This window comes from Cupriavidus sp. WGlv3, from assembly GCF_023952475.1.
GTDB classification, from domain to species: domain Bacteria; phylum Pseudomonadota; class Gammaproteobacteria; order Burkholderiales; family Burkholderiaceae; genus Cupriavidus; species Cupriavidus phytorum.
In genome coordinates this window covers 170322-227992 of the sequence record NZ_JALHRX010000009.1, presented here as the reverse complement: position 1 = coordinate 227992, position 57671 = coordinate 170322, and the positions used below count along the sequence as shown (strand labels likewise).

General features: G+C 69.3%; 46 protein-coding genes, 2 tRNA genes and 1 pseudogene (2 of these 49 cut by a window edge). 31 read left to right on the top strand and 18 right to left on the bottom strand.

Going from position 1 to position 57671, the window contains the following annotated elements; translation table 11 throughout:
- The 7 genes from MKD38_RS17065 to MKD38_RS17035 all read left to right on the top strand — a co-directional run.
- Window positions 1-675, top strand: the 3' portion of a protein-coding gene (locus tag MKD38_RS17065) for an acyltransferase family protein (protein ID WP_252678475.1). 450 nt of this gene lie to the left of the window's left edge; only the last 675 of its 1125 coding nucleotides appear in the window; its start codon lies beyond the left edge, outside the window; the stop codon is at window positions 673-675.
- A 267-nt stretch (window positions 676-942) separates the two neighbouring features.
- On the top strand, window positions 943-2181 hold the full coding sequence (locus MKD38_RS17060; RefSeq protein WP_252678473.1) for a GTP cyclohydrolase II: 1239 nt from the start codon (window positions 943-945) through the stop codon (window positions 2179-2181).
- Entirely contained in the window at window positions 2178-3473 is a 1296-nt protein-coding gene (locus MKD38_RS17055; protein ID WP_252678471.1) for a URC4/urg3 family protein, read from the top strand. The genes MKD38_RS17060 and MKD38_RS17055 overlap by 4 nt, the downstream gene beginning before the upstream one ends.
- 73 nt (window positions 3474-3546) lie before the next feature.
- Window positions 3547-4242 carry a uracil phosphoribosyltransferase gene (gene upp / locus MKD38_RS17050; RefSeq protein ID WP_252678469.1) on the top strand — a complete coding sequence of 232 codons (696 nt, stop codon included), beginning with the start codon at window positions 3547-3549 and terminating at the stop codon, window positions 4240-4242.
- Window positions 4242-4922 carry a TetR/AcrR family transcriptional regulator gene (locus MKD38_RS17045; RefSeq protein ID WP_252678467.1) on the top strand — a complete coding sequence of 227 codons (681 nt, stop codon included), beginning with the start codon at window positions 4242-4244 and terminating at the stop codon, window positions 4920-4922. Before upp ends, MKD38_RS17045 begins: the two co-directional genes overlap by 1 nt.
- Before the next feature lie 32 nt (window positions 4923-4954).
- Window positions 4955-6241 carry an amidohydrolase family protein gene (locus tag MKD38_RS17040; protein ID WP_252678465.1) on the top strand — a complete coding sequence of 429 codons (1287 nt, stop codon included), beginning with the start codon at window positions 4955-4957 and terminating at the stop codon, window positions 6239-6241.
- A gap of 96 nt (window positions 6242-6337) precedes the next feature.
- Window positions 6338-6424: transfer RNA gene (locus MKD38_RS17035), tRNA-Leu, on the top strand.
- 124 nt (window positions 6425-6548) lie between these two features.
- On the opposite strand, the gene MKD38_RS17030 is transcribed toward MKD38_RS17035, so the two are convergent.
- The gene (locus tag MKD38_RS17030; RefSeq protein WP_252678463.1) at window positions 6549-8375 is read right to left on the bottom strand and encodes a GGDEF domain-containing protein; all 1827 of its coding nucleotides are present in this window, start codon (window positions 8373-8375) and stop codon (window positions 6549-6551) included.
- 242 nt (window positions 8376-8617) lie between these two features.
- Between MKD38_RS17030 and MKD38_RS17025 the strand changes: the two genes are divergently transcribed.
- Window positions 8618-9538: a hydrolase gene (locus MKD38_RS17025; protein ID WP_252678461.1), complete on the top strand. Its 921-nt coding sequence runs from the start codon at window positions 8618-8620 to the stop codon at window positions 9536-9538.
- An 85-nt stretch (window positions 9539-9623) separates the two neighbouring features.
- Here MKD38_RS17025 and MKD38_RS17020 read toward each other — a convergent pair.
- Window positions 9624-9700, bottom strand: a tRNA-Arg gene (locus MKD38_RS17020).
- Window positions 9701-9780: 80 nt separating this feature from the next.
- Complete coding sequence (locus MKD38_RS17015; RefSeq protein ID WP_252678459.1) at window positions 9781-11478, bottom strand: MBL fold metallo-hydrolase; 1698 nt, start codon at window positions 11476-11478, stop codon at window positions 9781-9783.
- Between the two features lie 250 nt (window positions 11479-11728).
- On the opposite strand from MKD38_RS17015, the gene MKD38_RS17010 reads away from it, so the two are divergent.
- From MKD38_RS17010 to MKD38_RS16995, 4 genes and pseudogenes are all read left to right on the top strand, one after another.
- On the top strand, window positions 11729-12106 hold the full coding sequence (locus tag MKD38_RS17010) for a short-chain fatty acid transporter (protein WP_112776540.1): 378 nt from the start codon (window positions 11729-11731) through the stop codon (window positions 12104-12106).
- Window positions 12107-12217: 111 nt separating this feature from the next.
- A pseudogene (locus MKD38_RS17005) lies at window positions 12218-12424 on the top strand (YciI family protein); the annotation flags it as partial.
- Between the two features lie 47 nt (window positions 12425-12471).
- Window positions 12472-12756, top strand: a complete 285-nt coding sequence (gene catC / locus MKD38_RS17000; RefSeq protein ID WP_252678457.1) for a muconolactone Delta-isomerase — start codon at window positions 12472-12474, stop codon at window positions 12754-12756.
- A gap of 224 nt (window positions 12757-12980) precedes the next feature.
- Window positions 12981-14393: a DUF1254 domain-containing protein gene (locus MKD38_RS16995; protein ID WP_252678456.1), complete on the top strand. Its 1413-nt coding sequence runs from the start codon at window positions 12981-12983 to the stop codon at window positions 14391-14393.
- A gap of 93 nt (window positions 14394-14486) precedes the next feature.
- On the opposite strand, the gene metE is transcribed toward MKD38_RS16995, so the two are convergent.
- Window positions 14487-16877 (bottom strand): 5-methyltetrahydropteroyltriglutamate--homocysteine S-methyltransferase, encoded by a 2391-nt coding sequence (gene metE, locus MKD38_RS16990; protein ID WP_252678455.1) that lies wholly within the window; start codon window positions 16875-16877, stop codon window positions 14487-14489.
- A gap of 129 nt (window positions 16878-17006) precedes the next feature.
- On the opposite strand from metE, the gene MKD38_RS16985 reads away from it, so the two are divergent.
- Window positions 17007-17930, top strand: coding sequence for a LysR family transcriptional regulator (locus MKD38_RS16985; RefSeq protein ID WP_252678454.1), 924 nt, complete (start codon window positions 17007-17009; stop codon window positions 17928-17930).
- 15 nt (window positions 17931-17945) lie between these two features.
- Here the strand turns inward: MKD38_RS16985 and MKD38_RS16980 are convergent, their stop codons facing one another.
- Window positions 17946-18287: an AsnC family transcriptional regulator gene (locus MKD38_RS16980; RefSeq protein WP_252678453.1), complete on the bottom strand. Its 342-nt coding sequence runs from the start codon at window positions 18285-18287 to the stop codon at window positions 17946-17948.
- A gap of 151 nt (window positions 18288-18438) precedes the next feature.
- Between MKD38_RS16980 and MKD38_RS16975 the strand changes: the two genes are divergently transcribed.
- Window positions 18439-18909, top strand: coding sequence for an Lrp/AsnC family transcriptional regulator (locus tag MKD38_RS16975; RefSeq protein ID WP_012356231.1), 471 nt, complete (start codon window positions 18439-18441; stop codon window positions 18907-18909).
- Window positions 18910-18925: 16 nt separating this feature from the next.
- Here the strand turns inward: MKD38_RS16975 and MKD38_RS16970 are convergent, their stop codons facing one another.
- Window positions 18926-19456 (bottom strand): riboflavin biosynthesis protein RibA, encoded by a 531-nt coding sequence (locus tag MKD38_RS16970; protein ID WP_252678452.1) that lies wholly within the window; start codon window positions 19454-19456, stop codon window positions 18926-18928.
- A 263-nt stretch (window positions 19457-19719) separates the two neighbouring features.
- Between MKD38_RS16970 and ribA the strand changes: the two genes are divergently transcribed.
- The 3 genes from ribA (at window position 19720) to MKD38_RS16955 (ending at window position 22319) form a co-directional block, all read left to right on the top strand.
- Window positions 19720-20316, top strand: a complete 597-nt coding sequence (ribA, locus tag MKD38_RS16965; protein WP_115701042.1) for a GTP cyclohydrolase II — start codon at window positions 19720-19722, stop codon at window positions 20314-20316.
- Between the two features lie 107 nt (window positions 20317-20423).
- Window positions 20424-20903, top strand: coding sequence for a MarR family winged helix-turn-helix transcriptional regulator (locus tag MKD38_RS16960; protein ID WP_252678451.1), 480 nt, complete (start codon window positions 20424-20426; stop codon window positions 20901-20903).
- Between the two features lie 45 nt (window positions 20904-20948).
- A complete protein-coding gene (locus MKD38_RS16955) occupies window positions 20949-22319 on the top strand; it encodes a serine hydrolase domain-containing protein (protein ID WP_252678449.1) in 1371 nt (456 codons plus the stop codon).
- Window positions 22320-22342: 23 nt separating this feature from the next.
- Here the strand turns inward: MKD38_RS16955 and MKD38_RS16950 are convergent, their stop codons facing one another.
- Both MKD38_RS16950 and MKD38_RS16945 read right to left on the bottom strand, forming a co-directional pair.
- On the bottom strand, window positions 22343-23287 hold the full coding sequence (locus MKD38_RS16950; protein WP_371925709.1) for a Bug family tripartite tricarboxylate transporter substrate binding protein: 945 nt from the start codon (window positions 23285-23287) through the stop codon (window positions 22343-22345).
- 138 nt (window positions 23288-23425) lie between these two features.
- A complete protein-coding gene (locus MKD38_RS16945) occupies window positions 23426-24364 on the bottom strand; it encodes a 2-hydroxyacid dehydrogenase (RefSeq protein WP_252678446.1) in 939 nt (312 codons plus the stop codon).
- 103 nt (window positions 24365-24467) lie between these two features.
- Between MKD38_RS16945 and MKD38_RS16940 the strand changes: the two genes are divergently transcribed.
- From MKD38_RS16940 to MKD38_RS16880, 13 genes are all read left to right on the top strand, one after another.
- Window positions 24468-25403: a LysR family transcriptional regulator gene (locus MKD38_RS16940; protein WP_252678445.1), complete on the top strand. Its 936-nt coding sequence runs from the start codon at window positions 24468-24470 to the stop codon at window positions 25401-25403.
- A gap of 203 nt (window positions 25404-25606) precedes the next feature.
- Window positions 25607-26545, top strand: coding sequence for a dioxygenase family protein (locus tag MKD38_RS16935; RefSeq protein WP_252678444.1), 939 nt, complete (start codon window positions 25607-25609; stop codon window positions 26543-26545).
- Between the two features lie 41 nt (window positions 26546-26586).
- A complete protein-coding gene (locus tag MKD38_RS16930) occupies window positions 26587-27336 on the top strand; it encodes an SDR family NAD(P)-dependent oxidoreductase (RefSeq protein WP_252678443.1) in 750 nt (249 codons plus the stop codon).
- Between the two features lie 36 nt (window positions 27337-27372).
- On the top strand, window positions 27373-28257 hold the full coding sequence (locus MKD38_RS16925; protein WP_252678442.1) for a beta-keto acid cleavage family enzyme: 885 nt from the start codon (window positions 27373-27375) through the stop codon (window positions 28255-28257).
- Between the two features lie 42 nt (window positions 28258-28299).
- On the top strand, window positions 28300-29277 hold the full coding sequence (locus MKD38_RS16920; protein ID WP_252678441.1) for a quinone oxidoreductase family protein: 978 nt from the start codon (window positions 28300-28302) through the stop codon (window positions 29275-29277).
- The gene (locus tag MKD38_RS16915; protein WP_252678440.1) at window positions 29274-29615 is read left to right on the top strand and encodes a cupin domain-containing protein; all 342 of its coding nucleotides are present in this window, start codon (window positions 29274-29276) and stop codon (window positions 29613-29615) included. The genes MKD38_RS16920 and MKD38_RS16915 overlap by 4 nt, the downstream gene beginning before the upstream one ends.
- Window positions 29616-29737: 122 nt before the next feature.
- Window positions 29738-30832: a porin gene (locus tag MKD38_RS16910; RefSeq protein ID WP_252678516.1), complete on the top strand. Its 1095-nt coding sequence runs from the start codon at window positions 29738-29740 to the stop codon at window positions 30830-30832.
- A 42-nt stretch (window positions 30833-30874) separates the two neighbouring features.
- Entirely contained in the window at window positions 30875-31858 is a 984-nt protein-coding gene (locus tag MKD38_RS16905) for a tripartite tricarboxylate transporter substrate binding protein (RefSeq protein WP_252678438.1), read from the top strand.
- An 85-nt stretch (window positions 31859-31943) separates the two neighbouring features.
- A complete protein-coding gene (locus MKD38_RS16900; RefSeq protein ID WP_252678436.1) occupies window positions 31944-32975 on the top strand; it encodes a LacI family DNA-binding transcriptional regulator in 1032 nt (343 codons plus the stop codon).
- Between the two features lie 160 nt (window positions 32976-33135).
- Complete coding sequence (gene uvrA, locus MKD38_RS16895; protein ID WP_252678434.1) at window positions 33136-38997, top strand: excinuclease ABC subunit UvrA; 5862 nt, start codon at window positions 33136-33138, stop codon at window positions 38995-38997.
- A 102-nt stretch (window positions 38998-39099) separates the two neighbouring features.
- A complete protein-coding gene (locus MKD38_RS16890; protein WP_252678432.1) occupies window positions 39100-39468 on the top strand; it encodes an endonuclease in 369 nt (122 codons plus the stop codon).
- A gap of 35 nt (window positions 39469-39503) precedes the next feature.
- Window positions 39504-40391, top strand: a complete 888-nt coding sequence (locus MKD38_RS16885; RefSeq protein WP_371925708.1) for an endonuclease/exonuclease/phosphatase family protein — start codon at window positions 39504-39506, stop codon at window positions 40389-40391.
- Window positions 40378-41055: a BON domain-containing protein gene (locus MKD38_RS16880; protein WP_252678428.1), complete on the top strand. Its 678-nt coding sequence runs from the start codon at window positions 40378-40380 to the stop codon at window positions 41053-41055. The genes MKD38_RS16885 and MKD38_RS16880 overlap by 14 nt, the downstream gene beginning before the upstream one ends.
- 69 nt (window positions 41056-41124) lie before the next feature.
- Here MKD38_RS16880 and MKD38_RS16875 read toward each other — a convergent pair whose 3' ends face one another.
- The 3 genes from MKD38_RS16875 to MKD38_RS16865 are packed head-to-tail and all read right to left on the bottom strand — an operon-like array spanning window position 41125 to window position 42214.
- Window positions 41125-41523, bottom strand: coding sequence for a hypothetical protein (locus MKD38_RS16875; protein WP_252678426.1), 399 nt, complete (start codon window positions 41521-41523; stop codon window positions 41125-41127).
- A gap of 42 nt (window positions 41524-41565) precedes the next feature.
- Window positions 41566-41796, bottom strand: a complete 231-nt coding sequence (locus MKD38_RS16870) for a hypothetical protein (RefSeq protein WP_092315677.1) — start codon at window positions 41794-41796, stop codon at window positions 41566-41568.
- A 49-nt stretch (window positions 41797-41845) separates the two neighbouring features.
- Window positions 41846-42214, bottom strand: coding sequence for a BON domain-containing protein (locus MKD38_RS16865; protein ID WP_252678424.1), 369 nt, complete (start codon window positions 42212-42214; stop codon window positions 41846-41848).
- 468 nt (window positions 42215-42682) lie between these two features.
- On the opposite strand from MKD38_RS16865, the gene MKD38_RS16860 reads away from it, so the two are divergent.
- On the top strand, window positions 42683-43249 hold the full coding sequence (locus MKD38_RS16860; RefSeq protein WP_115700937.1) for a malto-oligosyltrehalose synthase: 567 nt from the start codon (window positions 42683-42685) through the stop codon (window positions 43247-43249).
- A gap of 10 nt (window positions 43250-43259) precedes the next feature.
- On the opposite strand, the gene treY is transcribed toward MKD38_RS16860, so the two are convergent.
- The 7 genes from treY to treS form a co-directional block, all read right to left on the bottom strand.
- Window positions 43260-45929 (bottom strand): malto-oligosyltrehalose synthase, encoded by a 2670-nt coding sequence (gene treY / locus MKD38_RS16855; RefSeq protein WP_252678513.1) that lies wholly within the window; start codon window positions 45927-45929, stop codon window positions 43260-43262.
- A complete protein-coding gene (locus MKD38_RS16850) occupies window positions 45926-47929 on the bottom strand; it encodes a malto-oligosyltrehalose trehalohydrolase (protein ID WP_252678422.1) in 2004 nt (667 codons plus the stop codon). The genes treY and MKD38_RS16850 overlap by 4 nt, the downstream gene beginning before the upstream one ends.
- A 189-nt stretch (window positions 47930-48118) precedes the next feature.
- Window positions 48119-50662, bottom strand: coding sequence for a glycogen/starch/alpha-glucan phosphorylase (locus MKD38_RS16845; protein WP_252678420.1), 2544 nt, complete (start codon window positions 50660-50662; stop codon window positions 48119-48121).
- A gap of 121 nt (window positions 50663-50783) precedes the next feature.
- Complete coding sequence (malQ, locus tag MKD38_RS16840; RefSeq protein WP_252678418.1) at window positions 50784-53039, bottom strand: 4-alpha-glucanotransferase; 2256 nt, start codon at window positions 53037-53039, stop codon at window positions 50784-50786.
- Window positions 53036-55231, bottom strand: coding sequence for a glycogen debranching protein GlgX (gene glgX / locus MKD38_RS16835; protein ID WP_252678416.1), 2196 nt, complete (start codon window positions 55229-55231; stop codon window positions 53036-53038). The genes malQ and glgX overlap by 4 nt, the downstream gene beginning before the upstream one ends.
- Window positions 55228-57498 carry a 1,4-alpha-glucan branching protein GlgB gene (gene glgB / locus MKD38_RS16830; RefSeq protein WP_252678414.1) on the bottom strand — a complete coding sequence of 757 codons (2271 nt, stop codon included), beginning with the start codon at window positions 57496-57498 and terminating at the stop codon, window positions 55228-55230. Before glgB ends, glgX begins: the two co-directional genes overlap by 4 nt.
- Window positions 57495-57671 carry the 3' portion of a maltose alpha-D-glucosyltransferase gene (gene treS / locus MKD38_RS16825; RefSeq protein ID WP_252678413.1) on the bottom strand. It continues 3177 nt past the right edge of the window, so only the last 177 of its 3354 coding nucleotides appear in the window; the start codon falls outside the window, past its right edge — the gene reads right to left on this strand; the stop codon is at window positions 57495-57497. Before treS ends, glgB begins: the two co-directional genes overlap by 4 nt.

The window sequence follows — 57671 nt, the reverse complement described above, 5'->3', positions numbered from 1 at the left end:
TGGTACGTGGCCATCGACCTGCAGTTGTTCGCGCTGCTGCTGGGCACGCTGTGGGGCGCGCGCGCGGTGTCGCGCGGCAGGGCGCCGGCGGGCGTGGCGGTCAGCATCGGCCTGGTGGCGCTGGCGGCCGTGGCGTCGCTGTTCTGGTTCAACCGCGATGCCGCGTGGGATATCTGGGCGGTGTACTTCTTCGGTGCCTATGGCATGGGCGCGCTGGCCTACTGGGCATCGGCGCCCGGCCGGCCGCTGCTGCCGCTGGCGCTGCTCGGCGCGGTGGCGCTGGGCGCGCTGGCGCTGGACTTCCGGCTGCGCATTGCCGTGGCGCTGGCCACCGCGCTGCTGCTGGCGCTGGCGCGCCGCGGCGAATGGCTGGAGCGCTGGCCGCGGGCGCGCGTGGTGGGCTACTTCGGGCGCATTTCCTATTCCGTGTTCCTGGTCCATTTCCCGGTGTGCCTGGTGGTCAATGCGCTGGTGTCGCATCTGGCACCGGGCCAGCCGGTGCTGAACGCTCTGGGCATGGCGGCGGCCTGGGCGCTGAGCAATGTGGCGGGCGCCTTGTTCTACCGCTTCGTCGAAAGCGCGCAGCCGTTCGCGGCACTGCGGGCGCTGCTGGGCGGCCGCGGTGACGCGGCCGGCGAGTCTGGCCCGGGCTCGGCGCGCCGCCCGACCATGTAACCCTTGCAACCATCGCCGCACGGCACCACGCGGCTGCTGCGCGCATGGCATGGCCGCCCGCGGCATCCGTGTGGTGCACGCAACCCGCCGGCGTGGTGCCGTCGGCACGCCGGGCGTGCATGGCGCTGCCGCGGACTTGCGTTGGGCGCCACACACACTGGTGCCACACTGGCGTAAACGGGCATTGGGCGATGGCACAAAGGTTGCCTAGTATGGAATCGTAAACCTGACCGCTTGGTCAGGATTCCATCGGGAACCGAGGGTGTCATGTCCGACCATATCGTCCTGACTTCGCACGCGCGCCGCGACAAGCCGGCCGAGCCGATCCACTGGGGCGCCCCCACGGCGGCGCAGCGCGGACCGGTGATCGCCAGCCTGGGCAATCCGGCGCAGCGCAATGTGATCGGCACCCACGCCGGCGCCTACGCCATCTACCGCGCCCTCGCGGTCGCCTCCGGCACGCTGCAGCGCGACCATCGTCCCGACCTGACCGATACCGCACCCGCCGAAGCCATCGGCCCGCATCCGCAATGGGGCGACCCGGACAAGATCGTCTCGCTCGACCCATGGGGGCACCTGGTTTCCAGCGTCTTCGCCGACCGCATCGCCGCCGGCGTCGATATCCGCCCGACCATCGCGGTGACCCGTGCGCACATCAACATGCCGGAACTGCTTTCGGCCATCGCCGCGGGCCGGCTCAAGCCCGACGGCGACCTGTTGCATGCCAATGGCGACGTGCGCGTGACCAAGGCGGCGGTCGACCCGGTGTGGTACCTGCCCGGCATGGCGGCCCGCTTCGGCATCAAGGAAAGCGTGCTGCGCCGCAGCCTGTTCGAGCAGACCGGCGGCATGTTCCCGGAACTGGTGACGCGGCCGGACCTGAAGGTATTCTTGCCGCCGATCGGCGGCATGACGCTGTATTTCTTCGGCGATGTCAGCCAGCTGGGCAAGCCCGAGACCCGCGTGGCCTGCCGCGTGCACGATGAATGCAACGGATCGGATGTGTTCGGGTCAGACATCTGTACCTGCCGGCCGTACCTGGCACACGGCATCGAGGTGTGCATCGAGATGGCGCAGCAGGGCGGCGTCGGGCTGGTGGTCTACAACCGCAAGGAGGGACGCGCGCTGGGCGAGGTGACCAAGTTCCTGGTCTACAACGCCCGCAAGCGCCAGGTTGGCGGCGACCGCGCCGAGACTTATTTTGCCCGTACCGAATGCGTGGCGGGCGTGCAGGACATGCGTTTCCAGGAGCTGATGCCGGATGTGTTCCATTGGCTGGGCATCCGCCGCATCGACCGCTGGGCGTCGATGAGCAACATGAAGCATGGCGCGCTGGTGGCGCAGGGCATCGAGGTGGTCGAGCAGGTGGCGATCCCCGAGGGGCTGATCCCCGCCGACGCCCGTGTCGAGATCGACGCCAAGGTGGCCGCCGGCTACTTCACGCACTACACGCCGCCGGATGCGAACGAACTGGCCCTGGCAAAGGGCAGGGGGTTGAACGAATGACGAGGTATCCCGAGGACAGTGCCGGCAACGAGCGCCATGGCAACGGCTGGCTGAGTCCGGTGCCCGAAGGGCATCCCGCGGCGGCGCTGCTGTGCGCCGAGGCGGTGCGCACCCATTGCGCGGCGGTCACCGAACACGTGGCCAGCGGCGCGTCCGAACTTTTCACCTGGCACCCGGACCGCGTGCATGCGATTGCCGATTACGTCGCCAGCACTATCCGGCTGCGCTATCCGGACCTGCAGGTGCCGTATCACAGCCGCTGGCGCCATTTCGAAAGCGGCGCGGGCGACCAGCGCACGGACCGCTGGCAGGTGCTGTGCGAGCGCGCCGCGCTGAGCGGGCCCGAACACCGCGAGGAGCGCGCCCGCATCGGCATCGACCTGGTGATCCCCAGCGTGCTGCTGGATGCGGGCGCCGGGCCGGAATGGCGCTACCGCGATCCGGCCAGCGACCTGGTGCTGACGCGTTCGGAAGGCCTGGGCGCGGCCAGCTTCGACCTGTTCGCGCGCGGCGGCTTCTCCGCGGCGCCGGGCGACCCGCTGCGCGCCGATGCCGAGCGCCTGCAGCGCATCGATGCCGACAGCATTGCCCATGCCTTCCAGGTCGCGCAGCACAACCCGCTGGTGGGGCTGGAAGGCCGCGCCGGGCTGCTGCGCCGGCTGGGCGAGGTGATGGACGCGACCCCGGCGCTGTTCGGCCGGCCGGCGCGGCTGGGCAACCTCTATGACTACCTGAAGGCGCACGCCGTCGGCGGCCAGCTCGATGCCGGCTTCCTGCTGCGCACCTTGCTGGTGGGCCTCGGGCCGGTGTGGCCGGGGCGCATCGTGGTCGAGGGCGTGTCGCTGGGCGACTGCTGGCGCCATCCGGCGGCGCCGGGCGGGCTGGTGCCGTTCCACAAGCTGACCCAGTGGCTGACCTATTCGCTGCTGGAGCCGCTCGAGGACGCCGGCCTGACCGTGACCGGCCTGGACGCGCTGACCGGCCTGCCCGAATACCGCAACGGCGGGCTGCTGTACGACTTCGAGCTGATGGTGCCGCGCGACCCCGGCTTTGCCGCCGAACCGCATGCGGTCGATGAGCCCGTCATCGTCGAATGGCGCGCGCTGACCGTCAGCGGCCTGGACCTGGTGGCCGATTGCGTGCGCCAGGCGCTGGGGCTGGAGGAAGCGCAGTTTCCGCTGGCGCGCGTGCTGGAAGGCGGCACCTGGGCGGCGGGGCGGCGCATCGCCGCCAAGCGCCGGCCGGGCGGCGCGCCGCCGTTTGCCATCACCAGCGACGGCACGGTGTTCTGAACGCGCGGCCCGCGCCGCGGGCGGCGCGTTCAGGCAGGGAAGGCTTGTGCAACGTGGTTTCAGGAGCGTCACCATGAACGACATGACCGCTGTTCCCGCAGTCGAGGCGCTCGCGCCGGACCCGGCCGACCCTGCCAGCCTGTCCGGCGTGATGGTGGTCGACCATCCGCTGGTGCAGCACAAGGTCACGCTGGTGCGCAGCGAGGAGACCACCACCGACAACTTTCGCCGCCTGGTGCGCGAGATCAGCCAGCTGCTGACCTACGAGGCCACGCGCGACCTGGCGATGGAAACCATCGCCATCCGCACGCCGATCGCGGCCACGCAGTCGCGCGTGCTGTCCGGCAAGAAGCTGTGCCTGGTGTCGATCCTGCGCGCGGGCAACGGCTTTATCGACGGCATGCTCGACCTGCTGCCGGCCGCGCGCGTCGGCCATATCGGCCTGTACCGCGACCCCGAGACGCTGGAGCCGATCGAGTATTACTTCAAGATGCCCGAGGACATCCAGGAGCGCATGGTGATCGTGGTCGACCCGATGCTGGCCACCGGAAATTCGGCCATCGCGGCGCTGAACCGGCTCAAGGAGGCCGGCGTCACCACCATGAAGTATGTGTGCCTGATCGCCTCGCGCCCGGGCCTGCGCGCGCTGCGCACCGCGCATCCGGACGTCGGCATCGTCACCGCGGCCATCGACGACACCCTCAACGAGCACGGCTATATCGTGCCAGGCCTGGGTGACGCCGGCGACCGCCTGTACGGCACGCGCTGATGGACTCGCGCGCCGGCCTTGCGCCGACACTGCGCGCGCCGCCCGCGCGCGCGGCGGCGTGCGGCCGCATCCGGCAGGAGAACCAGGCCATGATCCTGCGCGCGGCCGAGCACGTGTTCGCGCGCGCCGGGTTTGCCGGCGCCACCATGGCGGAGATCGCCATGCGCGCGGGGGTGCCCAAGTCGAACCTGCATTACTACTTCCGCACCAAGCAGGCGCTGTACCGCGCGGTGCTGGCGCACACGCTGCAGCTATGGCTGTCGGAAGCCGACGTGATCCGCGCCGAACTGCCGCCGCAGGTGGCGCTGGAGCAGTACATCCGCGCCAAGATGCGGCTGTCGGCCAGCCATCCGGATGCGTCGCGCGTATTCGCCAACGAGCTGCTGCACGGTGCGCCCGAGATCGGCGAGGTGCTGCGCCATGCCCTGCGCGAACTGGTGTCGCGCAAGGCTGCGGTGGTGCAGCAGTGGATCGACCGCGGCCAGATGGCGCCGGTCGATCCGCGGCACCTGTTCTTCACCATCTGGGCCGCCACCCAGACCTACGCGGACTTTGAGTCGCAGGTCTGCGCGGTGCTGGGTATCAGCCGGCTGCAGCCGCAGGACTATGCGCATGCCACCGAGCATGTGGTGGTGATGCTGCTGCGCGGCTGCGGCCTGGCGCCGGCGCCGCTGGCCTGAGCTCGTCCATACCGGATACCACGACACGACCCATGCTCGACCTGATCCTGCGGCATTGCAACCTGCCCGACGGGCGCACCGGCATCGATATCGGCATCGCCGACGGGCGCATCGCCGCGGTCGAGCCGGCCCTGGCCGCGCGCGCGGGCGAAGAGATCGATGCCGCCGGCCAGCTGGTGACGCCGCCGTTCGTCGATGCGCACTTCCATATGGACTCGACGCTGTCGTACGGGCTGCCGCGCGTGAACCAGTCGGGCACGCTGCTGGAAGGCATTGCGCTGTGGGGCGAGCTCAAGCCGTTGCTGACGCAGGAGGCCATCGTCGAGCGCGCGCTTGCCTATTGCGACTGGGCCGTGGCGCGCGGGCTGCTGGCGATCCGCTCGCATGTGGACGTGTGCGATCCGCGCCTGCTGGCGGTGGAGGCGCTGCTGCACGTGCGCGAACGCATGCGGCCATACCTGGACCTGCAGCTGGTGGCGTTCCCGCAGGACGGCGTGCTGCGCGCGCCGGGCGCGCTCGCCAACCTGAAGCGAGCGCTGGAACTGGGGGTCGACGTGGTCGGCGGCATTCCGCATTTCGAGCGCACCATGGCGCAGGGGGCGGAGTCGGTGCGGTTGCTGTGCGAGCTGGCGGCGGAACGCGGCCTGCGCGTCGACATGCATTGCGACGAAAGCGACGATCCGCTGTCGCGCCATATCGAGACCCTGGCCAGCGAAACCGTGCGGCTGGGCCTGCAGGGCAGGGTGGCGGGATCGCACCTGACTTCGATGCATTCGATGGACAACTACTACGTGTCCAAGCTGATCCCGCTGATGCGCGAGGCCGGCGTCGCTGCGATCGCCAATCCGCTGATCAATATCACGCTGCAGGGGCGGCACGATACCTACCCCCGGCGCCGCGGCATGACGCGCGTGCCCGAGCTGATGGCGGCCGGCGTGCCGGTGGCCTTTGGCCACGATTGCGTGATGGACCCGTGGTATGGGCTGGGCTCCGGCGACATGCTGGAAGTGGCGCACATGGGCCTGCATGTGGCGCAGATGACCGGGCAGGAGGCGATGCGCGCCTGCTTCGATGCGGTCACCGCCACCCCGGCGCGCATCCTGGGGCTGGAGGGCTATGGCCTGGCGCCGGGCTGCCGCGCCGACCTGGTGCTGCTGCAGGCGCGCGATCCGGTCGAGGCAATCCGGCTGCGCGCCACGCGGCTGCGCGTGCTGCGCGCCGGCAAGACCATTGCCACCATGCCGGCGGCGACCGCGGCGCTGGCGCTGCCGGGACGGCCGGCGCAGGTGGATTTCCGGCGCGACGGCGGTGCGACATAGACGGCACAAAGTTTTTTGCAGGCAGCTGTTGACAGTACCCGCAGCACTCGGCATAATTTCGTTCTTCGCATCGCAGCAGCAATGCTTCGAAACGAAGCCCAGATGGCGGAATTGGTAGACGCACTAGGTTCAGGTCCTAGCGGTGGCAACACTGTGGAGGTTCGAGTCCTCTTCTGGGCACCAAAATTCGGAAAGGCTCGCGCAAGCGAGCCTTTCTTCGTTTCAGGCCATGCTCATGGCAACCACGTCCGCGCGAGCGGGCTTTTTTTTTCGTCCGTAGTTTTCGGACCGTGCCTGGTGCCGTGGTTCAGCGTGCCGGCATCCCCTCCAGGTCCTGTGCCTCGCGCACGCAATTGCGCCCTTCGGCCTTGGCGCGGTACATGGCTGCGTCGGCCGCGCCGAACAGGCGTTGCCAGTGGCTCGCGCCGCCATGGCCGACGGCGACACCGAAGCTGGCGGTCACGGCAAGCTGCGTGGTGCCGGACAGGTAGACCGGCCGGGATGCGATGGCCGCGCGCAGCGTTTCGGCCAGCGCAGCGGCTTCGCCGGGCCGGCCGTGCGGCAGCCACAGCGCGAATTCCTCGCCGCCGAAGCGGGCCAGCACGCCCTCGGCCGGCACCAGCGCGCGCATCTGCGCGGCGATATTGCGCAACACCTGGTCGCCGGCCGCATGGCCGTGGCGGTCGTTGATCTGCTTGAAGCGGTCGACGTCGATCAGCACCAGGCTGGCGTGCTCGTGCGCGCCGTACTGCGCTGCCACCAGCTCCAGCGCGCGCCGGTTCAGCAGGCCGGTGAGGCTGTCGGTGCGGGCCTGCTGCTCCAGCTGCGCGGTCAGCGCGGCGCGCTCGCGCAGCTTGCGGCGCAGGATGTCGATGGCATCGAACAGGCGCCGCATCTCCGCAGCCTGGCCCGTGCGCCTGGCCTGCATGGCAGCCTTGGATGGCGGGGTTTGGTGCGGCTGGGCGCGATCCTCGGCCAGCGCGATCACTTCCGCCCGCGCACGCAGCAGCGGCAGGAACACCGCGCGCCGCGCGAACACCAGCATGTAGCCCAGCACCGCGAGGATCAGCGCGGACGTGCCGCACGCGGCCGCGAGCCGGCGCAGCGCGCGCTCGCGCGTGCTGGTGAAATGCGCCACCACTTCGTCCAGGAACACGCCGCGCAGCCGCTCCAGCGGCTCCAGCGTGGGCACGTAGCGGTTGGTCAGTTCGGTGGGCGTCATCGAGTAGTTGCCAGAGATCCGCCCCTGCGCGACCAGGCTGTCGACCATGGCCACGCCGCGGCCGAAGAACTGGTGGCCGGCGTCGGCATAGGCCTGTTCCAGCGCCGGCGCGGCGCCGAACATGTTGTACGCCGGCCCGGCCAGCTGCCACAGCGCCAGCAGCCGTCCGCGCGAGCGCGTCGCGTCGACCAGGCTCTGCACCGGCATCGGCTGGCGCGCTGCCACCGGCGCCATGATCTGCGACGCCATGCGCCCGGCGTACTCGCGCAGGTCGCCCAGCATCTTGCCGGTCAGCGCGGGCGCGGCCAGGCCGTGATCGCAAACGGAAAGCTCGCGCACCTGCCAGGCGATGGCGGGCTGCAGCGCGTCGACGACCTCGAACATGCTTTCAATGGCATGGCGGATCTCGTCCATGTCGCGCTGCTGCGGCGCGCGTGCGGCGAGTTCGTCGATCTCGGCGCGCGCCCGCGCCAGGCGTTCGCGCACGCGCTCGACCATCAGCGGTGGCAGGTGATGGCTGTGCAAGCCGAAGGGGGCGGGAGGCGGCGCGGACAGCCGCGCCAGCGCCGCGTCGCTGCGGGCGCGGAACGCCTGCAGGCGCTCGCGCGCCGCGCTGTGGGGCGAGGGCGGTTCGCCCAGCACGCTGTTGGCCGGGCCGCGTTCGGCGGACAGCGTGTTGGCGGCGTCGAGCACGTCGCGGTACGCCGAGATGTCGTACAGGTTCTGCCGGGCCGCGGCGAAGTCGCCGTACGAGGCGGCGATCACCAGCGCCGCCAGCACCACCGTGCACAGGCCGCCCACCGTGGTCGCCAGCGCCAGCTTGTGCTGCAGGCTGCGGCGCGGTCCGTTGCCGGCGGTCAGGGCAATACCGTTGCCGGGATCAAGCTGTCGGGCGCGTTGCCGCAGGGCCATGCTGTCTCCACCCGGCTGCCAGTGGCCGGGCCATGCGTGAAAATTCTGTCAATCCCGACATTATTGACGAAAAGGCCGCGGCAGCTGTCCAAATCTTCCGCGATTTGCGCCGGCGCCGGCCGCTCTGCGGCAGGCTTTCGCGGGCGCGCGCAGCCGAACATACGCGGCTAACGCTGGCGGGGCATTTGACCTATGCTCAAGCTCATCGGGCAGGCATTTATAACGTCCCGAAGGTGGTTGCCATGACTGTCGTCTTGTCATCATCGAGAGAGAGGGAGGCGGGGACGAACCCCGGATGGCACGGCTGTGCCGCGCATCCCGGCATCGTCCACCATCCCCTGCACTTCTGCGCCATGCTCGCCATGCTGATGTGTGCGGTGGCCCACGCAGACGAATCCTTGCCGGATTTCCAGGACCCTGCGGGTTCTGACTTGCCTCTGCAGGCAAGCCTGGCGCAGCCAGCACCGGCGGAGCCGGTGCAGTTTTCCGATACGCTGGCCGGCGGCTCCGAAGCGAGTGGCTGGATGGTCCAGCCGCTGGAGCCGGTGGTCGTCGAATACGCGGCAGTGCCGCCGCCATCCTCATCCCCATCTACTTCCGCCTTGCCACGCGCCATCGGCGCCGGGCCCGATGACGATGCCCCCGGCCTTGCCGCCGCGGACCGCGAGACCGCGGCCATGCCGGAACGTGCGCGCCGGTCGTCGCTGCATCTCGATGACATCACCACCGCCAGCGGCTTTGCCGACAATCGCGTGCGCACCATGGCGCTGGCGGTCGATGCCGTGGTGCCGCGTGGCGGCGGGCTGACCATCCAGCCGCGGCTGCAACTGGCCTATCAGCCCGGCACGAGCGCGGACCCGAACAAGTTGTCGGAGGCGATGCCCGGCGATGCCAGCGCCACCGGCATCGGCGTGCGCCTGTACGGCGCGCAGCCGACGCGGCTGGCCGGCATCTATCCGTTCGTCGAGGCCGACTGGTGGCAGGAGAGCCGCAAGCAGGTCATCAATATCAACGGCACCAAGATCGATGCCGACCTGCTGCGCGGACTGTTCTCGTTCAATATCGGCGCGCATGGCAATACCAAGACCGGCGTGAAGCTGTGGTTCAAGGTCAGGGCGGGGCGCAACCCGAGCGGCACCGTCGGCGCGCGCTATCGATGGTAGGGGTGGTGGGGGGCAGTCGCGCGCAAGGCGCGCGGCAACAAAAAAGGGCTTCCGTTTCCGGAAGCCCTTTTTCTTTCTGCATAGGTGGCGCGGCTGGCAGGATTCGAACCCACGACCCCTTGGTTCGTAGCCAAGTACTCTATCCAACTGAGCTACAGCCGCACACGAGAGGCGCAATTGTATCGCAATTATTGAATTGCGCAAGCCCCCCGCCGAAAAATCTTCAACGGGCGCCTCCAGCCTCAGCCTGCGGCTTCCGACCAGACGCCATCCGCCTCCCGCGCCTTGCCTTCGTCGCGCAGCTTGATCAGGTGCGCCAGCAGCGAGCGCTGCGCCACCGGATGCATGCGCGGCGGCACATCGTCATAGACGCGCAGCACCAGTTCGCCGAGCGCGGCCGGGCCAAGTTCGCGCAGCGCACCGGCGACCTTGGCCTCGCGCTGCAGGCGGTGCCGCACCAGGATGCGGATCGCGTCCTGCGGGCGCGCGATCAGGAAACCATGTCCCGGCGCCAGCCACTCCAGGTCTTCTTCCTGCAGCGCCGCGAGCGAGTCGAGGTAGGCGCGCATGTCGCCATCGGGCGGGCCGATCACCACCGTCGATCCCTGCATCACGTGGTCGCCGGTGAAGAGCGTCTTTTCTTCCTCGAGCAGGTAGCAGAGGTGGTTGGACGCATGGCCGGGGGTGTGGCAGACCCGCAGGGTGCAATCGTCGGCCAGGGCCAGGCGTTCGCCGTGCTGCAGTTCGCGCTGCGGTGCGAAGGTGGTGTCCTGCCAGGGGCCGGCGGGGGCGGCGCGTCCCAGCACGGTGGCGCCGGTGGCGGCCTGCAAGGCCGCCGCCGCGGGGGAGTGGTCCAGGTGCGTATGCGTGGCCAGGATCCAGCGGATCGGGCCGGGCGCCGCTTCCAGGATGGCGCGCACATGGTCGCCATCGTCCGGGCCCGGATCGATCACGGCCCATTCGTTGCGCGCGCCGCCGCCGACCAGGTAAGTGTTGGTGCCCGGGCCGGTCATCACGCTGCCGTTGTTGGCCGTGACGCGCCATACCCGCTGCGACAACTGCACCGGCACGCCGGGCGCCAGCTCGTAGCGGCCGTGCACCTTGCCGTCGGGATCGATGCGGCCGATCTCGGCGTAGCAGGGCTCGTTCGGCATCACCGGGCGCACCCCGGCCGCGCCGTTTGCCAGGCGCGGCATGATGCAGGCGATGCCGCGCAGCTGCGAGAAATACGCAAAGCAGGCGCTGGCGCTCTCGAACTGCGCGATCGAGCCCAGCGTGCGGCGCGTGACATGCATCATCGGCAGGCCGCTGGCCGGGTCGGCGGCCTCGGCCGGGCGTACCCAGCGGTGTTCGACGATCTCGGTGCCGTCGGGTACGGCCAGTTGGCCCTCCGGAGCGATGGCGACGAAGAAGCGGGTATCGAAACGCTTGGGCAGGCCGGGCGGCGTCAGCCAGTAGCTGTGATAGGCCAGCCGGTCCGCCGCCAGGCGCAGGCCCAGCTGCTCGCAGGCGTGGGCCAGTCCGGGGCCGCCTCGTTGGACGGCCTCGCGCAGCAGCACCAGCTGCGCGGCGTCCAGTTCGTGCGGCGCGCGCGGGCGCCCCTGATGATCGCAGGCGAACAGCAGGCCGGCCTCTTCGAAGCATTCGCGCACCGCGGCGAGGTAGAAGTCCAGGCCGCTGGCCGGCAGGCCCAGGCGTTCGCTGGCGATCGCGTCATCGAGGCCATGCGCGTGAGCGTGCAGGTGGCGGTCTTGCGCATCGAGGGTGCCGCCGGGAAAAACATAGGCGCCGCTGCTGCGGTCGTTGGCGCGTTCGACGCGGCGCACCAGCAGCACTTCCATGCCGGCGGGCGCGTCGCGCACCACCAGCAGGCTGGCGGCCGTGCGCAGCAGCGGGATGGGTTGGGCAGGGCGGTTGCCGCTTGTCTCTGTGGTTGTCATTGGTCGGCATCGTGGGTTGTACGCGCGGCGCGCCTGGGGCAAGGCAGGGCGCGGCCGCGTGCGCTAGTTTAGCCGCGTTCGCGGATTCGAAAGTCCGGGGAATCCCGGCGCCGCGGCGGCTGCCACGATGCTCCGAGCCGGCGGACACGAGCGGGCGGGCTTTGGCTTTTCCGGCCACAGGCAGTAACCTGATAGCTCCGCTTCACTTTCCGGAGTGCCACCGCCGGCGCTCCCATCGGAGGAGGTCCGCGTGATCCGAGCTTCTTACCTGTGCCTGACGGTTGCTTGCCTGGTGGCGGCCTGCGAGACGCCGCCGCAACGGGCACCGCGCCCGGTGCCGCCGCCCACCACCCGCATCACCGTCGACCCCCAGGCCATGTCCCGGGCGGCTTCCGCGGCCTGCGAGCCGGCGGTGGCGGAAGCGCTACAGCGCCGCTATCCGCAACCCGGCAGCGTCATGCTGATGGCCGACCGCGAACAGTACTACCAGCGCCCCAACGCGCAGACCTCGGTCAACGGCGAAGGCGTGTTCGAGCCGGACGACAGCTCGTCGGCGATCGGCTTCCACTACGCCTGCCTGTACAACGCGCGCACTGGCAAGGTCGATGATGTCCAGATGCGGTACTGAGCCGTCTATATCGCTGCGATGCTGATGTGGGGCGCGCAGATTGCCAGACTTTGATGCAAGGCCGCAAGGCTGACAGGAGAACCGCATGCCGTACCTGATCGAAACCGTCGACACAAGGCACTGCTGCTGGCCTGCGGCGCCAAGCTCAACGATGACGGCTCCGACGCCGGCGGCGGCGTCTATATCGTCGATGTCGACAGCCGCGAGGCCGCGCAGCGTTTTATCGATGCCGACCCGTTCGCCGCGGCGGGCCTGTTTGCCGAGGTGCGCATCGTGCGCTGGCGCAAGGCCTATCTCGACGGCACCTGCCGCCTCTGAACCGGGCCGCGCACGCTGTCCATCGCCACCCCACACCCGGAGACCCCATGCTGTTCATGGCCGAAATGACCGTCAGGATTCCCGCATCGCTCGACCCGCAATTGGTCGAGCAGCTCAAGGCCGATGAAAAGGCCATGTCGCAGCGCCTGCAGCGCGAAGGCAAGTGGCGCCATCTGTGGCGCGTGGTGGGCCAGTACGCCAACGTCAGCATCTTCGACGTCAGCGACAACGATGAACTGCACACCGTGCTGACCGCGCTGCCGCTGTACCCGTACATGGAGATCCAGGTCACGCCATTGGCCCAGCACGGCTCCGCCATCGCGCAGAACTGAGCCGCCGACCTTTCCGTAGCCCGTCCGCGTGGCTTATCATGCACCCCTTCGCCGCAGGGTCTGTTGCCGTTGGTGCGCCCGGTCTCGAATCCCCGCATTCGAGGAATTGACAGGGTCGTAGCCGGCGGACAAGATGCGACGGACAGATGCGCCTTCGGGACGACATGCCGGCAGTCATAGCCGAAATGCCCGGAGAACACGCAAGAACTTTGGGAATCGGGGTCATGAAGCTTATCTTTCGTCAATTGGCGGGCGCGGTCACGCTCGCCGTCATGCTGTCCGGCTGCGCCACCGGGCCAGACTATGCCGGCAACCCGGCCGCCGCCGAGCAGCCGCCTTCCGACCAGGCCATGAAGGCCTTGTCCGCCGAGGTCTTCACCATTGCCTATCCGATGGTGCTGATGGACGTGACGCGCGAGCTGATGACGCTGCGCACGCCCGTCAACACCTTCAGCCACAAGCGCACCTTCCCGGACGCCGCCTTCACCGATGTGGTCAGCCCCAATGCCGACACGCTGTACTCGTCGGCGTGGCTGGACCTGTCGCGCGAGCCGGTGATCCTGTCCGTGCCCGATACGCGCGGGCGCTATTACCTGATGCCGCTGATGGATGCCTGGACCAATGTGTTCGCCGCACCGGGCAAGCGCACCACCGGCACCCGCCGCGGCAACTTCGCCATCACCGGTCCGGACTGGCGCGGCACGCTGCCCAGGGGCGTGCAGGAGATCCGCTCGCCCACGTCGATGGTCTGGCTGATCGGCCGTACCCAGGCCAGCGGCAAGCAGGATTTTGCGGCGGTGCACCGGCTGCAGGACCAGTACCGGCTGACGCCGCTGTCGGCCTGGGGCGGCGGCCGACGCGTGCCGGACAAGGTCGCCGCGCGGCCCGCGCTGGACGCCACCAGCGCGCCGGTCGAGCAGGTCGCGGCCATGGACGCGCAGGCGTTCTTCACGCGGTTTGCCGCGCTGCTGCCGGCCAACCCGCCGGCGCCGGCCGACAGCGCCATGGTCGAGAAAATGCGCCGCATGGGCATCCGCCCGGGCGTGCCGTTCAAGACCACGGTGATGGAGCCGTCCACCGCACGGGCCGTGCAGGAAGGGGCCACGGCCGCGCTGGCGGCGATCGAGCAGGCGGCGCGCAAGGGCAACGCCGACGCCGGCAACGGCTGGGTCATGCATCGCGACCTGGGCACCTACGGCACCAGCTATGGCCGCCGCGCGGTCACGGCGTGGGTGGGGCTGGGCGCCAACCTGCCGGAGGATGCGATCTACGCCTCCACCCGCACCGATGCCAACGGCAAGCCGCTGCAGGGCGGGGCACGCTACGTGCTGCACTTCGACAAGAACCAGCTGCCGCCGGCGCGCGCGTTCTGGTCGCTGACGCTGTACAACGAACGCCAGGCCTTTGTCCCGAACCCGATCCAGCGCTATGCCATCGGCAGCCGCGACCGCCTGCGCTACAACCGCGACGGCTCGCTCGACATCTACATCCAGCATGAGCGCCCGGCCGGCGCCAGGGCCGCCAACTGGCTGCCGGCGCCGCCCGATGGCCTGAACATGATGCTGCGCGCGTACTGGCCGGAACAGGCTCTGCTGGATGGCAGCTGGATGCCGCCGCCGGTGATGCGCGTGAACTGATCCGCCTGGCGCCGGCAGGCAAACAGGCCGCATGCCCCGACGGGCATGCGGCCTGTTTTTTTACGCCGCGGTGTTCTGCGTGAGGCTGGCTGGTCAGTGTGCGTGCGTGGCGCAGGCAGTGCAGGCGCCGGCCGTGTGCGGCACCGGTGCGGTGCCGGGCGCGGCAGTGCGCTCGACGCGCTTCCACGCCGCGATTTCCGGCGCCGACAGGCGCTGGCGCAGCGCGCGCGCCGCGCTGACCATGTTGGCCAGCGCCGCTTCGGTTTCCTGCCAGCCGCGCGTCTTCAGCCCGCAGTCGGGGTTGACCCACAGCCGCTGCGGCGGCACCACCTCGCAGGCGCGCTCCAGCAGCCGCTCCATCGCCTGCACCGACGGCACGCGCGGCGAGTGGATGTCATAGACGCCCGGCCCGATCTCGTTGGGATAGTCGAAGTCGCCAAAGCCCTCCAGCAGTTCCATCGCCGAGCGGGAGGTCTCGATGGTGATCACGTCGGCGTCCATTGCCGCGATCGCGGGCAGGATGTCGTTGAATTCGGCATAGCACATATGCGTGTGGATCTGGGTCTGGTCGCGCACGCCGCTGGCCGACAGGCGGAACGCGGTCACGGCCCAGTCCAGGTAGGCGTCCCAGTCCGCGCGGCGCAGCGGCAGTCCTTCGCGCAGAGCCGGTTCATCGATCTGGATCACGCGGATGCCGGCCTGCTCGAGATCGCAGACCTCGTCGCGGATCGCCAGCGCGAGCTGGCGCGCGGTGGTGGCGCGCGGCTGGTCGTCACGCACGAAGGACCATTGCAGCATGGTGATGGGGCCGGTCAGCATGCCCTTCATCGGCCGCTCGGTCAGCGACTGGGCGTAGCGGGCGGTGTCGACCGTGATCGGTTCGGGGCGGTACACGTCGCCGTAGATCACCGGCGGCTTGACGCAGCGCGAGCCGTAGCTCTGCACCCAGCCGTTCTCGGTGAAGCCGTAGCCGCACAACTGCTCGCCGAAGTATTCGACCATGTCGTTGCGCTCGGCCTCGCCGTGCACCAGCACGTCCAGCCCCAGCGCTTCCTGCTTGCGCACCGCCAGCGCGATCTCGGCGCGGATGCGCTCCAGGTATTCCAGCGCGCCGATCTCGCCGCGCCTGAACGCGGCCCGGGTCTGGCGGATCGCCGCGGTCTGCGGGAACGAGCCGATGGTGGTGGTCGGCAGCAGCGGCAGCGCCAGCGCCTGGCGCTGGCGCTCGATGCGCTCGGCGAAGGGGCTGGCGCGGTGCGCCATCGCGTCGTTCACGCCAGCCAGGCGCTGCTGCACGCGTGCATTGACCACGCGCCGCGAGGCCCGGCGCGACGCCTGTGCGGCGTCCGACGCGGCCAGGGCGTCGGCGACGGCGCCGTCGCCCTGGTTCAGTGCGCGGGCCAGCACCGACAGTTCGTCCAGCTTTTCGGTGGCGAAGGCGAGCCAGGACTTCAGTTCGGCATCGAGCCGCGCTTCCTGCGCCAGCGACACCGGCACATGCAGCAGCGAGCACGACGGCGCCAGCCACAGGCGCTCGCCCAGCGCGCCGTGCAGCGGGCGCAGCAGGTCCAGCACGCGGCGCAGGTCGGTGCGCCAGATATTGCGGCCGTCGATCACACCGAGCGACAGCACGGCGTGATTTGGCAGCGCGGCCTGCCATGCCGCCAGCTGCTCGGGGGCGCGCACCAGGTCGATATGGAAGCCGTCGACCGGCAGCGCGGCCGCGCGCTGCGAATGGTCGGCGGCGCTGTCGAAGTAAGTCGCCAGCAGCAGCTTGGGGCGCGCCGTCGGGCCACCCTCCTGCAGCACGGCATAGGCGGTGTCGAAGGCATCGAGCCACGCCGGTTCCAGGTCCAGGCATAGCGCCGGCTCATCGATCTGCACCCATTCGATGCCGCGTGCCTTGAGCTGGCCCAGGATGCGGCGATATGCCTGCAGCAGCCGCGGCAGCAGCGACAGCCGGTCGAAGCCGGGCACATGGCTCTTCGACAGCCACAGGTAGGTGACGGGGCCGATCAGCGCCGGACGGGCGCGCAACCCAAGCGCCAGCGCCTCATCGGTTTCCTCGAAGAACCATTGCGGGCCGCCGTCGAAGCTGGTGTCGGCGTCCAGCTCGGGGACCAGGTAGTGGTAGTTGGTGTCGAACCACTTGGTCATTTCCATCGCGGGCTGCTCGCGGTTGCCTCGCGCCATTTCGAAGTACTGGGCCAGCGTCAGTTGCGCCGGGTCGAAACCGAAGCGGCGCGGCAGCGCGCCCAGCAGCGCGGTCAGGCTCAGCATCTGGTCGTACCAGGCAAAGTCGCCGGTGGCGACGGTGTCCAGGCCGCGCTCGGCCTGCAGCTGCCAGTGGCGGCGGCGCAGTTCGGCGGCCACCGTGCGCAGTTCGGCCTCGGTGCGTTCGCCGCGCCAGAACGCTTCCTGCGCGAATTTCAGTTCACGGCGTTCGCCGATACGGGGAAAGCCGAGGATATGGGTGCGTGCCATGGTGTTGCTCCGGTAGAGGTCTGGCGCACAGTGTCGGTTTGCCCATAAAATGAATCAAGCGACAAGTTTTAAACAATATATGAATCGATTTCATATCAATACGAAAAAGCGGCAACGTGGGAGCCGTGCATGATCGAGGTCCGCCATTTGCGTTCGCTGGTTGCCATTGCCGAGTCCGGCAAGCTGGCCACCGCGGCCGAGCGCGTGCATGTCAGCCAGTCAGCGCTGTCGCACCAGATCAAGGCGATCGAATCGCACTACGGCTTGCCGCTGTTCGACCGCACGCGCCAGGGCCTGCGCTTTACGCCAGCGGGCGAGCGCCTGCTGGCGCTGGCGCGCGAGGTGCTGGCCGCGGTCAGCGCGGCGGAGCGCGATATCGAACGGCTCAAGGGCGACACCCGCGGCGAGCTGCGCGTGGTGCTGGAATGCCATACGTGCTTTGACTGGCTGATGCCGGTGATGGACGAGTTCCGCCGGCGCTGGCCCGAAGTGGAAGTGGACCTGGTCGCGGGCTTCCATGCCGATCCGATCGCGCTGCTGCGCAACGGCCGCGCGGACATGGTGATCGGCTCGCAGCCGGCCGCGCGGCGCGGGCTGGAGGTGGCGCCGCTGTTCCGCTTTGAAATCCTGGCGGTGATCGCCAACGAACACCGCCTGCGCAACAAGCGCCGCATCGAAGCCGCGGATCTTGCCGGCGAAACCCTGATCACCTACCCGGTGCCCGAGTCACGCATCGACCTGATCCGCGAGGTGCTGGAACCCGCCGGCATCCACCTGGAGCGGCGCACCGCCGAACTGACGGTGGCGGTGCTGCAACTGGTGGCGAGCCGCCGCGGCGTGGCGGCGCTGCCCAACTGGGGCGTCAAGAACTACGTCGACCATGACTACGTGCTGGCCAAGCGCATCGGCGTGAAGGGTCTGTGGAGCGAACTCTACGCGACCGTGCCGGCGGCGATGGCGCGGCGGCCCTACGTGGCGGATTTTGTCGCGATCGTGCGCGATACCTGCGCGGCGCAACTCGACGGCATCGAGCTGCTGGCGCCGGCGGCGTAGCGGCGCCCGATCGATTCAAGCCGTCAACATCAGTTCGGCGGGGCGGTCGCGGCGAGTGGCGGCGCGCGGCGCCGGTTCCGCCACGATGTCATCGTCGGGATCCTCCACGTCCGCCACCAGCAATTCCACGTCGAAGCCATTATCGAGGCGGCGCAGGAACAGCCACAGCAGGCCCGCATCGTCTGCCGTCAGCGTGGCATGCATCACGGCCTTCGGGGCGGCATCAAAGCTCAGCTGCTGTGGCGCCAGCCCGGTACGGCGCGCGTTGGCCAGCACCCATTCCATGGCGCCGAACAGGTCGGCAGGGGCGAGACGCAGCGACAGGCGCAGGGTGGGGACAGGGCGGGTGGCTGGCATGTGTGGTTTCCGGCAGTCGATCTATGCAGGTAAATTTACCAGTCGAGCCGAAGAATTGGCTTTCTATTTTCTCCATATTCGCAAAAATATCAGGATAACTGACGTGTTTTGATAAAATAAAAAGAAGACTATTCTTTTCCTAAGGTGTTTGATGGCACAGTCCCCCAAACTGGATGACACCGACCGCCGCATCCTGCGCGAGCTGCGGCGCGACGGCCGCCTGTCCAATGCGCGCCTCGCGGAGCAGGTGGGCCTGTCAGCCACGCCCTGCTGGAACCGCGTGCGCGCGCTGGAAGAAAGCGGTGTCATCGAAGGCTACGCCGCGCTGCTGAACCAGAAGGCGCTGGGCTTGCCCGACACCGTGCTGATCGAAGTCACGCTGGAGCGGCACGACGACGACATGCTGTACCGCTTCGGCAAGGCCCTGGCGGAACTGCCGGAGGTGATGGAGGCCTACCTGCTGACCGGCGAATACGACTACCTGATCAAGGTGGCGGTGGCCGGCACGCAGGGCTATGAGGAATTCCTGCGGCACAAGCTCTACAAGCTGCCCGGCCTGCGCCACAGCCGCTCGACCTTCGTGCTGCGCACGCTCAAGCGCGAGACCTCAGTCGAGCCGTGATTCGGTCGTGCCGTGATTAAGCGGTCCTGAGCACTTCGCTGGTGGTGTTGCGCAGGGCGCGCAGGGCCTCGTTGCATTGTTGTGGCGTGGTCGGGTGTACCAGCACCGCCCAGCGGCCATGCTGCACGGCCTCGCGCACCGGCGTGATCACCAGCTGGTGGTCCGGCCGCGCGGTCATCAGGCCCGCCAGCAGCATGCCGAACATCACCCCGAGGAAAATCGCCGCGCCGGCCGCCAGGCCCGGGCTCTGCAGCACCGCGTCGACTGCCTGCCGGTGCAGGATGCCGACCACGGCGAGGCCGACAATGGCGCCCAACGCCGCCATGATCAGGTGCGAGCGCACCGCGGTGTGGACGATGCCGTCGTTTTCGGGCTCGAGCTTGCGGCCGAAATGGATCTCGTACGGGTGCACCAGCCGCACCTGCCCCCGCTTCAGGTGCGCCTCGTAGCAAACGCGCTCGGCGGCGCCGCTGGCCGCGAGCTTGGTGTCGAACAATGCTGCGAGCTTGGTGCCGGCGGCCTCGGCATTCAACGGATTGGCTGTCATGGCGAACTCCTGCTGCGGCCGTGCCACGAGGCGGGAGCTGCGCATTGTTTCCGTGCCCGCCGGGGACGACCCATGTCCTGTATACCGAGTCTAGGGACCCGTTTGAAGCGGGTGCATAAGTCGACGGCGCTTGCGCTTGTAGGAATTGGCCGACCACCCCCGCAACCAGGCCCGGCGGGGGAATTCCAGCGCGAACGCCCGATTCCGCTCATAATGTCGGCGGTGCCGGGCTGCGCCCTCGCCTTTTGACCAAGAATTCCGGTATGAACGACACAGAAATTGAGCTGATCGACTCGGCGCGCCTGCCGACGCGATTCGGCGACTTCACGGCGCACGCCTTCAAGGGCGCCGATTCAGGCATCGAGCACCTTGCCCTCAGCGTGGGCGATGTGGCGGGCGACAACGTGCTGATCCGCATGCATTCCGAATGCCTGACGGGTGACGTGTTCGGCTCGTGCCGCTGCGATTGCGGGCCGCAACTCGAACTCGCCATGGAAAAGATCGCCGCCGAGGGCCGCGGCATCCTGCTGTACCTGCGCGGCCACGAAGGGCGCGGCATTGGCCTGGCGGAAAAAATCCGCGCCTACCGCCTGCAAGACGGCGGCCTCGACACCGTCGACGCCAACCTGGCCCTGGGCCAGGCCATCGACGCGCGCAACTACGCCTTTGCCGCCGACCTGCTGCACCAGTGGGGGGTCAAGTCCGTGCGCCTGATGAGCAACAACCCGCTGAAGGCCTCCGCGCTCGAGAAAGCAGGCATCACGGTCTCGGAGCAACTGCGCCACATCGTCCCGTCCAACGCCGAAAACGAGAAATACCTGGCGACCAAGCGCACGCGGATGGGGCATTTGCTCGACTGAACGCGTTTGCGCGCGTGTTGCCCCGGCAGGGGCATTTATTGGCTCATATAGTTGCCAATGGAAACTATTGAAAATAGAATCCATTGGCCGCCCCACTTACCGTCCACATGTCCAACGCAACCCGCTCGACCCACTCCATCCTCGAATTCATGTCGTTCCGCCTGAACCGGCTCTGCGAAATGACCAAGAATTCTGCCTCCGGCTTCTACGAGCGGGAATTCGGCATCGGCTTGCGCGAACTGCGTGTGCTGCGTTTCGCCGGGCTGGAACCGGGGTTGACGCTGACGCGCTTGATGGAACTGGTGCTGCTGGAAAAAACGGTGACATCGAAGCTGGTCACCGCGCTGTCCCGGCGCGGCTTGCTGCGCCGGGAAGTGGGCGAAGCCGATGCCCGGCAGCTGAACCTCTACCTGACGCCGGCCGGCGAAGCCCTGGTGGCGCAAACCTACCAGCGCGGCGACATGCTGGAGAAGATGTTCCTGTCGGTGCTGACCGAGGCTGAAGTCAAGACGCTGGATCGCTGCATCGACAAGCTCACCAACGCCCTGATCGCACATCAGCAGGGCACGCAGGCACTGGCGGACTGAGGCGAGGGCAGCGACCCCCGATCAAAAATAATGCAAGGAGACAGCATGTCGTTGAAACCCCATCGGAAATCCCAGCGGTCATGGCGCCGCCTGGCTGGCGTGGCCCTGTTTGCGGCGAGCCTGCCGGCGTGGAGCCAGCCCGCCACCAGTGCGCCCAGCGTAGCGCCTCCGGCCGCCGCACCGGCGACGACGGTGGCGGCAGCGCTGGCCACCGATCCGAACCTGATGGGCTGGATGCAGGGCTTTCCGCCGCCGCCGGACAAGCTGATCACCCATGTGCCGGGGGGCAACCGGTTTCCGCGCAACCGCTGGCTGTTTTCACATGTGCGCGAACTGGGGCCGACTGCATCGGTATGGCGCGGACCCGGCCCGGCAAGCACGCTGCCGCGCGCGGAGCAGGCCATCGGCGCGATCCCGTTCACCGATGCCGACGGTACGCGCCGCACCTTCGACGAGATGCTGGCGCTGACCTATACCGACGGCATCCTGGTGATGCACCAGGGCAAGGTCATCTACGAGCGCTATTTCGGCGCGCTCGACAGCCATACGCCGCATATCGCGATGTCGGTGACCAAGTCGTTCGTCGGCACGCTCGCCGCCATGCTGGCGGCAGAAGGCAAGCTCGACCCGGCCGCGCCGGTGACGCGCTACCTGCCGGAGATGGCCGGTACCGCGTATGGCGATGCCACGGTGCGGCAGGTGATGGACATGACCATCGGCGTGCGCTACTCCGAGGACTATGCCGATCCCAAGGCCGAGGTCTGGGACTACGCGCGCGCCGGCGGCATGCTGGCGCGCCCGGCCAACTACAACGGCCCCGGCACGTTCTATGACTTCCTGAAGACGCTGCAGAAGGAGGGCAGCCACGATGCCGCGTTCGCCTACAAGACCGTCAATGCCGAGTTGCTGGCGTGGATCGTGCGGCGCGTCTCGGGCCAGTCGCTGGCGAAGCTGCTGTCCGAGCGGATCTGGCAGCCGATGGGCGCCGAGCAGGACGCGTATTTCACCGTCGACAGTATCGGCACCGAATCCGGCGGCGGCGGGCTGAACACCACCCTGCGCGACCTCGCGCGCTTTGGCGAGACCATCCGCGACAACGGGCGCTTTAACGGCAAGCAGATCATCCCGGCATCGGTGGTGGCCGATATCCGCCGCGGCGGCAGCCGCGAGCTGTTTGCCAGGTCCGGCAGCGCGACGGTGTTGCCGGGTTGGAGCTATCGCGACATGTGGTGGGTCTCGCACGACAGCCACGGCATGTTCCAGGCTGCGGGCATCCACGGCCAGCGCATCTACATCGACCCACAGGCCGAACTGACCATCGTGCGCTACGCCTCGCACCCGGTGGCCGGCAATGCGGCCAACAACGCGATCACGTTCCGGGCCTTCAGGGCGGTGGCAGACGCGTTGTCGCGGTAGCCCTGCGCATGGGGCGGCCGCGATCATTCCGCCTTGATGCTCTGCTCGCGGATGACCTTGGCATACCGGGTAGTGTCCCGTGCAATCACGGATGCGAACGCCTCCGGCGTGCTGCCTGACGGCACCGCGCCCTGATCGACAAGCGTCTGCTTTACCTTCGGATCGGCCAATGCGGTTCGCACGTCCTGTGCAATCTTGCCGACGATGGCTGGCGGCGTGCCGGCGGGGGCCAACATGCCTATCCAGGAGATCGACTCGTAGCCCGCGAGCCCGGCTTCCGCCACGGTCGGGACGTCGGGCATGAGCGGCGCGCGCTTGCCGCTGGTAACGGCCACGGGCTTGAGCTTGCCGCCCTTGATCAGGCCCATCGTTTCGTAAAGCGTGGCAAACGCGTAGTTCACGTGTCCCGCCATCACGTCCGCCACGGCCGGGCCGCCCCCCTTGTAGGCCACGTGCAGCATGTCGACGCCGGCCTGGCGGGCAAAGACGGCGCCGGCAAGGTGCATCGAGCTGCCGCTACCGGAGCTGCCGTAGGTGACCTTGCCCGGCTCGCGCTTGCTCGCCGCGATGGCCAGCGGCACAGTGTTGGCGGCGTTGGCGCTGGCGGTCACCATGACCAGTGGCAGTTCGGCCACCAGTGACACCGGCGCGAAGTCCTTGACCGCGTTGTAGGACACCGTCTTGTACAGCGACGGGTTGATCGAATGCGTACCGATATTGCCCATCAGCAGGGTGTAGCCATCCGGCTTCGCCCGCGCCACGAAAGTGCTGCCGATCTGGCCGGCAGCGCCTGGCTTGTTTTCGATGACAACGGCGTGGCCCCACAGTTCGGCCAGGCGCTCGGCGATCAGCCGTGCGCCGGTGTCGGTGCCGCCGCCCGGGGGAAAGGGCACGACGATAGTGACCGGCCGCTCGGGATAAGCGCCGGCGTCCGCTGTGCGGGGTGCGACTGCAACCACAGCCGCCACGGCCAGCAAGCCCAGCGCGGGCAGTGAAAGGGAACGGCCTGACAGAACATGGTATGGCACGAGTGTCTCCGGAAGTTTTCGTGGCGCTCTTGGCTGGCGCCGGTTCGATGAAGCGATGGTCCGCAGGAAAGGCAGGGCCTATGCCAGCACTGTGTCAGGCGGTCTCTGGCCGGCCAGAGCGGCCCGGAGATTGACCAGCACGATCTCGCCCATCGCATCGCGGGTTTCCCAGGTGGCGCTGGCGCGATGGGGTTGGATGACGACGTTATCCATCTGCAAGAGGGCGGCGGGCACGGCGGGTTCATCGGCGAAGACATCCAGCCCGGCGCCGGCGATGCGACCCGATGCCAGCGCACGCACCAGTTCGGGCTCGTCCACCAGCCTGCCTCGCGCCACATTGACAAGGACGCCATTCTTCCCGAGCGCGTCCAGCACGGCGGCATCGACTACTGGCTTCGCGCCATCCGCGGACGCGGCCAGGACCAGGGCGTCGCAGTTGGCCGCGAGCGTGGCGATGTCTGGCATGAAGGTGTAAGGGACTTCGGTGAAGGCGCGCAGGTCGGTGTACGACACCGGGCAGTCGAACGCCGCCGCGCGCACGGCAATCGCCCGGCCCACACGGCCGAGACCGACGATGCCGACGCGTTTGCCGCTGAAGCGGTGGGCAAGCGGTAGCGGGGCCTTGCCCCACTGGCCGGCGCGCACATAGCGCTCGGCCTGCGTCAGGCGCCGGTACACCGCGATCAGCAGGCAGAGCGCCTGGTCCGCGACGTCAGCCGTCAGGACGTTGGGTGTCGTGGTCACATGGATGCCGCGCTCGCGTGCATAGGGCAGGTCCACCGCGTCGGTGCCGACGCCAGACACCGCCACGATCTTCAGGGACGGCAAGCGGCGCATCGCGGCCGCCTTGAATCCGAGCGAGCCGCCGGTGACGACTGCCTCGATGCGCGGGCCGAGTTCGTCGAGCAACGCGTCAGGCGTGGTGGTGCCATACAGGCGGTGAATCTCGTAGTCGGCCTGCAGCCTGCTTTCAAGGCTGGGTACGACCGGTTGTGTCAGGAGAATGGCGCGTTTCACTGGCAGGCATGAAGTCGGTTGCGAATGGCCGGAGTATAGGAACGCGATCAATGCATGTCTAAGCTATAATTTGCAACGATCAATCCAATAGTTGGCATGATCTATGGTTCCCGATCTCAATCAGTTGCGCTGCTTCATCGCCGTGGGCGAAGAGCTGCATTTCGGCCGAGCAGCCGCCAGGCTGTTCATGACCCAATCGCCGCTGAGCCGGCAGATCCGGCTGCTGGAAGAATCGCTTGGCGTGCGGCTGTTCGACCGCAATAGCCGTGCGGTGCGGCTTACCGCCGCCGGCGCCGCGCTGCTCGATGACGCCCGGCGCCTGCTCGCGCTGGCGGGACACGCGGTCGACACGGCACGCCGGATCGACAAAGGTGTCAGCGGCAAGGTGCGGATCGGCTTTACCGCGGTGGCGGGCTACGATCTGGTGCCGAATCTCATCGCCAACGCCGGCGAGGCGCTACCGGAAATCGAGGCGACCCTGCACGAAATGGTGACGGTCGCGCAGGTCGGTGCGCTACAGGCGGGCATCATCGATCTTGGCTTCATGCGGCCGATCACAGACATGGGCCCGGGGCTGCAATGGCGCCTGGCAGTCAGCGAGCCGCTGCAACTGGCAATGCCGGCGGGGCACACACTGGCGCAGCGCGCGCAAATCGGACGCAAGGATCTGGCGGGTTTGCCGTTTATCCAGTACTCCGCTACCGAGGGCAAGTATTTTCACGACCTCATCGGTGCGGTGCTGGCGGGCACGTCCAGGCCGCCGCGTGTGGTCCAGCAGATGAGCCAGACCCACAGCGTGATCGCGCTGGTCCGCGCCGGCCTGGGCGTGGCGCTGGTGCCAGCGTCGGCTCGCCACCTTCATTTTCCGCACGTGCTGTTCCGCCCGATCTGGCGCGACGACGTGCGGGCCGAATTGCATCTGATCTGGCGAGAGCCGACGCATAACCCGGCATGTCGAGTTTTCGCCGACTTTGCGGCCGCGTACCTGGAACGGCGGGCCGAACTGCCTGGTCACGCTGCCGTTCCTCAAGACGGCTAGCAGCCGGTCACACACGGGCTGCCATCGCTGCACTTTGCTAGGCCTACGGGTTTGTCCCACCTCTGCGCCGTAGCGTCTTGAATTTATTGCGCTAACTGCCTCAGACCTGCCATTCCGCCGGGACTGCGCAGCGAAATCCGCCTTGACTGGATCTTGCTGGTGACGATAATCCAACCACTGCAAACGTTTGCAATGGAGGGCAGATGAAAACTTACGTAGAACCCGCGCAGCCATCACCGGGCGACCCGCTCGCACTGGTCGACGACGAGCATTCAGTCACCCGCATCGTCGAGGCCGCCATGGCGCAAACGTCCGAGCCGCGCCTGCGCTTCGTCATGGGTGCGATGGTCAGGCACCTGCATGCCTTCTTGCGGGAGGCGCGCCTGACTGATGCGGAATTCGAGTTTGCGCTGGAGTTCGTGGCCCGACTGGGCCAGGCCACGCATGCCACGCACAACGAAGTCGTGCTGGCCGCTGACGTGCTCGGGCTGTCGACTCTGGTCACGGTGATCAACAACGGCACGCGGCACGGACGCACGCCCGGGGCACTGCTGGGCCCGTTCTACCGCGCCAACGCGCCGCGCTATGCGTGCGGCGACTGTGTGGTGCAGGACAATCCGCCCGGGCTGCCGCTGTTCGTCAGCGGCACCGTGCGCGCCACCGACGGCACGCCGCTGCCGGGCGCGCTGGTCGAAGTCTGGCAGGCCTCACCGGTGGGCCTGTACGACAACCAGGATCCGACCCAGCCCGACCGCAACCTGCGCGGCTGCTTCCATGCCGATGAAGGCGGCCACTACCATTTCCGCTCCGTGCGCCCGGCAGGCTATCCGGTGCCGACCGACGGGCCGGTGGGCACCTTGCTCGCCGCGCAGCGGCGCCATCCGTACCGGCCGGCGCATATCCATTTCATCGTCGCGGCGCCGGGCTACCGCACGCTGGTGACGCAGGTATTCGCCGACGAACCGGCCCAGCTCGCATCCGATGTCACCTTTGGCGTGCACCGGCAACTCGTCGGCCAGCTGCAGCGGCACGACCACGGGTACAGCCCGTGGGGCGACTTGCCGGCGCCGTTCTTTACGCTCGCGTTCGATTTCGCGCTCGAGCCGGGCGAGCAGACTTTTCCCAAGCCGCCCATCGATTGAGCGCGGCGTTCGCATCATCCCTGACTACCCACATCGAAACCATGAGCGCATCTTCTCTTTCCGGCAAGGTAGCCGTGATCCTCGGCGGCAGCGGTGGCATTGGCCTTGCGGCCGGCGAGACGCTGGCGCGCCTGGGCGCCAGCATCGTGCTGGCGGGCCGCGATCCCGACAAGACCGCCAGCGCCGCTGCCGTGCTGCCGGCCGGCAACCATCTGGCCGCGGTGGCCGAGATCGGTGACAGCGCATCGCTGCGGAAGCTGGCCGACCAAACCAGCCACCACTACGGGCGCGTGGATATCCTGGTGAACAGCGCGGGCTTTACGCGGGCCATTCCGCATGCAGACCTCGACGCGCTGGACGACGCCCTGATCGACGAGCTGTTCGCCATCAACTGGCGCGGCCAGTTCGCGGCGATCCGCGCCTTCGCGCCGCTGCTGCGTGCCAACGGCGACGGGCTGGTGGTCAATGTCGGCTCGATCGCGGGCCGCACCGGGCAGGGCAGCAACGTGGCCTACTGCGCGGCCAAGGCCGGCCTCGACGTCATGGCGATGTCGCTGGGACGCGCGCTGGCGCCGGCGATCCGCGTGCTCAATGTCTCCCCGGGCGTGGTCGACACCGGATTCGTGCCGGGACGCGATGACAGCTTCAACGAGCGCGCCGCCCGGACCACGCCGCTGCGCCGCATCGGCCAGGCGCAAGACGTGGCCGATGCCATCGCCGCCTGTGCCACCTCGCTGCGCTTCGCCACCGGCACCACCATCGTGGTCGATGGCGGTCGCCAGCTGGGCTAGGCCGAAACCACGCCAACCACGTAACCCCTGAACGCCATGCATGCACGCAAGACCATCATCACCTGCGCGGTGACCGGCAACATCGTCACGCCTGAACAGCACCCCGGCCTGCCGGTCACGCCGGCACAGATCGCGGATGCCGCGCTGGAGGCCGCCGAAGCTGGCGCCGCCGCCGCCCATATCCATGTACGCGACCCGGAGACCGGGCGCCCATCGATGTCGCTCGACTATTACGCCGACGTCATGGACCGCATCCGCAAGCGCAACCGCGCGCTGATCATCAACCTCACCACCGGCCCGGGCGGGCGCTTCGTGCCGAGCGAACACGAGCCGCGCGTGGCCGCGCCGGGGACAACGCTGCTGCACCCGTCGAAGCGCGTCGAACACATTGCGGCGTTGCGGCCCGACGTATGCTCGCTCGACCTGAACACGATGAATTCCGGTGCCGACGTGGTCATCAATACGCCCGCCAACGTGCGCAAGATGGCAGGCATCATCCGTGCCGCCGGCGTGATGCCGGAACTGGAGATCTTCGATTCGGGCGACCTCAACATGGCCCTCGATTTCATCCGCGAAGGGGTGCTGGACGGCCCCGGGCTCTGGACCTTCGTGCTGGGTGTCAAGTATGGCTTTGCCCCCACGCCGGAAACGATGCTCTACGCCCGCAACATGCTGCCGGCCGGTGCGCACTGGTCCGCCTTTGGCATTGGCCGCGCGGAGTTTCCCATCGTCGCCCAGGCGTGGCTCGCCGGCGGCCATGTGCGCGTCGGTCTGGAAGACAACATCTACCTGGAGAAAGGCGTGCTCGCACCCGACAACGCCGCGCTGGTCGCCAAGGCGCGCGACATTGTCCGCTCGCTCGGCGGCGAGCTTGCCTCCCCGGCGCAGGCACGCCGCACGCTTGGCCTGCGCGAGGCGTGAAGCAACTGCCGCACGCCACATTTCAACCTAACTGAAACCATCATGAACGCTATCCGAGTCAAGCAGAAAGCCAACGATATCGAGACCCTGCAGCTGGAACTGCAAGGCATGCCGCGTCCGCAAGCGGCGGCTGATCAGTGCATCATCGAAGTTGCTAGTGCCGGGGTCAACCCCAGCGACGTGAAAGCGACGCTGGGCCTGATGCCGCACGCGGTCTGGCCGCGCACGCCCGGCCGCGATTATGCCGGCCTGGTGGTCGATGGCCCGTCGCAACTGCTGGGGCTGCAGGTGTGGGGCAGCGGCGGCGAACTGGGCATTCGCCGCGACGGCACACATGGCAAGTACCTGCGCATCGACGCGGCCGCGGTGCGCGCCAAGCCAGAATCGGTATCGCTGCTGGAAGCGGGCGCGGTGGGCGTGCCGTTCATCACGGCCTATGAAGGACTGCGCCGCGCGGGCATGCCGCAGCCCGGCAGCACCGTGCTGGTGTGCGGCGGCAATGGCAAGGTCGGGCAGGCCACCATCCAGATCGCCACGGCGCTGGGCGCGCGTGTCTTTGCCGTGGAACGCACGGCCCAGCCTTACCGCGGCCATGCGAGTGGCGCGGTCCGCATGATAGATGCCAGCCGCGAGCCGATTGCCGAGGTCGTGCGCGAAGAATCCGGCGGGCACGGCGCGGACATCGTCTACAACACCGTCGGCAGTCCGTACTTCGAGCAGGCCAACCGCAGCATGGCGATCGGCGCCACGCAGATCTTCATCTCGACCATCGAGAAGCCGGTGCCGTTCGATATCTTCGCCTTCTATCGCGGCCAGCATACCTATGTGGGCGTGGACACGCTGGCGCTCGACAGCTGCGCCTGCGCCGGGATCCTGGACCAACTGGCGCCGATGTTCGCAAGCGGCAAGCTGCGGCCCTTCCCGGTGCTGCCCGATTACACCTACTCCCTGGCGCAGGCCAGGGAGGCCTACCGTGCCGTGCTGGAGGGCGCGGCGGAACGCGTGGTGCTCAAGCCATGAACGTCACCCGGTTCGCCCAGGCGCCGGCGTACTTTCCGGCGAATCATGAGGGCATGCATTGCCTGCGCCTGCAAGGCCATGAAGCGGGCCCCGCGGCGTCGCTGTGGCTCGGCGTCTCGGTGCTGCTGCCGGGCGGGCATACCGCGCTCGATGCCTCGGCGGTGGAAAAGCACTACGTCGTGCTGGAAGGCGAAGTCTGCATCCGCACGTCGGAACAAACCGTGCTGCTGGGGCAGTTCGATTCGGTCCGGCTCGCGCCCGGGGAAGCGCGACAGGTGTCGAATCCGGGCAATCGGCCCGCCATGCTGCTGCTGGCGATGCCGTTCCCGACAACCTGATTTTTTGACGTTGCTCTGCAAACGATTGCAGTGCCTGGGGTTCGCCGGCACAGTGCGACGACAACCACGACAACCACCACAACCACAACAAGGAAAGGGAGACACCCATGACAATCGCCCCCATGCGCGCACGCGCCTGGCTGCTGGCCGCCAGTGCCGCGGCCGGCTGGGCCGGGCAGGCAGGCGCGCAGTCCACCGTGACCCTGTACGGGCGTCTTAACACGGCACTCGAATATGCGCGGGCCAGCACGGCCACCGACGGCACGCATCTCGGCGGCACTGGCCGCCTGACCAACAACCGCTCTGTCTTCGGCATGCGCGGAGAAGAAGGACTGGGCGGCAGCCTGAAGGCCATCTGGCAAATCGAGAGCAATCTGTCACTGGATAACGGCCAGGGCCAGATCGCTGGCCGCAATTCGCGCATCGGCCTGCAGGGCAAGGCGGGGACCCTGTTCATGGGCCACTGGCAGACGCCCTATACCGAGGCGACCGCGGGCTACGACCCGTATTACCCCACCACCGCCGGATACATGGCGCTGATGGGCAACGGGTCGGCGTCGAGCACGGACAACGTGCAGGACACCAGCGCCTTCGACCGCCGCCAGAAGAACATCATTGTCTACAAGACGCCCTCGCTGGCGGGATTCAGCGGCGCCGCTGCCTGGGGTGTCAACGAAGAGAAGACCAGCGTGCCGCGCAATCCTGGGCTGTACTCCTTCTCCGCCGCCTATGACAACGGTCCGCTCAACGTGGTGCTGGCATACGAACTGCACCAGCACTACCAGACTGCGGGCCGCAACGACGATGCGATCAAGGCGGGCGTGTCCTACAAGTTTTCCAGCACCACCGTCGCGCTGGTCTATGAGCGGCTGCACTACCGCACCGCCACCGGCGACCTGACGCGTAACGGCTACTACGCTTCGCTGGTGCAGAAGCTGGGCCCTGGCAGCGTGCGCCTGGGGGTCGCGCTGGCCGGCAATGGCGCAGGCAACGCCACGGAAACGGTGGGCTTTTTCCGCAGCGGCGCGGAGACGGGCGCCACGCAGGTGACGGTGGGCTACGACTACCCATTGTCCAAACGCACCGCGCTGTACGCCTACTACAGCCGCATCAACAACAAGCGCAATGCGATCTACGACTTTGCCATCAATGAACTCGGCGTCAGCGCCGGCGCCGACCCACAGACCTTTGCCCTGGGCATGCGCCATTTCTTCTAAGGCGCGCCGCTTCGACCCGATCCGGTAGTGAGGAGACAGACCATGATTCGATCCATCCGAGGCGCCGTGGTGGCGCTGACCTCGTCATTGCTGCTTGCTGCCGCGCCCGCCGCGATGGCCCAGGCGCAGTATCCCAGCAAGCCAATCCGCCTGGTGGTGCCGTTTTCCGCGGGCAGCGCCACCGACATCCTGGCGCGCATCATCGGCACCAAGATGGGCGAAGGCGGTACCTACCAGGTGATCGTCGACAATCGCCCCGGCGCCGGCGGCACGCTCGGTGCGACCGGGGTCGCCAAGGCGGCGCCGGACGGCTACACGCTGATCCTGGTGTCGGTGGGCCATGCGATCAACGCCACGCTGTATCCCAGGCTGGCCTACGACACGGTCAAGGATTTCGCGCCAGTCTCGCTGGTGGCGACGGTGCCGAACGTGCTGGTGGTCAACGCCGGCAGCAAGTACAAGTCGGTGCGCGACCTGGTAGCGGCTGCCAGGGCGGCCCCAGGGATGCTGAATTTCGATTCGGCCGGCTCCGGCAGCTCCACGCATCTCAGTGGCGAGATGTTCCGGATGCAGGCCGGCATCGACATCGTCCATATCCCGTACAAGGGCACGGGGGAGGCGCTGACCGACGTCATGGCCGGCCGCGGCGACATGATGTTCGCCCCGACGGTGTCGGCCATGCCGTTCGTGCGGCAGGGCAAGCTGCGCGCGCTGGCGGTCACGACGGCCAGACGCAGCAGTTCGCTGCCCGATATTCCGACCGTGGCGGAGTCCGGCTTGCCGGGCTATGCCTTCGACTCGTGGTTTGGCATCCTGGCGCCGGCCGGCACGCCGAAAGAGATCGTCGATACCCTGAACGCCGAAATCGGCAAGGCCCTGGCCGCGCCGGACGTGCGCGAACGGCTGGCAGCGCAGGGGGCAGAGCCGAAGCGCTCGTCACCGCAGGAATTCGCGTCGTATATCCAGGCAGAGATTGGCAAGCTTGCGCCGGTCATCCGTCAATCCGGGGCGCTTGCGGGGCAGTAGCGCCGGGCGCGGGCGGGGCGCCGCGGCACGGCTTGCGTGCTGGCTTAAAATGGCGAACTCCCATCCTTCCCCGCCATCACCCTCCATGCCCGAGCGCAAGCGCCTGACCCTCAAAGACCTGGCTGCCGAGATCGACGTGCATTACTCGACCGTGTCGCGGGTAATGAACCCGGCGACCCGGCATCTCGTGGCAGAGGACGTGGCGGCGCGCGTGCTGGCCGTTGCCGAGGCGCACGGCTTTTCTCCCAACCGCATTGCCGCCGGCCTGCGCACGCAGCGCTCCGGGCTGATCGGTGTCGTGCTGCCCGATATCGCCAACCCGGTGTTCCCGCCGATCCTGGCCGGGATCGAGGCCGTGCTCGCGCAGCAAAGCTATGTACCGATCGTGGTCAATGCGGGAAGCGACAAGCGCCGGCAGCGCTTTGTGATCGACCAGCTGCTCGGGCGGCAGGTCGAAGGGCTGGTGCTGGCCACCGCGGAACGGGAAGATCCGGTGCTGGAGTACTGCCTGGCACGGCATGTCCCCGTGGTGATGGTCAACCGCGGCGAAGGATCGGGCAGCGTGTCCTCGGTGGTGAGCGACAGCGTGCGGGCCATGCAGCTGACCGTCGATCACCTGGTGGAGCTGGGTCATCGTCGCATCGGGCATATCGCCGGGCCGGCATCGCTGTCGACCGGCTACCTGCGCCGCGAGGGCTTTGTCCAGGCCGTCAGGCGCCATCGCCTGCGTCGAGCGGACTGGCATGTGGTCGAGGCATCCAGCTATTCGCGCAATGCGGGGCGGGTCGCCTGCGAGCAGCTGATGGCCGCGTTGCCTGCGCTGACCGCGATTGCGGCGGCCAATGACCTGCTCGCGATGGGCTGCTATGACTACCTGCGCGAGCAGGGCCTGCGTTGTCCCGATGACATCTCGGTCATCGGTCACAACGACATGCCATTCGTCGATGCACTGACGCCGCCGCTGACGACCATCCGGATCGCCGTACACGAGATGGGCGAGGAGGCGGCGCGCCTGCTCCTCAGGAAGATCAGCAAGCCGGGCGCGGATCCGGTCACCGTGCAATTGCAGCCGCACCTGATCGTGCGGGGTTCTACGGCGGCGCCGCGCAAGGAGTGAAACGCCGCCCGGCCGGGGTCCAGGCCCGGCGCAAGCGCGGCAGCCCGGCGAGTGAGGCCATTCGATACGAATTCCTTTCCAACCTGATAGACTGTATGGATGTACAGTGGTCCGGGGCTCTCCCGGCCTCCCTATAACGTCCTGATCCGAAAGAGAAACCGTGTCGAGCAAGCAGCTAATCCGCATTCGCGGCGCCCGCCAGCACAACCTCAAGGATGTCGATCTCGACCTGCGTCCCGGCGAGATGACCGTGGTCACGGGGCCGTCCGGCTCCGGCAAGTCCAGCCTGGTGTTCGACACGCTCTACGCCGAAGGCCAGCGCCGCTACGTCGAGACCTTCAGCGCCTACGCGCGCCAGTTCCTGGACCGGATGGACCGGCCCCAGGTCGAGCGCGTCGATGGCGTGCCGCCGGCGATTGCCATCGACCAGACCAACCCGGTGCGCAGCTCGCGTTCGACGGTCGGCACCATGACCGAGCTGAACGACCACCTGAAGCTGCTGTACGCGCGCGCGGCGGAGTTGTTCGACAAGCAGACCGCGCAACCGGTGCGGCATGACTCGCCCGAAACCATCTACGCCGATCTGGTCGCGCGCACGGCCGCCGGCCAGCCGCACCACGACGCGCGGCTGGTGGTGACCTTCCCGGTGGAGCTGCCGGAATCGGCCACCGACGAGGAAGTCCAGCAATGGCTGTCGGTCAGCGGCTATACGCGCGTGCAGGCGCAGCGCGTGGTGCAGTCGCCCACCGGCGCGCGCAAGCTGCTCGACGTGGTCGCGGACCGCTTCCGCATCGGCAATGCCGAGAAAGTGCGCGTGGTCGAGGCCATCGAGGCCTCGCTCAAGCGGGGCGGCGGGCGCGTCAACATCTACGTGCTGAGCGACGGCGACGACGGCCCGGTGTGGCGCTATTCCACCGGCCTGCACAGCCCGGACAGCGACCTGCGCTATGCCGACCCGCAGCCCGCGCTGTTTTCCTTCAATTCGGCCTACGGTGCCTGCGAAACCTGCCGCGGCTTCGGCCGCGTGATCGGGGTCGACCTGGGCCTGGTGATCCCCGACGCGCGCAAGACGCTGCGCGGCGGCGCGATCAAGCCGATGCAGACGCCGGCCTGGAAGGAATGCCAGGACGACCTGATGCGCTATGCCGGCAAGGCCGGCATCCCGCGCGACACGCCGTGGGCCGAGCTGACCGAGGCCGAGCGCGATTGGGTCGTCCATGGCTCGCCGGACTGGAACGGGCAGTGGAACAAGCAGTGGTACGGCGTGATGCGGTTCTTCAACTACCTGGAGTCGAAGGCCTACAAGATGCACATCCGCGTGCTGCTGTCGAAGTACCGCAGCTACACGCCCTGCGAGACCTGCGGCGGCGCGCGCCTGAAGACCGAGTCGCTGCTGTGGCGCCTGGGCTCGAAGGACAATGCCGACGCCGTGCTGGCGCCGCAGCGCCGCTTCCTGCCGCGCGGCGTCGACTGGGACCGCACCCGGCTGGAGGCGCTGCCGGGCCTGACCGTGCATGACCTGATGCTGCTGCCGATCGAACGGATTCGCCGCTTCTTCGACGCGCTGTCGCTGCCCAGCGCGATGCTGGACGATGCGCTCAAGCTGCTGCTGGCCGAGGTGCGCACGCGCCTTAAGTACCTGTGCGACGTGGGCCTGGGCTACCTGACGCTGGACCGCCAGAGCCGCACGCTGTCCGGCGGCGAGGTGCAGCGCATCAACCTGACCACGGCGCTGGGCACCTCGCTGGTCAACACGCTCTTTGTGCTGGACGAGCCCAGCATCGGCCTGCACCCGCGCGACCTGAACCGCATCGTCGAGGCCATGCACCGGCTGCGCGACGCGGGCAATACGCTGGTGGTGGTCGAGCATGATCCGTCGGTGATGCTGGCCGCCGACCGGCTGATCGACATGGGCCCCGGCCCCGGCGAGCGCGGCGGCAATATCATCTTCGACGGCACCCCGGCGGCAATCCGCCAGGCCGGCACGCTGACCGGCGACTACCTGGGCGGGCGCCGCCGCGTGGCCGACGCCTCGCACTGGCAGCGCCGCCCCGTCGACGAAAAGCAGCCGCGCATCGTGCTGGCGGGCGCGACCGAGCACAACCTGCAGGACGTCACGGTTGAGATCCCGCTGCAGCGGCTGGTATGCGTGACCGGGGTATCCGGCTCGGGCAAGTCCACGCTGCTGCAGGATGTGCTGTATCCCGCCATGGCGCGGCATTTCGGCAAGGCCACCGAGTCGCCGGGCGCGTTCCGCCAGCTGACCGGCGCGGAGCTGGTCGACGACGTGGTCTTCGTCGACCAGTCGCCGATCGGCAAGACCGCGCGCTCCAACCCGGCCAGCTATGTCGGCGCCTTCGACGAGATCCGCAAGCTCTTCGCCAGGGCCCCGCTGGCGCTGCAGCGCAGCTATACCGCCGGCACCTTCAGCTTCAACTCCGGTGACGGGCGCTGCCCGACCTGCGGCGGCTCCGGCTTCGAGCACGTCGAGATGCAGTTCCTCAGCGACGTCTACCTGCGCTGCCCGGACTGCGACGGCACCCGCTACCGCCCCGAAGTGCTCGAGGTAAAGATCGAGCGCGCCGCGCCCGGCCAGCTGCCACGCCTGCTCAGCATCGCCGACGTGCTGGAACTTACCGTCAGCGAGGCCGCGGCCTGCTTTGCCGGCGATGCGGCTGTGCTGCGCGTGCTGCAGCCCATCGTCGATGTCGGGCTCGAATACATGAAGCTGGGCCAGCCGGTGCCGACGCTGTCGGGCGGCGAGGCGCAGCGGCTCAAGCTGGCCGGCTTCCTCGCCGAAGCCGCGCAGGCGACGCCGTCGCGCACGCGGCCCAGCACCATGCCGCGCCGGCTGTTCATGTTCGACGAGCCCACCACGGGCCTGCATTTCGACGATATCGCCAAGCTGATGCAGGCCTTCGGCAAGCTGCTCGACGGCGGGCATTCGCTGGTCGTGATCGAGCACAACCTGGACGTGATCCGCGCCGCCGACTGGCTGATCGACCTCGGTCCCGAGGGCGGTGATGCAGGGGGGCGCGTGGTCTGCGCCGGCACCCCCGAAGACGTGAAGCGCTGCGCCGAGTCGCATACCGGCCAGGCGCTGATCCACTATGACGCGGCGCTCGGTGAGGCCGGCACGCTGGCCGCCGAACGCGCCGAGACCGAGGGCGTGCCGCTGCAGGCCGCGCTGCAGGCGCGGCGCGCGCGCCGCGAGGTGGAAGGCGAGGACGTGGTGCGCATCGTCAATGCGCACGAGCACAACCTGAAGGCGCTGAACGTCGACATCCCGCACGGCAAGTTCAATGTGGTCACCGGCGTGTCGGGCTCCGGCAAGTCGACGCTGGCGTTCGACATCCTGTTCCACGAGGGCCAGCGCCGCTACCTGGAGTCGCTCAACGCCTATGCGCGTTCGATCGTGCAGCCCGCGGGCCGGCCCGAAGTGGATGCGGTCTACGGCATCCCGCCGACGGTGGCGATCGAGCAGCGCCTGTCGCGCGGCGGCCGCAAGAGCACGGTGGCGACCACCTCCGAGGTCTGGCATTTCCTGCGCCTGCTTTACGTCAAGCTGGGCATCCAGCACTGCGTGCATGACGGCGCGCCGGTGACCTCGCAGAGTCCCGAGTCGATCGCCGCGCAGCTGCTGCGCGACCATCGCGGCCAGCATGTGGGGCTGCTGGCGCCGCTGGTGGTGAACCGCAAAGGCGTTTACACGGACCTGGCCAAGTGGGCCAAGGCGCGCGGCAATACCCACCTGCGCGTCGACGGTGAATTCGTGCCAGTGGACCCGTGGCCAAGGCTGGACCGCTTCCGCGAGCACACCATCGAGCTGCCCGTTGGCGACCTGGTGGTGTCGGCCGAGAACGAGGCCGAACTGCGCGCGCTGCTGGCGCAGACGCTGGAAGCCGGCAAGGGCGTGATGCACCTGCTGGCGCCGCTGGACGGACTCGACCATGCCATGCACAACGGCGGCACCGCGCACGTGGGCGAGGTCAAGGTGTTCTCGACCAAGCGCGCCTGCCCGCAATGCGGCACCAGCTATCCGGAACTGGACCCGCGCATGTTCTCGTACAACAGCAAGCACGGCTGGTGCGGCACCTGCGTCGGCACCGGGCTGGCGCTGACGCGCGAGCAGCGCGCGGCCTTCGACGACACCGTGCTGGCCGACGACAACCGCGGCCGCGAGCAGAGCCTGCCGTCGGAAGAGCAGGAACCCGAAGGCGTGGTCGACACGCCGTGCCCGGACTGCCACGGCACCCGCCTGAATCCGGTGGCGCGCGCGGTGACGTTCGATGAAAGCGCGATCGTCGACGTGGCGCAATGGACGGTATCGGAGACCCGTCGCTGGATCGACGGGCTGCGCCTGGCCGGACGCGACGCCGAGATCGCGCGCGACGTGGTCAGCGAGATCGGCAGCCGCCTGCAGTTCCTGGAAGAAGTGGGGCTGGGCTACCTGAGCCTGGACCGCGCCGCGCCCAGCCTCTCCGGCGGCGAGGCGCAGCGCATCCGCCTGGCGGCGCAGCTCGGCAGCAACCTGCAGGGCGTGTGCTACGTGCTGGACGAGCCCACCATCGGCCTGCATCCGCGCGACAACCAGATCCTGCTGGACGCGCTGCGCAAGCTGGGCGACAAGGGCAACACGCTGGTGGTGGTGGAGCATGACGAAGACACCATCCGCCGCGCCGACCACATCATCGACATCGGCCCGGGCGCGGGCAAGCGCGGTGGCACGCTGGTGGCGCAGGGCGGCGTGGCCGACCTGGCCGCGGCGACGGCTTCCACCACCGGCCAGTTCCTGGCCAACCCGATCGTCCATCCGCTGCAGCCGCGGCGCAAGGTCAGGCCCGGCGCAGCGGGCAAGCCGGCGGATCCGCCGGAATGGCTGACGGTGCACGGCGCGTCGCTGCACAACCTGCGCCACGTGACCGCGCGCCTGCCGCTGTCGCGGCTGGTGGCGATCACGGGGGTGTCAGGCTCGGGCAAGTCGACGCTGGCGCGCGATGTGCTGATGACCAACCTGCTCGATGCGGTGGGCCGCTCGGTGTTGTCGTCGCCGGCGACCCGGCGCGCGCGCAATGCGGCGAAAGATGACAACGGCGCGGGCAAGGCCGGCGCCAGGAAGCCGCTCAAGGTCCAGCACAACTGGCATGGCTGCGAAGCGATTACCGGCTGGGAAACCATCGACCGCGTGCTGGAAGTGGACCAGACCCCGATCGGCAAGACCCCGCGCTCCTGCCCGGCGACCTATATCGGCGTGTGGGACACCATCCGCCGGCTGTTCGCCGATACGCTGGAAGCGCGCGCACGCGGCTACACCGCCTCGCGCTTCTCGTTCAACACCGGCGACGGGCGCTGCCCGGCGTGCGAAGGGCAGGGCGTGCGCACCATCGGCATGAGCTTCCTGCCGGACGTGAAGGTGCCGTGCGATGTCTGCCACGGGCAGCGCTTCAACCCCGAGACCCTGGCCGTGACCTGGCGCGGCAAGAATATCGGCGAAGTGCTGACCATGGAGATCGACGAGGCGGTGGAGTTCTTCTCCGCCATGTCGAACATCGCCCATCCGCTGCAGCTGATGAAGGATGTGGGACTGGGCTACCTGACGCTGGGCCAGCCGTCGCCGACGCTGTCCGGCGGCGAGGCGCAGCGCATCAAGCTGGTGACCGAGCTGAGCAAGGTGCGCGACGACATCACGCGGCGCGGCCAGAAGGCGCCGCATACGCTGTACGTGCTCGACGAACCGACCGTGGGCCTGCACATGGCCGACGTGGCGCGGCTGATCCGCGTGCTGCACCGGCTCACCGACGGCGGCCACAGCGTGGTGGTGATCGAGCATGACCTCGACGTGATTGCCGAGGCCGACTGGATCATCGACCTCGGTCCAGAAGGCGGCGCGGGCGGCGGCACCATCGTCGGCGCGGCCGATCCCGAAGCGCTGTCGCGCAACCGCGCCAGCCATACGGGCGCGGCGCTGGTGCCGGTGCTGGCGCGGGGCAACGCCGAGGCGGGCAAGGTGAGTATCGCCTGAGGCCCGTCAGGACAGGAGCACGGCGACGCGAAAGGCGTACGGGCACGCCTTTCGCTTGCCCATGGTTACTGGCGCGCACATCGCGCCCCAACGGAGGTAACCATGAAGCATATTCGCACCAGCCAACTGCTCGCTGCCATCGCCGTGGCGGCGGCGGCCATCCCCGCCATGGCACAGACGCCGGGTACGCCGCGCGGCTCCTACGACCCGTATTCGCAGGGCGCGCGCAGCACCGACAAGTTTGATCCTTACACGCAGGGCGCCAATGCGCCGACGCGTACTGACCTTGCCCCGACGGCACCTGCGGCCACCGCGCCGGAGGCGCAGCCGTCGACCATGCCGGCGCAGCCTGGCATGCCTGGCACCACCATGCAGCGCACGCCGGACCCGTATACGCAGGGCGCCCGCTGGGAAAGCCCTGACCTGGGCCGCCGCATCGGCAGGCCCAACCAGTTCCTCGACGGGGCCTGAGCATCGCGCCTTCCAATCGCTCCTAGAGACCGGCCATGCGAATGCAACCGGACTTACCGTCCCTTGTAAATCCTGCCCACGCGCGTGAGCCCGGCGATACCCCGGCCGTGGCCGGGGCACCGGCGGCCTTGCATTGCCCGCCAACGCGCGCGGCGGGGCTGGCCCAGATGACGGTGGCCAGCTACAACATCCATCGCGCCGTGGGCACCGATCGCCGCTATCGCCCCGACCGCATTGCCGCCGTGCTGGCGGAACTCGACGCCGATATCGTTGCGCTGCAGGAAGTGGAATCGGGCAGCAGCAACGACCATACCCTGGAATATTTGGCCGGACATACCGGCATGCATGTGGTGTCGGGCTTTACGCGGGTGCGCGGCAGCGCCGACTACGGCAATGCGCTGCTGACGCGCTTCGCCCCCGAGGCCGTGAACCAGATCGACCTGACCGTCAAGGGCTGCGAGCCGCGCGGCGCCATCGACGCGACCGTTGCCTGCACCGCCTCCGGCTGCGCCAATCCGCTGCGCGTGATCGCCACGCATCTGGGCTTGCGCCCGGGCGAGCGCCGCCACCAGGTGCAGCAGTTGCTGAACTACGTCGCCGCCGCGCCGCCATTGCCGACGATCCTGCTTGGCGACGTCAACGAGTGGTTCTTGTGGGGCCGTCCGCTGCGCTGGCTGCACGCCTATTTCGAACACACCCCGCACACGGCCACCTTTCCATCGCGGCTGCCAATGTTCGCGCTGGACCGCATCTGGGTGTCGCCGCGCGCGCACCTGGTGTCGGTAGCAAGCCACCGCTCGCCGCTGGCACGCGTGGCCTCGGACCACCTGCCGCTGGTGGCCTGTTTCGAGGTGCCAGAAGGCGGGTGGAATGAGCGGCGTACCACTGCGCACGCGAAGGAGGATTTCAATGAAACACCGTGACGATGAATACTTGCGCAGGCGCCCCGATCACCAGTACGGCAGCAACGACCAGGGCTACAGCGGCATTTCCGCGCAGGCGCGCAACCGCAGGCAGCGCAACCTGACCGCGGGGCGCTATGGCAATACCGCCGAGCGCTTGCCGCGCGACGACACCCGCCTGTACGAGGCCGAGGAAGAAGGCTGGTACGGCAGGGAGGCATGGCGCCGGGGGCCGGCCACCGAACCCTGGGACGAGGCCCGCTATGAAGACGAATGGTCGCGGCGCCGCGTGCCCTATGGCGAAGAGCGCTGGGAGGGCCGGCGCGACTGGTATGGCGGGCCTGCGGGCGCGCCATACGGTAGCGCGGGCAGCGCGGGCGGCTACGGCGCGGACGACTGGGACGCGCCGGCGTACCGGGGCTACCGCCGCGGCGGCCCGAAGAACTACCGCCGCGGCGACGACCGCATCCACGATGAAGTCTGCGACCGGCTCGCGCATGCGCAGGAGCTCGATGTCAGCGAAGTCACGGTGCGGGTGCAGGACGGCCTGGTGACGCTGGAGGGCCACGTGGGCGATCGCCGCAGCAAGTACGACATCGAAGAGGTTACCGAACGCGTGTTCGGCGTGCAGGACGTGATCAACCACATCCGGGTGCGCCCCTACGGCATCCTGGCGTCCGAATGAACAAGGCGGCTCCGTAACTTCGGGAGCCGCCCGGCTTGGGGTTTTGCAAAGCCGCGCTATGGCGTCGGGTTAATCCACCCGCGGCGGGCGCGGCGGATTCTCTTCGCGCTCGTCGGTGCGGTCGGCCTTGTCGACCGGCACGTCGCTGGGCAGTGCCTCGGCCGCGCGCACCACTTCATCGGCGATCTCTTCCTCGGGGGTTTCCTCTTCCTCGGGGCTGTGCGCGTCTTCGTCGCGCTGCTCGAGCTCGTTCTCGATATCGTTGGTTTCCTGGTCGAGGTCGGGGTCCAGCGTGCTGGGGATGTTGCCGGCCTCGGCGCGTGCCGCGCCGGTGGCCGTATTCTGGCGCGAACGGCCGCGGCCGGAGGCCGCTTGCGCACCTTCGCGCCGGCCCGCTGACGGGCCGCCCACGCGATCGGTGCGGGTGCCGGCATGCCGGGTGGGGCCGGTACGTACGGTCTTGCTCATCATGCCTCCTGTTGGGGTGGGTGCGAGGCAGGTCGCCGGGGTTCAGTAGTTCTCGACCGGCGGCTCGCTTTCTTCCGGCTTGCCGCCGGGGCGCTTGACCGAGGGCGGCTCGCCGTTTTCGTCGGGGATGTCGTGCTCGCGCTCGACATCGTGGCGCCGGTCGCGTCCCGGCTTGCCGCGCTCGTGCTCGGTGTCCGGGCCGCCCTTGTGCGGGTCGCGGGGCTCGCTGCGGCGGCGGGTGGTGTCGTGGTCTGGCTGGCGATGGGTGCTCATCACGTCTCCATCAAGGTTGGCATGGCGCTGCCGGTCAGGCGACAGGTCGTCAATCGGTGCCGGCGCGCAGTTCATCCGAAACCGCGCTGACGCCGCGCACGGAACGCGCCAGCTCCATGGCCATCGTACGCTGTTTGTCGTCGCGCACGGTGCCTTCGAGCTTTACCACGCCGTCGGTGGTCGACACCCGGATCCTGCCCGGATCGAGCGTGCGCGCATTGGCCAGGCGCGCCTGCACCTCGGCAGTGATGGCGCGGTCGCTGGCGGCAGCGGTGTCGCGTGGCGCCGCGGTACGGCCGGTGGAAGACGGCGCCGCGGGCGCATCGGTCGGTGCCGCCATGCCCGGCGCGGAGGCCGTCATGGCCAGCACGGCCAGCGGCAACGCCAGCGCGGCGATGAAGCGGTAGCGTGCGGTCATAAGGCCCTCCTGTATATGCTGGCGGGCCTGCGGTCAGCCCGCACCTGCAATTTGCCTGCAAGCTCCGTTCCCGCATGGCCACGGGCGCAGCCACTGCCACCAGCCGGCCCACGCTGCGCCACGGCGCGGACTGTGCGGCATGCGGCGGCGCCGCCGGCGCGGCGCGGTGCCGCATGCGCCGTAGTTTTTACAGGCGCTGCAGAAACTGCATGGCGCGCGTGGCTGGCGCGCCGCAGTGGCTGGTGGCGCCGCGCGCGGGCTGCGGCGCGGCGCCTGGCGTGCCGCTTGCGTTCCGTCCTGTGCTGGCGTGCGGTCCTGTCTATAGTGAAGGAAATGCTGGCAACAACTGGCGTGCGGCAGGTGCCGGCGAGCACCCGCAACGCCGGCCTTCCCGCCGCGGCGCAGCTTGCGGCCGTGTGCTGCGGGGCCCGACAGCGCGGGGGAGCGTATAGCCGTTGCGAGGAAGCTATGAACCTAGCCAGCATTCTGTCCACCGTGGTCCTGGCCTCGTCGGTATCGGTGTCGTCGGCACCGGTCGAGCGCCAGCTGCTTGCGATCACACCTTCGGACTTCGCCCAGCGTTTCAACACCGTCGCGCAGGACACCGGTTCCGGATTGGCCCTGCCCAGCTTCAAGGTCAAGCCCGGATGGCACCGCGCCGCGCCCAGTTCGGGGGTGTCGGTGCTGGTACGCGCCAGCCGCGCCGGCTATGCCATCGATGAAGTGGTGGTGGTGTGCCGCGAGGTCGAACGCTGCTTCCTGACCATCTGCACCGCCGCGCTTGCCATCGACGACAGCGTCAACCCGATGCTGCTGCAGCGCTTTATCGTGGCGCGCATTGCCACCGAACTCGGCGAGGTCGGCCTGGTGATGTCGGGGCTCGCGTACATCGTGGTAACGCCCAAGGAAGACGACTACGTGGCCGTGGTGATCCGGCCCTACCTGCCGCAGGAACGCAGCGCCTCGCCGACCCAGGCCTCGCGCGGGCCGTTCGCGCCGGTCGTATTGCAGTCGACGGCGCCGCCGCACTCCTGAGCCCGACGCATCAGGGCTCGCGCAGCAGCAGCGCGACCGGCAGGCCGCCCAGCACTTCGCGCAGCCGCAGGCGGCCCATGGGCGCGTCGATGACATGGCCGGTCAGGGCATCGGTCCAGCGGCTCGGTTGCGGCGCACCGACGTTGAGCGTGGTATCACCCCAGGCCGCTTGCGGAATGCGCGGCAGGGCGGGATCGACGCGCGCGGCGGCAAGCCGGGTCACCACGGTGATGGCCTGGCGCCCGTCGGCGCTGCGCGCGAACGCCAGCACCTGCGGCACCAGCGCGCCCTGCGCGGCCAGCATGCTGTATTGGCCGTCGGCGAACAGCGCCGCATGCGCGCGGCGCACCGCCAGCACCTGGCGCACCAGCTGCTGCTTGATGCGGCCGTCGCGCCAGTGCGCCAGCCAGTGGGCCCAGCCCGCGCTGCAACTCAGCCGTGCCTGCAGCCGCGCGTAGTCGGGCGGGCGCCGGTTGTCGGGATCGACCAGGCTCAGGTCCCAGCCTTCGCAGCCCTGGTAGCGGTCGGGGATGCCGGGCGCGGTCAGTTGCACCAGCACCTGCGCCAGGCTGTTCAGGGCCCCGGCCGCGGCAATGCGCTGCGCGAACTGGCCGATCTGCGCCAGCACACTGCCGGCTCCGCCCGCTGGCGCGTGTGCGGAGAGGCCGCGCAGGAAGGCCTCGCATGCAGCTTCGTAGTCGGTGTCGGGGCAGGTCCAGTTGCCATGGCGCTTGGCTTCGCGGATGGCCTTGCGCTGCCACGCGCCCACGCGCTCCAGCAAGGGCTGCGCGGCCCCGCCATCGTCGGCAAGGCTCAGGTCCTCCATCGGCCAGGCGCCGACCAGGGTCTGGTACAGCATCAGCCGGTCGCCGGGGTCGGGCGCTTGCGGCAAGGTCGCCAGCAGCGATGCCGAGGCAGCCTCCCACGCGGCCACGGCATCGGCCCACGCGCATGGCACCTCGCTCAGCACCGCCAGACGCATGCGCGCGTCTTCGCCACGCTTGTGGTCGTGGGTCGCCGTGGCGAGCATGGCATAGGGACAGGCCAGCCGCCGCGCCGCCATGCGTGCGTGGAACTGCGCGGGCGGCATCGCCAGCCGGGCCGGATCGCTGCCGACTTCGTTGCGCGACAGCAGCCGGCCGTAGCGGTAGAACGCGGTGTCCTCGCCGGCCTTCGCCGCCAGCGCGGGCATCAACTGCTGCAGCCGGCGGCGCAGCGCGCCGGTCTCGCTGTCGGCCGGCGCGGCGGTGCGCAGGCAGCCGCCGATAAAGGCCAGCGCCACCGCTTCGTCGGGCGCCAGGCCGGCGCGCGCGGCCCGCATGGCTTGTTCGAGCATGGCATCATCGGCATGCGCCGCGGCCGTATCGCGTTCGGCCGGACGCGCGTCGAAGTAGCTGCGATACACCGGCACTGCGGCCATCAGCGCGGCCAGCGCGTGCCGCAGCGCGGCCCGGGTCAGGTCGCGCGTGCCGGGCTCCTGCTCGGCGCAGTCGCGCAGGCAGGCGGCGGCGCCTTCGAATTCCGTCACCAGGTGCCGCTCCAGCACCTGGCGCCGCGCGGCCTCGACCTGCCCGGGAAAGTCGCGCGCATCGCCGCTGACCGCGGCCCACAGCGTGTCCAGCGCCGCCTCGCCGTCGCCGTCATGCAGCACCGCGGCGACCTCGTCCATGAAGTCATAGCCGGTGGTGCCATGCACCTGCCAGTCCGGCGCCAGGCGCTCGCGCGGGCCCAGGATCTTCTCGACCACCAGCCACGGACGCTCCAGCCGCAGCGTGGGCGGGCGGGCGGCGGCATGGCGGTCCAGTTCGGCGCGCAGCCGGCGGCAGTAGCCGGCGGGATCGGCCAGGCCGTCGACGTGGTCCACGCGCACGCCGTCGATCCAGCCTTCGCGCAGCAGGCGCAGGACCAGCGCATGAACCGCGTCGAACACCCGCTCGTCCTCCTCGCGCACGCCCACCAGGTCGCTGATCTCGAAGAAGCGGCGCCAGTTCTGCGCGGCGGCCGCGGTGCGCCACCAGGCCAGCCGGTAGTGCTGGCGTTCCAGCAAGGCATGGAGCCGGCCGCGGCCCTCGGCATGCGTGGCGTCGTACCAGGCCGCGCCGTCGCGCTCGGCTTCGGTGTCGACGCTGCCCGGTGCCAGCGGCAGCGTGTGGTCGAAATAGCGCAGATGGGCGGGGGCATCGTCGCTGGCCGGGACCCAGCGCAGTTCGCCGGCCACCACGGTGTCCCAGTACGACTGCCCCAGCATCGGCAGCAGCACCTTGCCGTGCAGCGCGGGGTCGCGCGGGGTCCAGTCGATGTCGAAGGTGGCCGCGTAAGGGCTGCCGCGGCCATGCGCCAGCACGTCGCGCCACCAGCCGTTGTGGGTGGGATCGGCGGCCATATGGTTGGGCACGATGTCGACGACCAGGCCGAGGCCGGCGTCGCGGGCGCGTGCGGCCAGCGCTTTCAGGCCGGGCTCGCCGCCCAGCTCGTCGCGCACAGCGGTGAAATCGGTGACGTCATAGCCATGGGTGGAGCCGGGCCGCGCGCCGCAGATGGGCGAAAGGTAGAGGTGGCTGACGCCCAGCGCGGCGTAGTAGCCGACCACGGCGGCGGCATCGGCAAAGGTGAAGCCGGGGTGCAGCTGCAGCCGGGCGGTTGCGCGCGGCAGCGCTTGCGGCGCGCCGTCAGGCATCATCGCGCGCGGGCCGCGGCGGGCTCGCACACGGTAGCCACGCACGAGCGCTGCGGCAGCAGGCCGGCCGACAGGGCCGCGGCCGCGCCGGCGCTGCTTTCATGCAGCGCGGTGCTGCGGTCGTGGCATGGCCGCGTGCAGGGCACGGCTTCGTCGCCCAGGTTGAGCCACAGGCTCAGCTCCACGCCGTCCATCAGCCGCCAGCGCGCGCACAGCGCCGCCGGCCCCAGCACGTCGACGCCGGCGCTCTGGCAGCCGGCCAGCCGGTGCAGCAGTTCGCGCCGCCGCACGGCCAGCAGTTCGCGGTAGTACGGCGTCCAGTCGCCGTCATCGTCCAGTTGCGGGCGCGAGGCTTCGAACGTGGCCGGGTCGTTGGGATCGGGGATGGCCGCCGCGCGGGCGTCGTCGCGGAACGCGGCGGTCGCGGCGAACTCGCGCCGGCGCCCGTCACGCACCGCGCGCGCCAGTTCGGGCGGATGGCTGGTGAAATACAGGAACGGCCGCGCGCTGCCGGTTTCCTCGCCCATGAACACCAGCGGCACCTGCGGGCACAGCAACTGCAAGGCGATGGCGGCGCGCAGCGCGTCGCGCCCGGCCAGTTGCGCCAGCCGTTCGCCGAGCGCGCGGTTGCCGGTCTGGTCGTGGTTCTGCAGGAAGCAGACAAAGGCCGTGGGCGGCAGGTGCGCGCTGGGCTGGCCGCGCCGCACGCCCTCCGCCACCGCGGGCAGCGCGGCCGAGCGGAACGCCGAGCGTTCGCCCTGGTAGGCAAAGCCTTCGCCCAGCACGCGCGCGAGGTGGCGCAGCGCAGGCGCGCCGCGCCCGGCGGCAGCGCTGTCGCCATTACCGCCATCGCTGGTATCCGGCGCCGCGCTGTAGTCGCGGTAGTAGCCATCGTCCTCGCCGGTCAGCAGCACGTGCAGCGCGTGGTGCGCGTCGTCGTTCCACTGCGCATCGTAGCCTGCCGCCAGCAGCGCGGCATCGTTGTTGTCGTTCTCCAGCACCAGGTGCAGATGGCGACGCGGGTCATCGCCGTCGGCCAGCGCGGTGCGCAGTTCGCCCGGCAGCGCCGCCAGCCAGCCTTCGTCCTCGATCGCATGCACGGCGTCCAGGCGCAGGCCGTCGAAGCGGAACTGCTCGAGCCAGTAGCGCGCGTTCTCGGTAAAGAAGCGCCGCACCTGCGGCCGGCGGAAATCGATGGCCGGCCCCCATGGGGTCTGGCGGTCCGTGCGGAAAAAGGCGCTGGCATAGCGGTGCAGGTAGTTGCCTTCCGGGCCGAAATGGTTGTAGACCACGTCGAGCAGCACCATCATGCCGAGCTGGTGGGCGCGGTCGACCAGTGCGCGCAGTTCGTCGGGCGTGCCGTAGCCGGACTCCGGCGCAAACGGCAGCACGCCGTCATAGCCCCAGTTGCGCGTGCCGGGAAACTCGGCGACCGGCATCAGCTCGACCGCGGTGAAGCCCAGCGCCGCGAGCCGCGGCAGTTGCTGCGCGGCGCCCGCGTAGCCGCCGCACAGGCCGACGTGCATTTCATAGACGATGGCTTCGTGCCAGGGGCGGCCGCGCCAGTCCGGGCAGGTCCACGCAAACGCGCTGGCGGGGTCCCGTGCCGGCACGATGCTGGGGCCGTGGACATCGTCGGCCTGCCAGCGCGAGGCCGGGTCCGGCACGGTGGTGCCGTCGTCGAGCCGGAACCAGTAGCGCGCGCCCGCGCAGCCCGGCACGACTGCCTCGAACCAGCCGTTGGCGCCGCATGCCATCGGCACCGGCCCCAGCCCGGCGATCTCCACGCGCACCGCCTGGCCCTGTTCGGCGGCGTCGGGCGCCCACAGCCGGAAGCGTACCTGTCCGTCCGGCAGCCAGGCCGGACCGAACAGGTAGTCCTGGGAGGGTTCGTCGTGGGAGCGGAAGGCGGATGCCGAAGGCGCGGCAAAGCAGTCGAACGGCGCCAGCGGCGGCACCGCGGAGCGGGTGCCGGGGGCGAGGAGAAAGGGGTCGGCGTTCAAATTCGGCTCCTGCCTTCTGGGGGAATAGGATCCTTGCGCAATGCGAACTCCATGCCAGCAGAACGGCGCATTCGCGGCGCCACCGGCAAGCTCGCAGCGCAGCGCGGCGCGGGCTTTGTTACCTGTGGCATTGTAGAAACTACGCTACGCCTTGCGCCCATGCCACCAGCGCGCCAAGGGGTCCCCGCCTCAGGCTGCGCGCGGCCCGCTCGCGCCGGCCTCCACCTGCCAGGGTGCGCCGCTGGCGCGGTGCAGCAGCCGCACCGGCACCGGCGCGACATGCCAGACGCGCTCGCAGTATTCGCGGATGGCCCGGTCCGACGAAAAGCGCCCCGAGCGCGCGCACGACAGCACCGACATGCGCTGCCAGCGCGCCTGGTCGGCATACGCGGCCGACACCTGCTGCTGGCAATCGATATAGGCGGCGAAGTCCGCCATCAGCAGGTAGGGATCGTGCCCATGCTGGGGCTCGAACAACGGGCGGAACAGGCCGGGCTCGCCGCGCGAGAAGAAGCCCTGCTGCACCAGGTCGATCACCGCGCGCAGCTGCGGGTTGCTGTGGTAATACGCCGCCGGGTCGTAGCCGCTGTCGCGCAGCGCATAGACCTCGGGCGCAGTCAGGCCGAACGGGAAGAAGTTGTCATGGCCAACCGCTTCGCGCAGTTCGATATTGGCGCCGTCCATGGTGCCGATATTCAGCGCGCCGTTCATCGCGAATTTCATGTTGCCGGTGCCGGAGGCTTCCTTGCCGGCCAGCGAGATCTGCTCGGCCAGGTCCGCCGCCGGGTAGATGCGCTGGCCGTAGGTGACGTTGAAGTTGGGCAGGAACACCACCTTGAGCCGGTCGCGCACCTGCGGGTCGCGGTTGACCACGTCGGCCACCGAGGTGATGAAGCGGATCATCAGCTTGGCATAGGCATAGCCGGGCGCGGCCTTGCCGCCGAACAGGAAGGTGCGCGGCTGGATCTGCGCGCCGGGGTCGGACTTGATGCGGTGGTACAGCGCGATCACATGCAGCACCGCAAGGTGCTGGCGCTTGTATTCGTGGATGCGCTTGACCATCACGTCGAACATCGACGACGGGTCGATCACCACGCCGGTGGTGTCGCGCACCAGTTGCGCCAGGTCGGTCTTGTTGGCCAGCCGCGCGGCCTGCCAGGCATCGCGGAAGCCGGCGTCTTCGGCATGCGGCTCCAGCGCGCGCAGCTGCTCGAGGTCAGAGATCCAGCCATCGCCGATCGCATCGGATACCAGCCGCGTCAGCCGCGGGTTGGACAGCGCCAGCCAGCGCCGCGGCGTCACGCCGTTGGTGATGCTGGTGAACTTCTCGGGCCACATCTCGTAGAAGTCCTTCAGCACATCCTCGCGCATCAGGCGCGAGTGCAGCTCGGCCACGCCATTGACGGCATGGCTGCCCACGCACGCCAGGTTGGCCATGCGCACATGGCGCTGGCCATGCTCGTCGATCAGCGACAGCCGCGCCAGCCGCGATTCGTCGCCGTAGAAGCGGATCCGCACCTCGTCCAGGAAGCGCGCGTTGATCTCCAGGATGATCTCGAGATGGCGCGGCAGCACCCGCCCGAACAGCGGCAGCGGCCACTGCTCCAGCGCCTCGGGCAGCAGCGTGTGGTTGGTATAGGCGAAGGCGTTCTCGGTGATGTGCCAGGCCTCGTTCCAGGGCAGGTCGTGCTCGTCGACCAGCAGCCGCATCAGTTCGGCAATGCCCACGGCGGGGTGGGTGTCATTGAGCTGCACCGCGAACTTCTCGTGGAAGCGCGTCACCGGAATGCCGTCGACCGCAAGCAGCCGCAGCATGTCCTGCAGCGAGCAGGCGACGAAGAAATACTGCTGCTCGAGCCGCAGTTCCTTGCCCTGCGAGGTTTCGTCGTTGGGGTAGAGCACCTTGGTCAGGTTCTCGGAGGTCACCTTCTTGCTGACGGCGCCAAGGTAGTCGCCGCGGTTGAAGGTATGGAAGTCGAACGCCTCGGTCGCGTCGGCACGCCACAGCCGCAGCGTGTTCACGGTGTTGACGCGGTAGCCCAGGATCGGCGAATCGAACGGCACGCCGACCACGGTCTTGGCCGGCACCCAGCGCACGCGGTAGTGGCCGCGGTCGTCGGTGTAGTGCTCGGTGTGCCCGCCCAGGCGCACCTGCACCGCCCATTCGGAGCGCTGGATTTCCCACGGGTTGCCGTTGCGCAGCCAGGTATCGGTCTTCTCCACCTGCATGCCGTCCATGATGGTCTGCTGGAAGATGCCGTACTCGTAGCGGATGCCATAGCCCAGCGCGGGAATCTCCAGCGTCGCCAGCGAATCCATGAAGCACGCCGCCAGCCGGCCCAGGCCGCCGTTGCCGAGGCCCGGCTCGACTTCCTGGTCGAGAATGCGGGCGAGGTCGAGTCCGGCCGCCTCCATGGCCTCGCAGACCTCTTCGAAGATGCCCAGGTTGATCAGGTTGTTGCCCAGGTGCGGACCCATCAGGAATTCGGCGGACAGGTAGGCCACCGTGCGCGAGGGCTGGCCCAGGTAGGCTTCGGCGGTGCTGATCCAGCGCTGCACCAGGCGGTCGCGCACGGTATGCGCGGCGGCCTGGTAAAGGTCGTTCTGGCTGGCGTGACCGGGCAGCTTGCCCTGGGTGTGGAACAGGTGGTCCAGAAAGGCCTGGCGCAGGCTGGCGCCGGACAGGGCGGTGCGGGTGTCATCGGCATGCTCGGGCCGGACGGCTTCGTTCATGGCGGGGCTCCTGCGCGTGGGGGGTGGGTCAAGCTTAGCGGATCGAAAGGCGGTTGCACGATCGATGCGAATGGCGGTTCCGGACACGGCACATTGGCGGTGGCGGTGGGACTTGTAGCCCTCATCGCTGCGCCGGCGGATGGCGTGCGCCGGGACGGATGCCTTGCCATGCGTCGGCGCGCGCGCGCAGCGCCGGGGTGCCGAACCACGCACGCACCTCGGTATCGAGCCGGCGCTGCCAGTTGGGATGGCCGCTGGTGGTGCCCGGCAGGTTGGGCTGCTCGGGCAGGCCGAGCAAGTCTTCCACGGGCAGCAGCCGCAATGCGGTGCGCGCCGTGCCCAGCCAGGCCAGCACCGCGTCCAGCGGGGCGTGGTCGGGCGCGGGCACGGCGCCGCTGCATAGCCCGGCCTCGCACAAGGCCTGCCAGAGCGCTACGCGCTCGCGCGCGCGGCCGGCCTGCGCGTGCGCCAGGGTTTCGCCCGGCGCCAGCAGTTGCAGCCGGTCGCGCCACGCCAGGTCCTGGCCGGCCCACCAGCCGGCGACGGTGGGCAGGTCATGTGTGGTAGTGGTGGCGACGGCATCCGCGGGCCAGTCTTGCGGCGGCAGGAAGGCGGCTGTGCCTGCCTCCTGGCCGGCCAGGTCGGCGGTCTCTTCCGTTGCCTCATCCCGTGCGTCGTCCTGCGCCTGCGCTTCGCGCTGGAACCACAGCACGTCGATGCCCAGCACGCCGCGCGCCGACAGTGCCGCATTCAGTTCCGGCGGCACCGTGCCGAGGTTCTCGCCGATGATGATGGCGCGATGCCGCCACGACTCCAGCGCCACCAGCCGCAGCAAGTCCTGCAGCGGATAGCGCAGGTAAGCGCCGTCGCTGGCGGGCGCGCCGGCCGGCACCAGCCACATGCGCGCCAGGCCCAGCACGTGGTCGATGCGCAGTCCGCCCGCGTGCGACAGGTTGGCGCGCAGCATCTCCAGGAACGCCGCGTAGCCGTGCCGGCGCAGCCCGCGCGGCGAGAACACCGCCACGCCCCAGTCCTGCCCGAGCGGGTTGTACAGGTCCGGCGGCGCGCCGGCATGGAAGCCGGCCAGGGTTTCGGGCTGCCGCGTCCAGGCCTGGCTGCCGCCCGGGTCGGCGCCCACTGCAAGGTCGCGGATGATGCCGATGGCCATGCCGGCGTCCCGCGCCGCCCGCTGCGCCCGTGCCAGGCCATCATCGGCCAGCCATTGCACGAAGGCGTGGAAGCCCACGTCGTCGGCATGAGCCTGCGCGAAGGCGGTCACCGCGGCATCCGCCGGCGAGCGCAGCGTGACCGGCCAGCAGCGCCAGTCCGGCGCGGCCCGTTGGTTGTTGACGTTGCCGTTGGCACTGTCGCCGAGCCGGCGCGCCTGGATCGCCTCATAGCAGGCATGCGCATGCAGCGCGGTGCCGCCGCGCGCGCGGAAGGCGGCATAGTCGTCCAGCGCCGCGCGCGGCAGCAGGGACTCGCGCCGCTGCCACAGCCAGCGCAGGATGGCGTAGCGCAGCGGCGCCAGCGCGATCCAGTCGATCTCGCTGCGGGCGTCGAGCGCCTGCAGCGTGGCGCCCGCGTCCAGGCCGGCGATGGCGGCATCCACCGCGGCCTGGCCGAACACCGTGGCAGGGTCGGCATAGAGCGGGTTCAGGAACAGCCGGCTGGACGGCGCATACGGGCTGTAGCGCTCGGGCAGCGCGGCGAAGGGCGCATGCAGTGGGTTGATGGCGATGGCGTCCGCGCCAGCGCGGGCGGCGCTGGCGCAGCCTTCGGCCAGCGCGGTCAGGTCGCCCATGCCGCAGGCCGCGCCGCGCCGCAGGCTGTAGAGCTGCACCGCCAGGCCCCACGGCGACGTGCGCGCGCCTTCGCCGTCGCCCTTGCCGCGGCCGGCATGCCGCAGCGCGTCGGCGACGCCGTAGCAGCGCCGCGGCGCCACCGCCAGCGTGGCATGGCCATCACCCAGGTCCAGCCGGTGGTAGCCGCAGACATCGATGGCGGGCAAGTGCATCAGCGCGGCGTCGGCACCCGCGCCGCGCACCGCGGTGCCGGCAATGATCGCGCCGTCTTCCAGCGTCACCCGGTAGGCGCGCTGCGGCAGGGTATGCGGCCACGGCACCGCGACCGGCTGGCCGCGCTCGGCCGTCACCAGCGGCGGCAGCGCATGCGCCGCGTCGTCGGCGGCCAGCCACGCGTGCGAGGCGGCGCACTGGCCGGGGCTGCCGCAGGGCAGGCCCAGTCCTTCCAGCACGCGCCGCAAGGCCGCGTCGCCGACCGCGCGCGGCTGGTCCCAGGCATCGGTCCAGTGCGGCAGCAGGCCGGCGCGCAGCGCGAGCGCCTGCAGCGGCGAGGGCGCGCCAGCGCGGCTCATGCGTGGTCCTCCCGCGGCGTGGGGGCCCGCGCGGCCAGCAGCACCAGCGAGTGGGCGGCGACCGCCTGGGACTCGTGCACCTGTGCGCCAGCCAGCTCGGCATCGCTGGCGTCGGGCCGACTGCTGTCGAACAGCAGGGACCATGGCAGCGCGGGCTCGGGCAACTGGAAGGTGGCATCGCTGTCGCCGGCGTTGAGCAGCAGCAGGGTCACCTGCACCGCGCGCGCATCGCCGGGCGCCGCCTGCGCCAGCGTACCCAGCATCGGGCGCTCCGGCTGCGGCGGGGCGGCTGCGCGCCGCAGCGCCAGCGTGCGGATTTCCGGATCGGCCCATTCCTCGGGCGTGGGGGGCTTGCCGTCGGTGTCGAACCAGGCGATGTCGGCGATGCCCGGCGCCGGTTCTTCGCGCCCGTGGGCAAAGCGGTCGCCGCTCAGCGCATGGAGCCTGCGCCGCAGCGCCAGCAGCCGGCGCACCATCTGCTGCATCGGCTGCGCGCCGGGCGCCTGGGCCTGCTTCCAGTCCAGCCACGACAGCTCGTTGTCCTGGCAGTAGGCGTTGTTGTTGCCGGCCTGGCTGCGGCCCCATTCGTCGCCGGCGGTCAGCATCGGCGTGCCTTGCGCCAGCAGCAGCGTGGCCATCAGCGCCTGCGCCACGCGGTTGCGGCGCAGCAGGATGTCGGGGTCGTCGGTGGGGCCTTCGACGCTGCCGTCCGGGCTCCAGTTGGCGCTGGCGTTGTCGTCGGTGCCGTCGCGGTTGTCTTCGCCGTTGGCCTCGTTGTGCTTGGCGCTGTAGCTGACCAGGTCGGCCAGGGTGAAGCCATCGTGCGCGGTAATGAAGTTGATGCTGGCCCACGGGCGCCGGCGGCGGCGGTCGAACAGGTCGGCCGAGGCCGCCAGCCGCGCCGCCATCTCGCCGCGGTGCCCGGCGTCGCCGCGCCAGAAGCGGCGGCTGACGTCGCGGAACTTGTCGTTCCACTCGGCAAAGCCGGGCGGATGGTTGCCCAGCTGGTAGCCGCCGGGGCCCAGGTCCCAGGGCTCGGAGATCAGCTTGACACGGCTCAGCACCGGATCCTGCATCAGCGCATCGAAGAAGCCCGAGCCCGCGTCGAAGCCGTTGCCTTCGCGTCCGAGCGTGCTGCCCAGGTCGAAGCGGAAGCCATCGACGTGGTAGCAATGCACCCAGTAGCGCAGCGAGTCCAGCACCATCTGCAGCACGCGCGGGTGCGACAGGTTGAGCGTGTTGCCGCAGCCGGTGTCGTTGATGTAGTGGCGCTCGTCGCCGGGCATCAGCCGGTAGTAGCTGGCGTTGTCGAGTCCGCGCCAGGACACCGTCGGCCCCAGTTCGTTGCCTTCGCAGGTGTGGTTGTAGACCACGTCGAGGATCACTTCGATGCCGGCGGCATGCAGGCGCCGCATTGCCACCTTGCATTCCTGCAGCTGCCCGGTGCCGAGGTAGGCCGGCTCGGGAGCGAAGAAGGACATCGTGTTGTAGCCCCAGTAGTTGCGCAGGCCGCGCTCCAGCAGGAAGCGGTCCTGCAGGATGGCGTGCACCGGCAGCAGTTCGACGGTGGTCACGCCCAGCTGCACCAGGTGGTCGATAAAGCGCGGGTCGCACAGCGCGGCGAAGGTTCCGCGCAGGTTGGGCAGCACGTCGTCGCGCAGCATCGACAGGCCGCGCAGGTGGGCCTCGTAGATGACCGTGGCGGGCCAGGGCACGGCCGGCGGCCGGTCGTCGCCCCAGTGGAAGCTTTCGTCCACCACCACTGCCTTGGGCATGGTCGGCGCGCTGTCGCGGCGGTCCGGCGTGAGGTCGGCGCGCGCGCTTTGCAGCCGGTAGCCGAACAGCGCGTCGGACCAGCGCACCGGGCCGCTCAGCTGGCGCGCATACGGGTCCAGCAACAGCTTGTGCGGGTTGAAGCGGTGCCCGCGGCCGGGGTCGTAAGGGCCATGCGCACGATAGCCATACAGCGTGCCCAGCGCCGCGTTGGGCAGGTAGCCATGCCAGATCTCGTCGGTGCATTCCGGCAGCGAAAGCCGGGCCAGTTCCTTGCGGCCGTTGTCGGAGAACAGGCACAGCTCGATGCGCGAGGCGTGCGCCGAGAACACCGCGAAATTGACCCCAAGCCCATCCCAGTGGGCGCCCAGCGGAAACGGCTTGCCGGGCAGCAGCCGGTCAGCGAACTGGCGCGTCATGTCATGGCGCCTTCGCTGCCGTCAACCTGGTCGAAGCGCAGCACCAGCGTGGCCAGCGGCGGCAGCGTCAGCGCCAGCGAAGCCGGCTGCCCGTGCGAAGGCACGTCGATGGCCGTCACGGCGCCGCCGTTGCCGACGTTGCTGCCGCCGTACACGTCAGCATCGGTATTCAGGCTTTCCCGCCACGTGCCGGCATAAGGCACGCCGATACGGTACCCCTGGCGCGGCACCGGCGTCATGTTGACCACCGCCAGCACTACCTCGCGGCTGTTCGCCCCCGCGCGGCGCAGCCAGGCGAACACGCTGTTGTGGTTGTCGTCGCCGACCACCCACTGGAAGCCTTCGGGGCTGTGGTCCAGCGCATGCAGCGCGGGCAGTTCGCGGTAGAGCCGGTTCAGGTCGCGCACCAGCGTGTGCATGCCGCGGTGCATGGGCTGGTCCAGCAACGGCCAGTCGAGTTCGGCGTCGTGGTTCCATTCCTGCCACTGCGCCAGCTCGCCGCCCATGAACAGCAGTTTCTTGCCGGGATGCGTCCACATGAAGCCGTAATAGGCGCGCAGGCCGGCAAAGCGCTGCCACTCGTCGCCCGGCACCTTGCCGATCATCGAGCCCTTGCCGTGCACCACCTCGTCGTGCGACAGCGGCAGCACGAAGGCTTCGGACCAGGCGTAGACCAGGCCGAAGGTCATGTTCTGGTGGTGCCAGGCGCGGTGGACCGGCTCGTGGCCAAGATACTTCAGGGTGTCATGCATCCAGCCCATGTTCCACTTGAAGTCGAAGCCGAGCCCGCCGCTGGCCACGCCGGCGGTCACGCCGGGCCACGCGGTGGACTCTTCGGCGATGGTCAGCGCGCCGGGGCAGCGTTCATGGACCACCGCGTTGAGTTCGCGCAGGAAGTCCACGGCTTCGAGGTTCTCGCGGCCGCCGAAACGGTTCGGCACCCACTGGCCGGGCTCGCGGCTGTAGTCGCGGTAAAGCATGGAGGCGACCGCATCGACGCGCAGGCCGTCGGCGTGGAAGTGCTCGAGCCAGTGCAGCGCGCCGGCGAGCAGGAAGCCGCGCACTTCGTTGCGGCCCAGGTTGTAGATCAGCGTGTTCCAGTCCTGGTGGAAGCCTTCGCGCGGGTCCTGGTGCTCGTACAGCGCGGTGCCGTCGAACTGCGCCAGCCCGTGCGGATCGGTGGGGAAATGCGCCGGCACCCAGTCCAGGATCACGCCGATGCCGGCCTGGTGGCAGCGGTCGATGAAGGCGGCAAAGGCCTGCGGCGGTCCCAGCCGCGCGGTGGGCGCGTACAGCGACAGCGGCTGGTAGCCCCACGAACCGCCGAACGGGTGCTCGGTGATGGGCAGCAGCTCGATATGGGTGAAGCCCAGCTCCTGCACGTAGGGCACCAGCCGGTCGGCCAGGATGTTCCAGCCGTGCTGCGCATCGTTGGCCGCGCGCAGCCACGACAGCACGTGGACCTCGTAGACCGACATCGGCGTGCGGTACGGGTCGCGCTGCTGGCGGCGGGCCATCCAGTCGTCGTCGTGCCAGGTGAACGGGGGCGCGCCCTGGCCGGGGCCGGTCACCACCGAGGCGGTGGCGGGCGGCGGTTCGGCGGCCAGCGCCAGCGGGTCGGCCTTGTCGGGCAGCTCGGTGCCGCGCGGATCGAGCAGGTCGTACTTGTAGCGGCTGCCGGGCTGCGCACCCAGCGCGGCAGGGACGAACAACTCCCAGATGCCGCTGGGATGGCGCAGCCGCATCGGATGCCGCGCCGGGTGCCAGCCGTTGAAGTCGGCGATCACCGAAACCCGCCGCGCATTCGGCGCCCACACCGCGAAGCGCACGCCGTCGATGCCGTCCACGCGCTGGCATTGCGCGCCCAGGCAGGCGCCCAGCTCGAAGTGCCGGCCTTCGGCGATCAGGTGCAGGTCCAGCTCGCCCAGCAGCAGGCCGAAGGCGTAGGGGTCGGCGCTGCACTGCTCGGTGCCGTCGGACCATTGCACGCGCAGCCGGTAGGCCGCGGCGCCGTTTGCGGCCGCGCGCGGCAAGCGGGCAGCGAACACGCCGCCGCCATGCAGCCGCTCCATCTCCGCCAGCGGCGCGCCGCCGGCATCGGCCAGCTGCACCGACGCCGCCCCCGGCAGGCAGGCGCGCACCAGGGTGGCGTCGCCATCCGGATGCGGCCCCAGCACGCCGAACGGATCGGGATGGCGGCCGCCCAGCAGGGCGTCGAGTTCATGGCCGGGCAGCGTGCCGACGGCGGTGCTGGCGGGAGCGCTCATGCCGGTTCTCCGGTCGGCACCAGCTTGCGCAGCAGGCGGGCCAGCCCGCTGGCCGGCAGGTCGATCCAGGCGACCCGGTTGGCGGCTTCGTATTCGACTTCATACGCCGCGCGTTCCAGCAGGAACAGGTCGAGCAGGGGCTGCAGCTGGTCGGGCGCCACCCAGGGCACGGG

Excerpts from the sequence above, each read along its gene's own strand:
- MKD38_RS17015 (WP_252678459.1), bottom strand. The coding sequence starts at position 11,478 with ATGACAACCACAGAGACAAGCGGCAACCGCCCTGCCCAACCCATCCCG.
- MKD38_RS16920 (WP_252678441.1), top strand. The coding sequence starts at position 28,300 with ATGAACGCTATCCGAGTCAAGCAGAAAGCCAACGATATCGAGACCCTG.
- MKD38_RS16880 (WP_252678428.1), top strand. The coding sequence starts at position 40,378 with ATGAAACACCGTGACGATGAATACTTGCGCAGGCGCCCCGATCACCAG.
- MKD38_RS16910 (WP_252678516.1), top strand. The coding sequence starts at position 29,738 with ATGCGCGCACGCGCCTGGCTGCTGGCCGCCAGTGCCGCGGCCGGCTGG.
- malQ (WP_252678418.1), bottom strand. The coding sequence starts at position 53,039 with ATGAGCCGCGCTGGCGCGCCCTCGCCGCTGCAGGCGCTCGCGCTGCGC.
- MKD38_RS17055 (WP_252678471.1), top strand. The coding sequence starts at position 2,178 with ATGACGAGGTATCCCGAGGACAGTGCCGGCAACGAGCGCCATGGCAAC.
- MKD38_RS17025 (WP_252678461.1), top strand. The coding sequence starts at position 8,618 with ATGACTGTCGTCTTGTCATCATCGAGAGAGAGGGAGGCGGGGACGAAC.
- glgX (WP_252678416.1), bottom strand. The coding sequence starts at position 55,231 with ATGACGCGCCAGTTCGCTGACCGGCTGCTGCCCGGCAAGCCGTTTCCG.
- MKD38_RS16925 (WP_252678442.1), top strand. The coding sequence starts at position 27,373 with ATGCATGCACGCAAGACCATCATCACCTGCGCGGTGACCGGCAACATC.
- MKD38_RS16865 (WP_252678424.1), bottom strand. The coding sequence starts at position 42,214 with ATGACCGCACGCTACCGCTTCATCGCCGCGCTGGCGTTGCCGCTGGCC.
- MKD38_RS16975 (WP_012356231.1), top strand. The coding sequence starts at position 18,439 with ATGGCACAGTCCCCCAAACTGGATGACACCGACCGCCGCATCCTGCGC.
- MKD38_RS16890 (WP_252678432.1), top strand. The coding sequence starts at position 39,100 with ATGAAGCATATTCGCACCAGCCAACTGCTCGCTGCCATCGCCGTGGCG.
- MKD38_RS16860 (WP_115700937.1), top strand. The coding sequence starts at position 42,683 with ATGAACCTAGCCAGCATTCTGTCCACCGTGGTCCTGGCCTCGTCGGTA.
- MKD38_RS16970 (WP_252678452.1), bottom strand. The coding sequence starts at position 19,456 with ATGACAGCCAATCCGTTGAATGCCGAGGCCGCCGGCACCAAGCTCGCA.
- MKD38_RS16985 (WP_252678454.1), top strand. The coding sequence starts at position 17,007 with ATGATCGAGGTCCGCCATTTGCGTTCGCTGGTTGCCATTGCCGAGTCC.
- catC (WP_252678457.1), top strand. The coding sequence starts at position 12,472 with ATGCTGTTCATGGCCGAAATGACCGTCAGGATTCCCGCATCGCTCGAC.
- MKD38_RS16900 (WP_252678436.1), top strand. The coding sequence starts at position 31,944 with ATGCCCGAGCGCAAGCGCCTGACCCTCAAAGACCTGGCTGCCGAGATC.
- ribA (WP_115701042.1), top strand. The coding sequence starts at position 19,720 with ATGAACGACACAGAAATTGAGCTGATCGACTCGGCGCGCCTGCCGACG.
- MKD38_RS17045 (WP_252678467.1), top strand. The coding sequence starts at position 4,242 with ATGGACTCGCGCGCCGGCCTTGCGCCGACACTGCGCGCGCCGCCCGCG.
- MKD38_RS16995 (WP_252678456.1), top strand. The coding sequence starts at position 12,981 with ATGAAGCTTATCTTTCGTCAATTGGCGGGCGCGGTCACGCTCGCCGTC.
- MKD38_RS16875 (WP_252678426.1), bottom strand. The coding sequence starts at position 41,523 with ATGAGCAAGACCGTACGTACCGGCCCCACCCGGCATGCCGGCACCCGC.
- MKD38_RS16885 (WP_371925708.1), top strand. The coding sequence starts at position 39,504 with ATGCGAATGCAACCGGACTTACCGTCCCTTGTAAATCCTGCCCACGCG.
- MKD38_RS16870 (WP_092315677.1), bottom strand. The coding sequence starts at position 41,796 with ATGAGCACCCATCGCCAGCCAGACCACGACACCACCCGCCGCCGCAGC.
- MKD38_RS16930 (WP_252678443.1), top strand. The coding sequence starts at position 26,587 with ATGAGCGCATCTTCTCTTTCCGGCAAGGTAGCCGTGATCCTCGGCGGC.
- glgB (WP_252678414.1), bottom strand. The coding sequence starts at position 57,498 with ATGAGCGCTCCCGCCAGCACCGCCGTCGGCACGCTGCCCGGCCATGAA.
- MKD38_RS16960 (WP_252678451.1), top strand. The coding sequence starts at position 20,424 with ATGTCCAACGCAACCCGCTCGACCCACTCCATCCTCGAATTCATGTCG.
- MKD38_RS16905 (WP_252678438.1), top strand. The coding sequence starts at position 30,875 with ATGATTCGATCCATCCGAGGCGCCGTGGTGGCGCTGACCTCGTCATTG.
- MKD38_RS17030 (WP_252678463.1), bottom strand. The coding sequence starts at position 8,375 with ATGGCCCTGCGGCAACGCGCCCGACAGCTTGATCCCGGCAACGGTATT.
- MKD38_RS16955 (WP_252678449.1), top strand. The coding sequence starts at position 20,949 with ATGTCGTTGAAACCCCATCGGAAATCCCAGCGGTCATGGCGCCGCCTG.
- upp (WP_252678469.1), top strand. The coding sequence starts at position 3,547 with ATGAACGACATGACCGCTGTTCCCGCAGTCGAGGCGCTCGCGCCGGAC.
- MKD38_RS16980 (WP_252678453.1), bottom strand. The coding sequence starts at position 18,287 with ATGCCAGCCACCCGCCCTGTCCCCACCCTGCGCCTGTCGCTGCGTCTC.
- MKD38_RS17040 (WP_252678465.1), top strand. The coding sequence starts at position 4,955 with ATGCTCGACCTGATCCTGCGGCATTGCAACCTGCCCGACGGGCGCACC.
- treY (WP_252678513.1), bottom strand. The coding sequence starts at position 45,929 with ATGATGCCTGACGGCGCGCCGCAAGCGCTGCCGCGCGCAACCGCCCGG.
- metE (WP_252678455.1), bottom strand. The coding sequence starts at position 16,877 with ATGGCACGCACCCATATCCTCGGCTTTCCCCGTATCGGCGAACGCCGT.
- MKD38_RS16935 (WP_252678444.1), top strand. The coding sequence starts at position 25,607 with ATGAAAACTTACGTAGAACCCGCGCAGCCATCACCGGGCGACCCGCTC.
- MKD38_RS16845 (WP_252678420.1), bottom strand. The coding sequence starts at position 50,662 with ATGAACGAAGCCGTCCGGCCCGAGCATGCCGATGACACCCGCACCGCC.
- MKD38_RS16940 (WP_252678445.1), top strand. The coding sequence starts at position 24,468 with ATGGTTCCCGATCTCAATCAGTTGCGCTGCTTCATCGCCGTGGGCGAA.
- MKD38_RS16915 (WP_252678440.1), top strand. The coding sequence starts at position 29,274 with ATGAACGTCACCCGGTTCGCCCAGGCGCCGGCGTACTTTCCGGCGAAT.
- MKD38_RS17060 (WP_252678473.1), top strand. The coding sequence starts at position 943 with ATGTCCGACCATATCGTCCTGACTTCGCACGCGCGCCGCGACAAGCCG.